Origin of the sequence: Nakamurella lactea DSM 19367, assembly GCF_000426645.1 — a bacterium.
Lineage (GTDB): Bacteria > Actinomycetota > Actinomycetes > Mycobacteriales > Nakamurellaceae > Nakamurella > Nakamurella lactea.
Genome location: NZ_AUFT01000016.1, coordinates 55,203 through 112,346, shown reverse-complemented (window position 1 = coordinate 112,346; position 57,144 = coordinate 55,203). Strand labels below are relative to the sequence as shown.

At 68.3% G+C, this 57,144-nt stretch carries 49 protein-coding genes (2 of these 49 running past the window's edge); 21 read left to right on the top strand and 28 right to left on the bottom strand.

Annotated features, from left to right (window positions below; all coding sequences use genetic code 11):
* The 8 genes from K340_RS36700 to fdxA all read right to left on the bottom strand — a co-directional run.
* Positions 1–4,751: the 5' portion of a DUF2961 domain-containing protein gene (locus K340_RS36700; protein ID WP_051266519.1), read on the bottom strand. The gene continues 202 nt to the left of window position 1, outside the view; the window shows 4,751 of its 4,953 coding nt (coding positions 1–4,751); the start codon lies at positions 4,749–4,751; its stop codon lies off the left edge, out of view.
* A 330-nt stretch (positions 4,752–5,081) separates the two neighbouring features.
* Complete coding sequence (locus K340_RS30615; protein ID WP_051266517.1) at positions 5,082–6,275, bottom strand: substrate-binding domain-containing protein; 1,194 nt, start codon at positions 6,273–6,275, stop codon at positions 5,082–5,084.
* 91 nt (positions 6,276–6,366) lie between these two features.
* Positions 6,367–7,581, bottom strand: a complete 1,215-nt coding sequence (locus K340_RS30610; protein WP_084614521.1) for an ABC transporter permease — start codon at positions 7,579–7,581, stop codon at positions 6,367–6,369.
* A complete protein-coding gene (locus K340_RS0115850; protein ID WP_029137431.1) occupies positions 7,578–9,143 on the bottom strand; it encodes a sugar ABC transporter ATP-binding protein in 1,566 nt (521 codons plus the stop codon). The genes K340_RS30610 and K340_RS0115850 overlap by 4 nt, the downstream gene beginning before the upstream one ends.
* 127 nt (positions 9,144–9,270) lie before the next feature.
* Complete coding sequence (locus K340_RS0115845) at positions 9,271–9,606, bottom strand: cupin domain-containing protein (protein ID WP_029137430.1); 336 nt, start codon at positions 9,604–9,606, stop codon at positions 9,271–9,273.
* A 106-nt stretch (positions 9,607–9,712) separates the two neighbouring features.
* Positions 9,713–10,063, bottom strand: coding sequence for a DUF488 domain-containing protein (locus K340_RS0115840; RefSeq protein WP_029137429.1), 351 nt, complete (start codon positions 10,061–10,063; stop codon positions 9,713–9,715).
* A gap of 117 nt (positions 10,064–10,180) precedes the next feature.
* The gene (locus K340_RS30605) at positions 10,181–10,879 is read right to left on the bottom strand and encodes a helix-turn-helix transcriptional regulator (RefSeq protein ID WP_037365113.1); all 699 of its coding nucleotides are present in this window, start codon (positions 10,877–10,879) and stop codon (positions 10,181–10,183) included.
* A gap of 106 nt (positions 10,880–10,985) precedes the next feature.
* Positions 10,986–11,333, bottom strand: coding sequence for a ferredoxin (fdxA, locus tag K340_RS0115830; RefSeq protein WP_029137428.1), 348 nt, complete (start codon positions 11,331–11,333; stop codon positions 10,986–10,988).
* Positions 11,334–11,400: 67 nt separating this feature from the next.
* Here fdxA and K340_RS0115825 point away from each other — a divergent pair, with 67 nt between their 5' ends.
* Positions 11,401–12,009, top strand: coding sequence for a DUF2249 domain-containing protein (locus K340_RS0115825; RefSeq protein ID WP_029137427.1), 609 nt, complete (start codon positions 11,401–11,403; stop codon positions 12,007–12,009).
* 54 nt (positions 12,010–12,063) lie between these two features.
* Here the strand turns inward: K340_RS0115825 and K340_RS0115820 are convergent, their stop codons facing one another.
* Positions 12,064–12,399 (bottom strand): cupin domain-containing protein, encoded by a 336-nt coding sequence (locus K340_RS0115820; RefSeq protein ID WP_029137426.1) that lies wholly within the window; start codon positions 12,397–12,399, stop codon positions 12,064–12,066.
* Positions 12,400–12,593: 194 nt separating this feature from the next.
* Here K340_RS0115820 and K340_RS0115815 point away from each other — a divergent pair, with 194 nt between their 5' ends.
* The gene (locus tag K340_RS0115815) at positions 12,594–13,658 is read left to right on the top strand and encodes an NAD(P)-dependent alcohol dehydrogenase (RefSeq protein ID WP_037365052.1); all 1,065 of its coding nucleotides are present in this window, start codon (positions 12,594–12,596) and stop codon (positions 13,656–13,658) included.
* Between the two features lie 70 nt (positions 13,659–13,728).
* Here the strand turns inward: K340_RS0115815 and K340_RS0115810 are convergent, their stop codons facing one another.
* Positions 13,729–15,207 (bottom strand): dihydrolipoyl dehydrogenase family protein, encoded by a 1,479-nt coding sequence (locus K340_RS0115810; protein WP_029137424.1) that lies wholly within the window; start codon positions 15,205–15,207, stop codon positions 13,729–13,731.
* A gap of 111 nt (positions 15,208–15,318) precedes the next feature.
* On the opposite strand from K340_RS0115810, the gene K340_RS30600 reads away from it, so the two are divergent.
* Positions 15,319–15,750 carry a hypothetical protein gene (locus K340_RS30600; RefSeq protein ID WP_211229473.1) on the top strand — a complete coding sequence of 144 codons (432 nt, stop codon included), beginning with the start codon at positions 15,319–15,321 and terminating at the stop codon, positions 15,748–15,750.
* Here the strand turns inward: K340_RS30600 and K340_RS0115800 are convergent.
* The gene (locus K340_RS0115800; protein ID WP_029137423.1) at positions 15,737–16,948 is read right to left on the bottom strand and encodes an NAD(P)/FAD-dependent oxidoreductase; all 1,212 of its coding nucleotides are present in this window, start codon (positions 16,946–16,948) and stop codon (positions 15,737–15,739) included. The genes K340_RS30600 and K340_RS0115800 overlap by 14 nt on opposite strands.
* 71 nt (positions 16,949–17,019) lie before the next feature.
* Entirely contained in the window at positions 17,020–17,646 is a 627-nt protein-coding gene (gene folE / locus K340_RS0115795) for a GTP cyclohydrolase I FolE (RefSeq protein WP_029137422.1), read from the bottom strand.
* Between the two features lie 125 nt (positions 17,647–17,771).
* Between folE and K340_RS30595 the strand changes: the two genes are divergently transcribed.
* The gene (locus tag K340_RS30595; RefSeq protein ID WP_407662232.1) at positions 17,772–18,545 is read left to right on the top strand and encodes a helix-turn-helix transcriptional regulator; all 774 of its coding nucleotides are present in this window, start codon (positions 17,772–17,774) and stop codon (positions 18,543–18,545) included.
* A gap of 63 nt (positions 18,546–18,608) precedes the next feature.
* On the opposite strand, the gene K340_RS0115785 is transcribed toward K340_RS30595, so the two are convergent.
* Positions 18,609–19,793 carry an amidohydrolase family protein gene (locus K340_RS0115785; RefSeq protein ID WP_029137421.1) on the bottom strand — a complete coding sequence of 395 codons (1,185 nt, stop codon included), beginning with the start codon at positions 19,791–19,793 and terminating at the stop codon, positions 18,609–18,611.
* Positions 19,794–19,874: 81 nt separating this feature from the next.
* Between K340_RS0115785 and K340_RS36430 the strand changes: the two genes are divergently transcribed.
* The 3 genes from K340_RS36430 to K340_RS0115770 are packed head-to-tail and all read left to right on the top strand — an operon-like array spanning position 19,875 to position 21,205.
* A complete protein-coding gene (locus K340_RS36430) occupies positions 19,875–20,042 on the top strand; it encodes a hypothetical protein (protein ID WP_029137420.1) in 168 nt (55 codons plus the stop codon).
* A gap of 36 nt (positions 20,043–20,078) precedes the next feature.
* Positions 20,079–20,588, top strand: coding sequence for an RNA polymerase sigma factor (locus tag K340_RS0115775; RefSeq protein WP_029137419.1), 510 nt, complete (start codon positions 20,079–20,081; stop codon positions 20,586–20,588).
* On the top strand, positions 20,585–21,205 hold the full coding sequence (locus K340_RS0115770; protein ID WP_029137418.1) for a methylated-DNA--[protein]-cysteine S-methyltransferase: 621 nt from the start codon (positions 20,585–20,587) through the stop codon (positions 21,203–21,205). Before K340_RS0115775 ends, K340_RS0115770 begins: the two co-directional genes overlap by 4 nt.
* 9 nt (positions 21,206–21,214) lie before the next feature.
* Here the strand turns inward: K340_RS0115770 and K340_RS0115765 are convergent, their stop codons facing one another.
* The 3 genes from K340_RS0115765 to K340_RS30590 form a co-directional block, all read right to left on the bottom strand.
* Positions 21,215–22,423 carry a MalY/PatB family protein gene (locus K340_RS0115765; RefSeq protein WP_029137417.1) on the bottom strand — a complete coding sequence of 403 codons (1,209 nt, stop codon included), beginning with the start codon at positions 22,421–22,423 and terminating at the stop codon, positions 21,215–21,217.
* A complete protein-coding gene (locus K340_RS0115760) occupies positions 22,420–22,980 on the bottom strand; it encodes a hypothetical protein (RefSeq protein WP_029137416.1) in 561 nt (186 codons plus the stop codon). The genes K340_RS0115765 and K340_RS0115760 overlap by 4 nt, the downstream gene beginning before the upstream one ends.
* A gap of 277 nt (positions 22,981–23,257) precedes the next feature.
* Positions 23,258–25,411 (bottom strand): outer membrane protein assembly factor BamB family protein, encoded by a 2,154-nt coding sequence (locus K340_RS30590; protein ID WP_051266513.1) that lies wholly within the window; start codon positions 25,409–25,411, stop codon positions 23,258–23,260.
* A gap of 434 nt (positions 25,412–25,845) precedes the next feature.
* Between K340_RS30590 and pqqC the strand changes: the two genes are divergently transcribed.
* From pqqC to K340_RS30575, 5 genes are all read left to right on the top strand, one after another.
* On the top strand, positions 25,846–26,562 hold the full coding sequence (gene pqqC / locus K340_RS30585) for a pyrroloquinoline-quinone synthase PqqC (RefSeq protein ID WP_084614519.1): 717 nt from the start codon (positions 25,846–25,848) through the stop codon (positions 26,560–26,562).
* Positions 26,563–26,569: 7 nt separating this feature from the next.
* Positions 26,570–27,976, top strand: coding sequence for a pyrroloquinoline quinone biosynthesis protein PqqE (gene pqqE / locus K340_RS30580; RefSeq protein WP_051266511.1), 1,407 nt, complete (start codon positions 26,570–26,572; stop codon positions 27,974–27,976).
* Entirely contained in the window at positions 27,973–28,839 is an 867-nt protein-coding gene (gene pqqB / locus K340_RS0115740) for a pyrroloquinoline quinone biosynthesis protein PqqB (RefSeq protein WP_029137414.1), read from the top strand. Before pqqE ends, pqqB begins: the two co-directional genes overlap by 4 nt.
* A 140-nt stretch (positions 28,840–28,979) precedes the next feature.
* A complete protein-coding gene (locus tag K340_RS37050) occupies positions 28,980–29,477 on the top strand; it encodes a hypothetical protein (RefSeq protein WP_245599588.1) in 498 nt (165 codons plus the stop codon).
* The gene (locus K340_RS30575; protein ID WP_245599586.1) at positions 29,365–29,997 is read left to right on the top strand and encodes a ThuA domain-containing protein; all 633 of its coding nucleotides are present in this window, start codon (positions 29,365–29,367) and stop codon (positions 29,995–29,997) included. The genes K340_RS37050 and K340_RS30575 overlap by 113 nt, the downstream gene beginning before the upstream one ends.
* Before the next feature lie 214 nt (positions 29,998–30,211).
* Here the strand turns inward: K340_RS30575 and K340_RS0115730 are convergent, their stop codons facing one another.
* From K340_RS0115730 to K340_RS0115700, 7 genes are all read right to left on the bottom strand, one after another.
* Positions 30,212–30,925: an ABC transporter ATP-binding protein gene (locus K340_RS0115730; RefSeq protein ID WP_029137413.1), complete on the bottom strand. Its 714-nt coding sequence runs from the start codon at positions 30,923–30,925 to the stop codon at positions 30,212–30,214.
* Positions 30,926–30,981: 56 nt separating this feature from the next.
* Positions 30,982–32,820 (bottom strand): branched-chain amino acid ABC transporter ATP-binding protein/permease, encoded by a 1,839-nt coding sequence (locus K340_RS30570; RefSeq protein ID WP_051266507.1) that lies wholly within the window; start codon positions 32,818–32,820, stop codon positions 30,982–30,984.
* Positions 32,817–33,680: a branched-chain amino acid ABC transporter permease gene (locus K340_RS0115720; protein WP_161632119.1), complete on the bottom strand. Its 864-nt coding sequence runs from the start codon at positions 33,678–33,680 to the stop codon at positions 32,817–32,819. Before K340_RS0115720 ends, K340_RS30570 begins: the two co-directional genes overlap by 4 nt.
* An 84-nt stretch (positions 33,681–33,764) precedes the next feature.
* Positions 33,765–34,979, bottom strand: a complete 1,215-nt coding sequence (locus K340_RS0115715; RefSeq protein ID WP_161632118.1) for an ABC transporter substrate-binding protein — start codon at positions 34,977–34,979, stop codon at positions 33,765–33,767.
* 34 nt (positions 34,980–35,013) lie between these two features.
* Entirely contained in the window at positions 35,014–36,822 is a 1,809-nt protein-coding gene (locus K340_RS0115710) for a thiamine pyrophosphate-binding protein (protein ID WP_084614517.1), read from the bottom strand.
* Positions 36,819–37,814: a zinc-dependent alcohol dehydrogenase gene (locus K340_RS0115705; RefSeq protein WP_029137409.1), complete on the bottom strand. Its 996-nt coding sequence runs from the start codon at positions 37,812–37,814 to the stop codon at positions 36,819–36,821. Before K340_RS0115705 ends, K340_RS0115710 begins: the two co-directional genes overlap by 4 nt.
* 16 nt (positions 37,815–37,830) lie before the next feature.
* The gene (locus K340_RS0115700; RefSeq protein ID WP_245599585.1) at positions 37,831–39,309 is read right to left on the bottom strand and encodes an aldehyde dehydrogenase family protein; all 1,479 of its coding nucleotides are present in this window, start codon (positions 39,307–39,309) and stop codon (positions 37,831–37,833) included.
* 69 nt (positions 39,310–39,378) lie between these two features.
* Here K340_RS0115700 and K340_RS0115695 point away from each other — a divergent pair, with 69 nt between their 5' ends.
* From K340_RS0115695 to K340_RS30565, 3 genes are read left to right on the top strand one after another with little or no spacing between them, the layout of a single operon-like run.
* Positions 39,379–40,311, top strand: coding sequence for an IclR family transcriptional regulator (locus K340_RS0115695; protein ID WP_211229470.1), 933 nt, complete (start codon positions 39,379–39,381; stop codon positions 40,309–40,311).
* 30 nt (positions 40,312–40,341) lie between these two features.
* Positions 40,342–41,571, top strand: coding sequence for a CaiB/BaiF CoA transferase family protein (locus K340_RS0115690; RefSeq protein WP_322786035.1), 1,230 nt, complete (start codon positions 40,342–40,344; stop codon positions 41,569–41,571).
* Positions 41,572–41,578: 7 nt separating this feature from the next.
* Positions 41,579–42,439, top strand: coding sequence for a citryl-CoA lyase (locus K340_RS30565; protein WP_051266502.1), 861 nt, complete (start codon positions 41,579–41,581; stop codon positions 42,437–42,439).
* A 34-nt stretch (positions 42,440–42,473) separates the two neighbouring features.
* Here the strand turns inward: K340_RS30565 and K340_RS0115680 are convergent, their stop codons facing one another.
* Complete coding sequence (locus tag K340_RS0115680; RefSeq protein ID WP_407662233.1) at positions 42,474–43,100, bottom strand: response regulator; 627 nt, start codon at positions 43,098–43,100, stop codon at positions 42,474–42,476.
* A 68-nt stretch (positions 43,101–43,168) separates the two neighbouring features.
* Positions 43,169–44,374 carry a sensor histidine kinase gene (locus K340_RS0115675; RefSeq protein WP_211229468.1) on the bottom strand — a complete coding sequence of 402 codons (1,206 nt, stop codon included), beginning with the start codon at positions 44,372–44,374 and terminating at the stop codon, positions 43,169–43,171.
* Between the two features lie 163 nt (positions 44,375–44,537).
* Between K340_RS0115675 and K340_RS0115670 the strand changes: the two genes are divergently transcribed.
* From K340_RS0115670 to K340_RS0115660, 3 genes are read left to right on the top strand one after another with little or no spacing between them, the layout of a single operon-like run.
* Positions 44,538–45,470: an ABC transporter ATP-binding protein gene (locus K340_RS0115670; protein ID WP_029137403.1), complete on the top strand. Its 933-nt coding sequence runs from the start codon at positions 44,538–44,540 to the stop codon at positions 45,468–45,470.
* Positions 45,467–47,029, top strand: coding sequence for an ABC transporter permease subunit (locus K340_RS0115665; RefSeq protein ID WP_037365047.1), 1,563 nt, complete (start codon positions 45,467–45,469; stop codon positions 47,027–47,029). Before K340_RS0115670 ends, K340_RS0115665 begins: the two co-directional genes overlap by 4 nt.
* Positions 47,026–47,838, top strand: coding sequence for an ABC transporter permease subunit (locus K340_RS0115660; RefSeq protein WP_051266501.1), 813 nt, complete (start codon positions 47,026–47,028; stop codon positions 47,836–47,838). Before K340_RS0115665 ends, K340_RS0115660 begins: the two co-directional genes overlap by 4 nt.
* A 103-nt stretch (positions 47,839–47,941) precedes the next feature.
* On the opposite strand, the gene K340_RS30560 is transcribed toward K340_RS0115660, so the two are convergent.
* Positions 47,942–50,536 carry a glycoside hydrolase family 3 C-terminal domain-containing protein gene (locus K340_RS30560; RefSeq protein WP_051266499.1) on the bottom strand — a complete coding sequence of 865 codons (2,595 nt, stop codon included), beginning with the start codon at positions 50,534–50,536 and terminating at the stop codon, positions 47,942–47,944.
* A 270-nt stretch (positions 50,537–50,806) separates the two neighbouring features.
* Here K340_RS30560 and K340_RS30555 point away from each other — a divergent pair, with 270 nt between their 5' ends.
* From K340_RS30555 to K340_RS0115640, 3 genes are all read left to right on the top strand, one after another.
* Complete coding sequence (locus K340_RS30555; RefSeq protein ID WP_161632117.1) at positions 50,807–51,994, top strand: ROK family transcriptional regulator; 1,188 nt, start codon at positions 50,807–50,809, stop codon at positions 51,992–51,994.
* An 88-nt stretch (positions 51,995–52,082) separates the two neighbouring features.
* Positions 52,083–55,037: an ATP-binding protein gene (locus K340_RS0115645; protein ID WP_161632116.1), complete on the top strand. Its 2,955-nt coding sequence runs from the start codon at positions 52,083–52,085 to the stop codon at positions 55,035–55,037.
* A 140-nt stretch (positions 55,038–55,177) separates the two neighbouring features.
* Positions 55,178–56,287 (top strand): class I SAM-dependent methyltransferase, encoded by a 1,110-nt coding sequence (locus K340_RS0115640; protein WP_037365045.1) that lies wholly within the window; start codon positions 55,178–55,180, stop codon positions 56,285–56,287.
* A 16-nt stretch (positions 56,288–56,303) separates the two neighbouring features.
* On the opposite strand, the gene K340_RS0115635 is transcribed toward K340_RS0115640, so the two are convergent.
* Complete coding sequence (locus tag K340_RS0115635) at positions 56,304–56,684, bottom strand: DUF427 domain-containing protein (protein ID WP_029137398.1); 381 nt, start codon at positions 56,682–56,684, stop codon at positions 56,304–56,306.
* 144 nt (positions 56,685–56,828) lie between these two features.
* Positions 56,829–57,144 carry the 3' portion of a GAP family protein gene (locus tag K340_RS0115630; protein ID WP_029137397.1) on the bottom strand. The gene runs 350 nt beyond the window's last position, so the window shows 316 of its 666 coding nt (coding positions 351–666); the start codon falls outside the window, past its right edge — the gene reads right to left on this strand; the stop codon is at positions 56,829–56,831.

Below are 57,144 nucleotides of genomic sequence, written 5' to 3'. Positions count from 1 at the left end.
ACGCTGGCGTTGCTGCCGGTGCTCTGGGTCCAGGCTCCGAATCCGTGGACGTCGCCGACGCTCCGGTCCGGGTCGGCATTGTCGCCGATCCGGCTGCCCGTGCCGTCGAACGTCATCGAGGCCTCCCAGACCGGGCCGGTGGTCGGCCCGGTGACGTGGGTGACGATGGTGTTGCCGAACGAGGCCCGGCCGAAGTCGAGAGTCCAGTCGGCGGTCACCGGCTCGTCACCGAGCGGGATGCCGCCCAGCGTGATTCGACTGCCGGCCACGGTCACCGATGCCGCCGGGCCGGTGGTGTCCGTATTGCCGAAGTTGCTCACCCCGAGATATGGCGCGGTCGCCCGGTAGTCGTCGTTCAGTACCGACCGCCAACCGCCGGAGCCGTCGGCCACGTCCATCGAGGTGATCGCAGTGGTCGGCGATGTCTGCACCGTTGCCCGATAGTTACTGGTCTGCACCGTCTTCCCGGCCGTCACCTCGGTGCCGTTGAAGTTGAGCGGGCGCAGGTAGACGCCGCCCATCCCCCAGCCCGCGCCGCTGACGTAGTACGTCCCGTCGGTGTCCTTGACGACCTCGGCGGCGTGCGCGTCGACATGGCCAGCTAGCTGCGAGATGTCGAAGTTCAGCGGGTCGCGGCTCTTGTACACCCTGGTGTCCGTGTAGCTCTTGTCGCAACAGATGAACAGGTAGTACCAGCCGTCCTTGGCCACCACGAACGGCGACTCGGTCGGGCCACCGAAGGTGCCGACGGCCGGGTGGGTGAAGGCGACGTTCTTCGCGCCCCAATGGATCAGGTCGGAGCTGGTGCGATAGGCGACCTGGTGGTTGCCGCCGGTCGGGGTTGAGTTGGCTGTGTAGTACATGACCCACTGGTTTCCGACCCGCAGCACCATCGGGTCACGGGCGTCGTAGCCATCGGTGAACAGCGGCTCGACGCGCTTTGTCCAGTGCGTCAGGTCGGTGGAGGTGGCCAGCCGGATCTGATAGGCGTCGTGGTTGTCGTCGAGCCCGGCCGAGTAGTACATGTAGTAGGTTCCGTTGTCCTGCAGCACATACGGCGCCCAGACATGCTTCTCGCCGAGGGTCGGGTCGGCCTGGATCACCGGGTCCTGCTTGGTGTACTGCGCTTGGGTCAGGCTGGTCGCGCTGGCGTGGCCGAAGAAGTTCTCGTTGAGCGGGTCGGCCGGCTCGGCGTGGGTGATACCGAACAGGTGCCAGGAGTTGTCCGGCCCCTGGACGAAGGTGTGGTCGTTGAAATACCACGGCCCGCTCTCCCCGACCGAAGGGTCGTAGACCCGTTGCCGGTCGCCGGCGTTCACCACGGTTGCGGTGTGCGAGTACGAGGTCACCGTGGCCCCGGACCGGCCCTGCAGGTGCAGTTCGAGAACGTCGAGGCCGATCATGTAGCTGGTCGCGGCGGCGTTCTTGCCGGTGGCCGTCAGGGTGAGGGTGTGCTCGCCCTTGGCCAGGGTCGCGCTGCCGAGGTCGTGCCCGACGGCGGCCACCCCGGCTGCCTGGTAGCCGTCGATCGGCTCGCCGAGGTTCTTGCCGTCGATGGCCAGCTGGGCGATGGCGTAGTCCGGGGCCTTGGTGAGCACGGCGGACAGGTCGAAGGTGCCGGCCTGGGCGAGTTGGAACTTCAGCGTCACGGTGTCGCCGGTCTTGGTGCCCTGGAACCACAGCTGCTGGTTGCCGGACCAGGTGACACCGCAGCAGTTGCCCTGTGCCACCACATCCGCGGTGCTACTCACCGCCGGCAGCAACGACTCTCCCTCGATCCCGAGGGTGTCGCCGGTGGTGGCGTGCACAGTCGCGGAGAGCTTGCCGGTGTTGCCCGAGCTGTCCACCGCACGCACCTGGTAGTACCAGGTCTGCCCGAGACCGAGGCCGGTGTGGGTGAACGAGGACAGCGTCGGACTACCGACCAGGGTCGTGGTCGACGGACGGAAGTGCCGGTCGGTGGACCCGTAGACCAGGTAGTGATGAACAGCCACATCGTCGGTGGCCGCCTGCCAGGACAACCGGTTGCTATTGCTGTCGGTGCCGATGGCCACCAGGCCGTCGATCGCACCCGGTTTGCTGTGGTCGGCCTTGCGATCGACCAGCGAGATCGCCTGGTACGACGCGGCGCTCCAGGCCGGCGATCCCGCGGTCGGGGTCACGGTGATGGTGAGCCGGTCACGGCCGGCGGTCAGCGCAGGATCCAGCTGGAAGGAGTCGTCCAGCCACTGGTGGGTCTGGTTGCCCAGCGGCTGCAGCCAGGTCCCGGCGGGCTCGCCGTTCACCGAGACGGCGGCCGACTGATAGTCGTTGCTCTGCAGCGACATTCGCTGCAGGGTGACGCCGGCATTGTGCGGGTCGATCCCGAGGGTGAAGCTCACCGGCTCGGTGCTCTCTTCGACACTCGCGGTGACCGGCTCGGCGTCGTGATCGCCCTCGAAGGTCTCGGTCCTGGTGGTCGGGGCGGTCCCGCCGGTGTACCGGTGCGCCTGCTCGCTGCTGGTGTCGCCGACATCGACCTGGTCGGTGATCCTGGCGGCCGGTTGGTCGGCGAATCCGTACCAGTACGCGGTCGAGGAGTACTCGGCCGGCTCGTTGTCGACCGGGCCGTGCTCGATGCCGAACGTCAGCCCGTCGTTGAACGCCACCGCATCGCCGATCATCAGCCGATACGGTGCGTCGCACTGGAATTCGCAGCCGTAGGACTTGGTCGGCATCGCCGACAGGCCGTTCATCGGGTTGCTGAACTCCCGCCGGTTGAAGTACCAGCCGGACTCGTAGAAGTCTTCGGTGCCGGTGCCGTGCAGCGCCGGCGATCGGGAACCGTCGGCGTAGCTGCGCTCGTCACCCTCAAGGTAGTCGCGGATGTTGCCGCTGGTGATGTGCCCGCGCATGGTGTGGCTGACGCCGACGAACTTGCCCTTGCCGGCGGTGTCCAGGAACAGCCAGTCCTGCCCGTCGACGGTGTCGGCGCGGTGGTGGCTGGCGTTGAAGTAGCCGATCCTGGCGTCGCTGCGGCGCAGTTCGCTACCGATCTGCGGGTCGGCGTGCGAGGTGACCGAGGATCTCCCGGTGCTGATCGTCTGATCCGAGTTGTTCACCAGTTCCACGGTTGCCTTGCCGGCGAACGGCATCGGCCACCAACTCGTGTACCAGCCGTCCGGCGCGGTGTCGACCTTGTAGAACATCGCCTTCACCGTGCTCTCGGTCAGCCCGGAGCCGAAGAACTCGCCCAGCGGGGACTCGACGGTCCTGGCGCCGTCGAAGCTGACCCTGACCATCACGTCGCGGAGCAACTCGTTGGACGCCAGGATCTTCGGGTCGTCTGTGTCGGTGGGCCGGTCGGTCTGGTTCGGCGTGCCGGTCCAGGTCTGGCCGACGATCGCGTAGTCGTGTGCCTGCTCGCTGGCGACCGCAGCGGTCGAGGTGCCGACGTCGAGTTCGTCGGTGCGCTTGTCCTGGCCGGCAACGACAGAGTCCACCCAATAGCGGAACTCGTTCCAGTCGATGCTGGCCGAGACGAACTCGTTCTTCACGGTGATGCTCGACTTGCCGGCGGTGGCGGCGGCCGGCAGTGTCACGGTCTGGTACGACCAGAAGCCGGCGCCGTCGTCGGTGGCCGGCCACTGGCCGACTTTCTTACCGTCGACGTAGATGTCGGCCACCTGGTGGTTGGAGTTCGCGTCGAACCGACGGGTGAGCTTGACCCCGGCGTTGGCCGGATCGATCGCGACGGTGAAGGTGCTGCTCCCCTTGTGCGCCCGACCGTCGTCGCTGATCAGCGGGAGCGGCTTCGGGCCGACGATCTGCGGGATCTCCAGCTTGACCTCGTCGATCGAGCCGGAGCCCTTCAGATTCGCCAGCGTTGTCCGCTGGCCCGGCTTCAGCGTGAAGCCGTCGGTGACGGTCCTGGGGTGAGCGGCCGCCGGCTTGGGATCCTTGCTGCCCCAGGTCTTTGCCGCGGCCACCACGTCGGCTGCCTTGTCGGCCGGGTCGTAGGTGCTGACGCCGACGGCGTCGGCGAAGGTGCGGTAGGTGACGTGGTAGAACAGCGGATTCTTGGTGGTGGTGACCCGCATCGAGCTGCGGTAGGACATCGGCACCTTGATGTACACGCCACCGCTGCTCTGGTCGGCGTTGGCCACCAGCGGATAGACGAACGGGGCGCCGAGCTTGCCGTCGACGATGTCCTGGATCTTGGCGTCCAGCACGGTCTTCCCGTCCAGGTCGATCCTGATGTTGCCGGTGTTGGTGATGTCGCCGTTGTCCCTGGTGAACCAGATCGAGTCGATCTCGCCGGGCCCGGACCGTTCGGCGAGCACGCAGCCCTCGGCGATGGTGCGCAGGCAGCTGTAGGTGCCGCCGAAGCCATCGTCATTGCCGCCGGTGCGGTCGAAGCTGGAGAACTGGTGGGTCTGCACCCCGGTGGTGATCTCGTCCACCCTGTCCAGCTGCCGGTAGGTGTCCCATCCGGTCGGGCCCTTGGCATCCGGCCGGGCGTCGGCGCCGGCGGGATGCTGCGCCGCGTACTCGGCGGCCGCCTGCTGCAGGGATGCTTGTCGGGCCGATCCTTGGTGGGCCGACGCCTGCTGGGCAGCGGGCGCCGCGCCGGTGCCGGCACTCGCGGTGGCGGGCACGGCCAGCGCCACCGCGGTGACCACCGCCGTCACCAGCACCAGCGGACTCTTGCGACGGGACGGGTAGCGGCGGGCCGTCTTGAGCCGGGACGTGTTCAGGTAGGAGTGCGCCATTGCTGTCCTCCGGGACCGAATCGCTGTGAGCAATCGATTTCTCGTCTACCGAAGCACGCCGGACTGCCGATCACAAGACCTGTCCCCCAGATGCGTCACGGCGACCACTGGGCGTGGCGCCCGGTCGCTCCCGATCCCGCCGTTTACGACGTCTCGGTGACCTCCGGACGGGCAGAGCGACCACATCCCACACCTTTGCGACGTCTCGGTGACCTCCGGACGGGCAGAGCCACCACATCCCACCCCCGTGCGAGCGGCACGCGTCATCCCCGCCGCGCGGCGATCGGGCTGCCGGCGACGGGGATGACGGAACCCCGGACTACCGAGGAATCACTTGTTCGAGAAGTCGTACTTCTTGTAGAGCTCGTCGGCGTTCTCCGGGGTCACCGCGGTGACCGGCAACACCTGCTTGGCCGAGAACTCTTCGCCACCAACCATCTTCATGATGGTGTCTACGGCCTCCGCGGCACCTGTCGGGTAGATGAAGGTGCCGGCCAACTGTCCCTGCTGCACGGCCCGGATACCGCCGTCCGGAATGGCCAGACCGTCGGTGCCGATGAACTTGATCTCCTTCTGCTTACCGGCGCCGGCCGCGGCCAGGTAGGCGCCGAGCGCCATCGGGTCGTTCTGCGCGTAGACCAGGTCGATCTTGGTGCCGCCCTGCAGCCACTGCTGCATGATCTTGGTGGCGTCCTCCTTGAGCCACTTGGCTTCCTGATGCTCAACGATCTTGATCTTCGGGTTCGACGAGATGCCGTCGGCGAAGCCCTGGTTGCGGTCGATCTGCGGCTGGTTGGACAGGATGCCCTGCAGCTCGGCCACATTGCCGCCGTCCGGCAGCAGCTTGGCCGCGAGCTCGCCGGCCGCCTTGCCGGCCGCCACGTTGTCGCCGCCGATGAAGGCGGTGATGCAGTCGGTGTTGACGGTGCGATCGAGGATGATCACCTTGATGCCGGCCTTGCAGGCCTGCTCGACCGGCGGGGTCAGCGGGTCGGCCTCGTTCGGCGAGACGATCAGGATGTCGACCTTCTGCGAAATGAACTGCTGCACCTGACTCACCTGCTTGGAGCTGTCCTGCGCCGCATCGGAGATCGGCAGCAGCTCCAGCTCCGGGTGCTGGGCAACGTAGTACTGCAGCTGCTTGTTGAGCTGGGCGCGGTAGGGCTCGGCGTTGTTCGACTGCGAATAGCCGATGACGTACTTGTCCTTCTTCGGCAGATCGACCGACGTCATCGGGCCGCCGGCCGCGCCGCTGGCGGACGCGTCGGCACTGCCGGCGGTGTCGGCGGCGCTCGATTCGCTGCCGGCGGTGTCCGCGGCACTCGACTCGGCACCGGCGGTGTCGGCCGCGCTGGTGGCGGCCTCGCTGGTGGCGGCCTCGCTGGTGGCGGCGGCGGTGTCGGCCGCGCTGGTGGCGGCCGGCGGCGTGCTGCTGCCGCTGTCGGCGTTGGTGCTACAGGCCGACAGCACCAGCGCGGTGGCGGCGGCGACTGCTCCGAGGATGGCGAGTTTCTTTCTCTGCATCACGACTCCCTTGTTGTGACGATGCTGTGGTGACGATGCTGTGGTGACCGGTGAATGACGGACGTGCTGTTTGGACAGGCGGTGCGTGGGCTCACCTGGCCCGATCGCGGTCTGGCACCTCCTCGGACGGGCTCTTGACATCCCCGGCCAACGGGTCGGTGGCGGATGCGGTCGCCTCGGCCCCGCCGTCTTCGCGGCGGAACGTGCGTTTGAGCCAGGCGGCCAGGTCGGAGAACAGTTCCGGACGCTGAATCACCACCGCCAGAATGACGATGATGCCCTTGATAATCATCTGCCAGTTCGCACTGAACTGGTTGAGCCCCAACACGTTGTCCAACAGTGTCAGGATGAGGGCGCCGATGAAGGTGCCGACGACGCTGCCCCGCCCACCCATCAGGCTGGCGCCGCCGATCACCACCGCGGCAATCGCGTCCAGTTCGTAACCCATGCCGGCCACCGGGTCGGCGGAGGCGTTGTAGGCGGCGTTGATCGGTCCGGCGAGCCCGGCCAGCATTCCGGAGATGGTGAACACCGCGATGGTGACGGCGGTGACGTTGACCCCGGAGAGCCGGGCCGCGGTCGGGTTCCCGCCGACCGCGTAGATGTGCCGGCCGAACTTGGTCTTGGACAGGATCAGTTGGAAGACGATGACCACCACGACCAGGGCGAGCACCGGGAAATACCCCAGGATCGGCACGTCGAACAGCGATGTCCCTGGGGTACCGAGTTTCTGGAACTGCTGCGAGCCGGGCAGTACGTTGCCGGCGGCATCGATCTGCACCGTACCGATCGAGGTGTTGTTGCTGAACTCGCGGACGATGCCCCTGGCAATCGTCATCATCGCCAACGTCATGACGAACGACTGGATCTTCAGCAGCGCGGTCCCGGCGCCGTTGACCAGCCCGAAGACGGCGCAGACCAGCATGCAGACCGGAACGATCGCCACCACCGGCCAGTTCTGCTCGGTGAGCAGCCACGCAGCGGTGGTGCCGCCGACGGCGAGCAGGGCGCCGACCGACAGATCGATCCCGGCGGCGATGATCACCAGGGTCATCCCTACCGCGAGGATGCCGCGCGGGGCGAAGTAGCCGATCGCGTTGGTGAAGTTCTCGACGGACAGGAAATGGTCGCCCTGCGACCAGATCCCGATGATCAGGATCAGCACCAGTCCGATGTATCCCTGCAGCGATCCCAACAGCGGCAGCGCCCGGCGCAGCGCGCCGGGTGCCGGTGGCACGACCGCTCCCCCGTTCTCCGGAGTCGATCCCGGCGGAGCCTTCGGCCTGCTGGGCGGGGTCCCGGTCATGCGGCTCCTCCGTCTCCCGCGAGCACGCTGGTGCGTGCCATCGCGGCCTCGAGAATCTGCTCCTGGTCGGCGGTCTCGGCGTCCATCTCGGCGGTGACCCGGCCCTCGCAGAGCACCAGGATCCGATCGCTCATCCGCAACAGTTCGGGGAGCTCCGAGGAGGCGACCAGGAAGGCCACCCCCTGGGCGGCGAGTTCGTTGACCAGCTCGTAAATCTCGGACTTGGCGCCGATATCTATACCTCTGGTCGGCTCGTCGAGCAGGATGACCGTCGGCTGGGTGAGCAGACCCTTGGCCAGCACCACCTTCTGCTGATTGCCGCCGGACAAGTTGCTGATCCTGGTGTTGATGCTCGGTGTCTTCACGCCCAGCCGCCGGACCTCGGTGACGACCGCTGCGCGTTCGGCCCGGTTGCGCACCCAGCCCCAGCGCAGGTACCGGCCGAGCGCGGCCAGGCTGGTGTTGAACCGGACGGTCGCCCCGAGTACCAGGCTCTGTTGCTTGCGATCCTCGGCCACCAGCACGATCCCGTTGTCGATGGCGTGCTTCGGCGACTGCGGCTGATAGTGCTTGCCGTCCAACAGGATCTCGCCGGTCACCGCCCGCGCGGGGAAGGCGCCGAAGATCGACTCAAGGGTCTCGGTCCGCCCCGCGCCCATCAGCCCGGCCAATCCGACGATCTCGCCGGGGTGTACGTCAAGGTCGATGTGGTGAAGAGCGACCCGGCCGCTGACGGAATCTCCCTGCAGGCTCAGGTTCCGCACCCGCAGCCGCGGCCCCGCCTCGGCCGGACGACCCTCCGGCATCCGTCGCGGCAGGTCGGCCACCGATCTGCCGACCATCATCCGGATCAGCTCGTCGCGGGAAGCGCCGGCCATCGGACGGGCCCCGATCCACCGTCCGTCGCGCAGCACGTTGACCGAGTCGGCCAGCTCTTCCAGTTCCTCGATCCGATGCGAGATGTAGATGATCGCCACCCCGTCGGCGGTCAGGCTCCGGATCACCTGGAACAGCCGGCGCACTTCGGCGTCGGCGAGGGCGGAGGTCGGCTCGTCCATGATCAGCACCCTGGTGTTGAGCGAGAGCGCCTTGGCCACCTCGATCAGCTGCTGTTCGGCGACCCGGAACTGCCGGACCGGCCGCCGCGGGTTGATCGTCAGCCCAACCCGCTCGAGCAATGCCTTCGCCGAGGCGTTGGTGCTGCGCCGGTTCACCAGGCCGATGCCGTCCCGCTGTTCGCGGCCGAGCCAGATGTTGTCGGCGACCGACATGTCCGGGACGAGATTCAATTCCTGGTGGATGGTGCTGATGCCGAGGCGCTGGGCGTCCGTCGGGGTGTGGATGCGTGCGGGCGTGCCGTCGATCAGGATGGTGCCGTCGTACCCGGGGAAGACGCCGGACAGCACGTTGATCAGGGTCGATTTGCCGGCCCCGTTCTCGCCGAGCAGTGCGACCACCTCACCCTGCCGAACTGTCAGTGAGACATCCTGCAGCGCAACAACTCCAGGGAACGATTTGCCGATGCCGCGCATCTCCAGCAGCGGGGGCTCAGCGGTGCTCATGACTCCCTCCGGTCGTCACCTGCGCTCGCGCAGCGACCGGTCGATCGGCCTCTGCGCTGAAATCGATTACTGACCGCGCCGACACTAGGTCGCACCGCACCCGGTGTCAAGCACTCGGCGCGGTCGGCTACCGCTGCGGGACCGACACGGACAGCAGCACGACCGAGTCGTCGAGCGCCTCGAGGTTGTGCCGCAGCGCGGGAATCGTCAGCAGGTCACCGGCGGTGCCCTCCCAGTTGTCGTCCTCGGTCGCGAGCCGGACCCGGCCCCTGAGCACCTGCAGGGTGGCCTCGCCCGGCGCCTCGTGGTCGTCCAACCCCTTGCCGGCGACGAAGGCCAGGACGATCTGCCGCAGGGTCCGACCGCGCCCACCGAGGACGGTGACGGCGCTGCGCCCGGTCGCCACCCGTTGGGCCGCGGCCAGTTGCTCGACGGCCAACTCCGTCAACGATATCGATTCCATCGCAACGCTCCTCATCGTCCTGAGCCTCCCGACGCCCGGGTACCCACGCATGTGGGCAGGCATCGTGCCAGGGTGGCCGACCGACCGGTCGGTGCGTCGCCGCCGGTCATCCGTGGTTGAGCAGGTCGACCAGGACGGCCGCCTGGCTGATCTCCGCCTGTTTGGTCGCCGTCAGCAGGGTCAGCGGGCCGGCAGCGGCGAGGGTCCGCAGCTGCTCGACCGCAGCCGCCCGATCCGGCTCCGCGAGTTCGTGCCGATAGCGCTCGCGGAACTCGTCGAAGGCCTCCGGCCGGTGCCCGTACCACTGCCGTAACTCGTCCGACGGGGCGACGCCCTTGAGCCACTCATCGAAGTGCGCCGCGTCCTTGCGCAGACCACGGGGCCAGAGCCGGTCGACCAGCACCCTGGTTCCGTCACCGGGCTCCGGGTCCACATAGGCCCGCTTCAGTCGCACCATGGCGATCCACCACCTCTCGTCCGCCCCGGACACCGGCCGGTGCCGGAGAATCTCTCAGCCGGTCAGGACGAGGATGCCGCCGATCAACAGCGCGAGCACCTTTGGCGGCTCCGGCACTCATGGTGATCGCGGGACGGTCAACCGGGCGACGCAGGCATCGGGTTCGGCGAACGGCAGCAGCTCCGGCACCGACAGGCCCGATCCGATGGTCGCCGCGGCGCCCCGCATCAATCCGAGGTGCACGGCGCAGATCACCGGACGCTCCTTCGCCAGTTCCAGGAACGGGCAGTGCCGAAGGCCGACCCGCACCGCACCCCGCCCACGGTCGGCGCCGGCGGTGCCGGCCAATCGCCGCCCGCCGGTCGCGGCACCCCTGGTCGGCGGCGGCCGGCGCAGCTGCGGCGCGAAGCCGAGGTCGTCAAGTACGCGCAGCAGCAGCTCCACCTGCTCGTCGACGGATGCGTTGTCGGGTAACGGCTCTCCCGCGACTTCGGTAGCCAGCTTGCGGCCCCAATCGGCGCCGGCGGCCGTCGCGACGGCGACCGGATCGTCCAGCCCGGCCAGGGCACCGGCCAGCATCGCGGCGAGCAGCCGATAGTGCCGGGGACCGGTCGGATCCAATCCGGCCGGGGCCCGGAACGCCAGCGGCGGCCGGCCGGGACCGTCGACCGGCAGGCTGACCCGCTCCAGCAGGCCGTCGGCGACCAGCGCGTCGAGGTGGAACCGGGCGGTGTTCGGGTGCAGCCCGAGAGTGTCGGCAAGTGCCGCGATCCGGACCGGCTCGGCGGATCGGCGCACCGCCTGCAGCACCTGCAACCGGCGTCCGGTCGGCGCCGCCGGCGCTGCGGCGTCGACCCGCCAGCCGTCGCCGGTCGTGAGTTGTTCGTCAGCCCCGGGTTTCCCGGCGGCGCCGGTTCGCACGTCAGCCCTGTCCCTGCGGCGGCAACCCCGCCACCAACTCGGTATCCACGCCGGTCGGACCGAGCCGGGCGGCCCCGCCGGGCGACCCAAGGGCGGCGTCCCGCCCGGGTAGCGGTTCGGCGAAGAACCTGTCGTTGTCGGCCAGGTACGGACGCAGCGGCTCCGGCAGGTCGTCCTCGTAGTAGATCGCGTCCACCGGACAGACCGGCTCGCAGGCGCCGCAGTCGACGCACTCATCCGGGTGGATGTACAGGGTGCGGGCACCCTCGTAGATGCAGTCCACCGGACATTCCTCCACGCATGCCCGGTCCATCACGTCGACGCAGGGCAACCCGATCACATAGGTCATGAACTTGAGTTTACACAAAGATGACTTGTATAAATAGAGAGCACGCACGACCCGAAGAGGAGCCTTCATGACCGAGACACGATCCAGCCGGGAACTTGACGTACGGGCGTTGCGGAAGCCGGACAAGCATCCGGCCATTTTCGGGATGTTCGACACCCTCGCGGTCGGTGAGTCGTTCGTCCTAGTCAACAACCACGACCCGAGGCACCTGCACGACGAGTTCGAACGGGACCGGTCCGGGGGGTACGGCTGGGAATACCTCGATCGCGGCCCGACCCTGTGGCGGATCCAGATCAGCCGGCTGACGGCGGCGGCGCCGCCAAGGGTGCTGTGCAACACCGACCAGGTGGCGGGCGCCGCCGATGCCGCCGGTGCGGTGTTCAAGCTCGAGATGGCCGAACGCGATCTGGACGCCAACATCGTGTCGTTGCCGGCCGGCGACGGCATCGACACCCACCGCGGACCCGACCTCGACGTGCTGCTGCACGTGCTCGCCGGCGCCGGGACCCTGACCACCGAGACCGGCGAGATCCCGCTGACCCCAGGGGATCTGGTCTGGCTGCCGGGCAGGTCCCAGCGACAGTTCAGCGCCGGCGACGACGGCCTGCGGTACCTGACGGTGCACCAGCGGCGCCGCCCGCTGAGCCTTGACCCGACCGTTCCGCCGGCCCGCTGAGGCCCGGCGCCGCCGGTCTCCGTGCATCGGGCGCAACCGGGTCGGTGCAGCGGCTCACTGCAGCCGGACGTAGACGGTGAGCAGCATGACGCAGTCGTCGATCGCGGTGAGATCGTGCCGGGCCGGCGGCAGCATCAGCAGGTCGCCGGCGTTGCCCTGCCAGCTGTCGCCGACACTGGCCACCGCCACGCTCCCGCTGATCACCTGCAGGGTGGCCTCGAACGGACTCTCGTGCTCGGCACAACCGCGGCCGCCGGCGAGCGCCACCACGGTCTGCCGCAGGGATCGCTGGTGCCCGCCGTAGAAGGTCTTGGCGCTGCGGCCACTGCTGGCCTGACGGGCGATGGTCAGATGCTCCTCGGCAAGTTCCGGCAATGAGATCGACTGCATGATCGCGCCTTTCCGCCGGCCGCTGCAGCGCGGCGCAGCACTGATGGCTTGAGTGTGACACAGAACGCGCCGGCCGACCGCGGTAGCGGCCGGCCGGCGGAGCTCCTGTTCCGGGCTCCTCCACCGGCAGCAGGCTGACCGCGCCCACTGCCGTTGCCACACCTACTCCCGATCCACTCTCCGAACGGAACGCCATGCCTATCGCCGTTGCCGCCCTGGTCACCGAGACGCCGGGCGAAAAGTTCGTCCGCAGCACGATCGAACGCCGGGATCCCCGGCCGAACGACGTGGTGATCGACATCGCCTACGCCGGCATCTGCCATTCCGACATCCACCAGATCCGCCAGGAGTGGGGCAAGGCGACCTTCCCGATGGTCCCCGGCCACGAGATCGCCGGCGTGGTGAGCGCGGTCGGCAGTCAGGTCACCAGGCATCGGGTCGGCGACCGGGTCGGTATCGGCTGCCTGGTCGATTCCTGCCGGGAGTGCGGGAACTGCCTGGCCGGCTTCGAGCAGCACTGCCTCAAGGGCGCGGTGGGCACCTACAACAGCCGTGACTACGACGGCGCGGTGACCTACGGCGGGTACAGCGGACAGATCGTCTGTGACGAGAATTTCGTGCTCTCGATCCCCCAGGGGGTGGCCCTGGATGTGGCGGCGCCACTGCTGTGCGCCGGCATCACCACCTACTCCCCGCTGCGCCGCTGGGGCGCCGGGCCGGGCAAGCGGGTCGCGGTGATCGGGCTGGGCGGCCTCGGGCACATGGGGGTGAAGATCGCTGCCGCCCTCGGGGCCGAGGTGACCGTGCTCAGCCAGACGCTGGCCAAGGTCGACGACGGCCGGCTGTTCGGTGCCGCGCACTACTACGCCACCGCTGACCCGCAGACCTTCACGGACCTGGCCGGCACCTTCGACCTGATCCTGAACACGGTGTCGGCGAACCTGGACGTGGACGCCTACCTGTCGCTGTTGCGGCTGAACGGCGCGCTGGTGCACGTCGGCGCGCCGAGCGATCCCGATTCGTACCGGGCATCGTCGCTGGAGAAGTTCAACCGCTCGATGGCCGGCTCCAACATCGGCGGCATCGCCGAGACCCAGGAGATGCTGGACTTCTGCGCCGAGCACGGGCTGGGCGCCGAGATCGAGGTGATCGGCGCCGATGAGGTGGACGTCGCCTACGACCGGGTGGTCGCCAGCGACGTCCGCTACCGATTTGTGATCGACATCGCCACCCTGCAGTCCGCCTCCCCCACCAAGTAGCGCAAACCTTCGGGACACGCCTGGCGCCGCTCGGCGTGTCCCGGCAACTTCCCGCTACCTCGGGGGGTGGTCAGGTCGGGCGGCCGTAGGTCTCCAACAGCCGGAGCCAGATCTCACTGATCGTCGGGTACGACGGAACCGCGTGCCACAGACGGGATATCGGCACCTCGCCGACCACTGCCACGGTGGCCGCGTGGATCAACTCGCCGACATCCGGGCCGACCAGGGTGACGCCGACGATCACCTCGCGGTCGGTGTCGACCACCATCCTGGCCTGTCCGGTGTAACCCTTGGCGTGCAGTGCGGCGCCGGCCACGTCACCGATCTGGTAGTCGATGACCCGCACCGGAAGTCCGGCCCGCTGTGCCTCGGCTGCGGTCAGCCCGACGCTGCCGATCTCCGGATCGGTGAACACCACCTGGGGCACCGCTGCGTGGTCGGCGGTGGCGACGTGCGATCCCCACGGATCGTCGTGCACCACACCGCCTTTCGCCCGGGCGGCGATCACATCGCCGGCCGCTCTGGCCTGGTACTTGCCCTGATGGGTGAGCAGCACCCGGTGGTTGATGTCGCCCACCGCGTACAGCCAGCCGTCCCCCAGCACCGAGCCGTCGGTATCCAGCACCCGCATGGTGTCGTCGACCGTGAGCCATGACCCGTCGGACAGGCCCACCGACTGCAGGCCCATCCCCCGGCTGCTGGCACTGCGTCCGGTGGCCGCCAGAACCTCGTCCACGTCAAGGGTTTCGCCGTTATCCAGGGTCAGCCGGACCGTACCGTGCGGGCTGCCGTCTCCGGCCGGCGGTGCCACCCGCTCGGCCCGGGCGACCCCGACGCCGCGCCGGATCGTCACCCCGGCGCTTTCCAATGAGGCGGCGACCAGGTCGCCGGCGAACGGTTCCAGCCGGTCCAGCAGACCGCCACGCAGCAGCAGGGTGACGGCGCTGCCAAGGCCGGCAAAGACGGTGGCCATCTCGGCGGCGACCACGCCGCCGCCGATCACGGCGAGCCGGTCGGGCACGTACTGGGCGCTGGTCGCCTCCCTGCTGGTCCAGACGCCGATCTCGGCCAGGCCCGGAATGTCGGGCACCGTCGCCGTGGTACCGGTGCAGATCGCCACCGCGTGCCGAGCCGTCAGGGTGACGGTCCCGGCCGGGTCGTCGCCGGCCAGCACCTCGACGGTGCGGACACCGGTGAGCCGGCCGTGCCCGCGGTGCAGGTCGATCCCGGCCCCGTCGAGCCAGCCGACCTGGCCGTCGTCGTGCCAGTCGGCGACCAGCTCGTTCCGCCGCGCGAATACCGCCTGCGCATCGACCCCACCGGTCACCGCTTCCCGGGCGCCGGGTACGGACAGCGCGGCGCGCCGGACCGAACCGGGACGCAGCAACGCCTTCGACGGCGTGCAGGCCCAGTAGGAGCATTCACCGCCGACCAACTGATGTTCCACGATCACCGCCGACAAGCCGCCCTGCACGGCGCGATCGGCGACGTTCTCGCCGACCGGCCCGGCGCCGATGACGATCACGTCGTACTCGGTCTGCTCACTCATCGATCGACCTCGTTTCTGCGGCGGATTCCCCCGGGACGGCAGCCTCGAACCTACTCGTCCGGGCGTCCGGTGCCCCTTGTCGGGCCGGTCGCGGCGGCGCACAATCGAATGGTGGAGGTCTGGACGATCGAGGTCGCCGATGGCCCGCGGTGGAACGCCGCGAGCTGGCGCCGCGCGTACGGCGAGGGGCTGGTCGAGGCGGCGGTGACGCACGGCGCCCGGGAGTGGTCGTGGGTGGTCAGGGACTGGGGCACCCTGGTGGAATTCGTGTTCGCCGATGACGAGAGCTGGCTGCGGTTCCGGCGGGCGCCCGGGGTCCAGGCGGCGTTGGACGCCGCCCCCGACCCGGAAAACGGACTGTGGGTCTACAACGGACCCGGCGGCAGCAGCCCGGTCCGGGTTCCGCGCGGCCCGGCTCCGCTGCGGCAGTCCGGAGCCGCCCCGACCCCGGAGCCGGAGCCCGGCCCCGAGCTCTGGCAGCAGCCGGTGGGCATGCGCGCCGGTCTGTTCCAAGAGCAGGAGCCGACCGTCAGAGCTCGGTGAGCGGAATGCCGGTGTCGGCCAACCGATCCGCGGCAATCTGTCGTCCGGTCAGCGCCCGCAGGTCGTCGTTGACGTCCCAGATGTTGACGTTCATCGCGGCCCGCACGGTGCCGTCGTTCACCCAGAAGGCGATGAACTCACCGGTGCTCTTGTCGCCGCGGATCACCACCTGGTCGGCGGCGTCCGCGTAGCCGACGTACTCCATCCCGAGGTCGAACTGGTCGGTGTAGAAGTAGGGCTGCCAATCGAAGGAACCGGAGCCGCCGGCGATCACCGACCCGGCGAGCTTGCCCTGCCTGATCGCGTTGTCCCAGTGCTCGACCCGGATCCGCCGGCCCAGCGCGGTATTCGTCGCGCTCGCGACATCGCCGACCGCCCAGATCCGAGGGTCCGAGGTCCGCAGCCGCTCGTCGACCAACACGCCGTTGTCGACCTCGAGACCGGCCGCCTTCGCCAGCTCGGTGTTCGGTTTCGCCCCGACCCCGACCACCACCAGGTCCGCGTCGAACAACTCGTCGCCGGCCCGCACGCCGGTGACCGTCCCGCCGCTGCCGACGATCTCGGTGACGCCGATGCCCAGCCGCAGGTCGACCTGATGGGCGCGGTGCAGCTCGGCGAAGTAGCCGGCCAGCTCGTCGCCCAATACCCGTTGCAGCGGCAGCGGCGCGAACTCGAGCACGGTCACGGCGCAGCCGGCCAGCCTGGCCGCGGCCGCCAGTTCCAGCCCGATCCAGCCGGCGCCGATCAGCACCACCCGCGCGCCGTCGGTGAAGCCCGCCCTGAGCTGCTCGCTGTCGCCGATCCGGCGCAGGGTGTGCACCCCGGCCAGCTCCGCACCCGGGACGTCCAGCCGGCGCGGGCTGGATCCGGTGGCCAGCACCAGCTGTCGGTACTCAAGGGTGTCGCCGGTCGCCAGGGTGACGGTCTGCGCGGCCCGGTCGATCGAGGCGACGGTGTCGCCGAACCGGGCGGTGATGTCGTGGTCTGTGTACCAACTCTGCCCGTGCACGAAGACCGAGTCGCGGTCGGCCTTGCCCTGCAAGAAGTCCTTGGACAGCGGCGGCCGCTCGTACGGCCGGTCGAGTTCGTCGCCGATCAGGGTGATCGAGCCGTCGAATCCGTTGTCCCGCAGGCTCTCCACCACGTTCGCGGCCGCCAGGCCGGCGCCTACCACAATGCAACCCGGATTCGTCGCCATCTCGTTCTCCCTGATTCTGTGCGCTGATGCTGGGGACTATCCCCGAGTGTGCCTACTTCGCGATCGTTGGGCTACCGCGCGACGCCTTCTGAGCCGATCGCGGCCAGGAACTCGGCCCGGGACGACGGCACCGCGCGCAGTACCCCGAACAGCGCCGACGTCCTGGTGACGGCCCCGGTGGCCCGCACGCCGCGCTGTGTCATGCAGCTGTGCTCGGCGTCGATGACCACGCCGACTCCGCTGGGGGCCAGCCGGTCGTCGAGCCACTGGGCGATCTGCTGGGTGAGCCGCTCCTGCACCTGCGGGCGGCGGGCGAACATCTCTACCACCCTGGCGAATTTCGACAGCCCGAGGATCCGCTCTCCCGGCAGGTACCCGACGTGGGCGACACCGGTGAACGGGAGCAGGTGGTGCTCGCACACCGACTGCACCGGGATCGAGCGCACCACGACGAGCTCGTCGTACCCCTCGTCGTTGGGGAAGGTGGTGAGTTCGAACGGCCGCGGGGTGAGCAGCTCGGCGTAGGCCTCGGCCATCCGCTGCGGGCTCTTCAGGGTTCCGGGAGCGTCGCAGTCGACGCCGAGCGCCTGCAGGAAGTCGCGGGCGGCGCGGGCGGCCGCCGCCAGGTCGACCGCCGGCCGCGGCCGACCGTGCTGGAAGTCTGGGTAGCTGACCTGCTGAACAACATCGACGGGCATGAAGCGCCTCCTGGTGAGGGGTAATACCGTCTAACGGGTAGTACAGTCGACGTTAGACCCGGTGGGAATGTAACGTCAAGCGAATTGTCCGTAAGAGACCCGTTGCGGCACCGCCGGTGAGAGGGATGACGAGGATGGGCACGTTCGAGCAGGACGTCTCGGGGATCGGCGCGCTGGCCGACCAGGTGCGCCGCCAGTTGTACCTTTTCGTCTGCGCACAACCCGGGCCGGTGAGCCGGGACCAGGCCGCCGACGCGGTCGGCATCGCCCAGCACCGGGCGAAGTTCCACCTCGATCGGCTCGAGGCAGACGGTCTGCTGGAGTCCGGCTACGCCAGGACGACCGGGCGCACCGGGCCGGGCGCCGGCCGGACCGCCAAGCTCTACCACCGGACGCAGCGGGACATCTCGGTCTCGCTGCCGGACCGGGAGTACGAACTGGCCGGCCGGATGATGGCGGAGGCGATCTCCGAGTCCACCCGCACCGGCGAACCGGTTGCCGACACCCTGCACCGCGCGGCCACCGCCGCAGGCCAGGCGATGGTCGACGGTGCCGACGGGTCGGCCGACTCGCCGGACCGCGCGTTGGCGGTCGCGACGAAGGTACTGCAGGACAACGGCTACGAGCCGCGCCGGGAGGACGACCGGATCGTGCTGGCGAACTGTCCGTTCCATTCGCTGGCCGGCGAGCACCCCGCCCTGGTGTGCGGGATGAACCTGTCGCTGCTCACCGCGATGAGCGGCTCGCTCGCCGGACGTCGACTGCAGGCCAGGCTGGCGCCGGCCGCCGGTCGTTGCTGCGTGGTGCTCACGGCGCCTACGGTCGACGAGGCGGCCGGATCACCCGAGGGAGCCGACGCCGCCGCGTCGGGCGTATCGGACGGCGAACAACCGGTCTGACGGCGGCCGGCCACGCCCACCGGGCAGCGGCGAGGTTCCGGTCTGCGCCGGGCCCGTCGCCCGTCATCGCACCGGACGTCCGCCGATGAATACCTGCCGGACCCGTTGCAGCGCAGTGGGATCGGCAAGCGGGTCGCCGTCGACGGCGAGCAGGTCGGCGTCGTGACCCACGGCCAGAGTTCCCTTCCGCCGGTCAAGACCCAACACCCCGGCGGCCACCGAGGTGATCGTCCGCAGCGCCTCCGCCGGGCTGAACCCGATGCCGCGCAACATGTCCGGCGCAGTTCGCAGCACATCGTGCGGCTTCGTCGGCCCGATCCCGCCGTCGGTCCCGACGACCGTTCTGGCGCCCGCGGCGTACAACCGGCGATGGATGTCGATGATCTGCGGCAGCCTGCGCATCACTTCCGCGGGCGGCGCCACGCCGGGTATCGACACCTGCCCGAGGGTCGCACCGACAAAGATGCCGGCGGCGACGATCGCGGCGATCTGCTCGTCGGACGCCGCGTTGCCGCCGGCGGTCCAGAAGCTGCAGTGTTCGATCCCGTCGACTCCGGCCGCGACCGCGTTGTCGATGGCCGGCACCGCGTGGGCGTGCGCGACCAGCGGAAGGCCGCGGCGGTGGGCCTCGTCGACCGCGGCCCGCAGCAGCGCCGCGTCGAACTGGGCCAGCTCCTGTCGGGTGCCCGGGGTCAGCGTTCCGCCACTGGCCATCACCTTGACCACGTCGACGCCGCGGTCCGCATGCTCGGCGACGGCGCGGCGGATGGCGGGTTCGGTGGGCTCGACCACGCCACCGAGGTAATAGCAGTGCCCGCCAGGGGTGGTCAGCGGCGGGCCGGCGGCCAGGATCGTCGGCAGGTCCGGCCGGCCACGCAACTGCAGGGCGAGGTAGCCGCGATCGCCCAGGTCGCGGACGGTGGTGACGCCGCCGCGCAGCGCATTCCGGCCGGCCAGCACCATGGCCGCCAGCGCAGCGTCGTCGTCCCTGTCGGCCAGCGCAGCGACCGGATCCGGGCCGGCGTCGAAGGCAAGATGGACGTGTAGGTCGATCAGGCCGGGCAGCAGGGTCGCGCCCGGCAGGTCGATCACCGGGACGCCGGCCGGTGCCGGCCCGGCGAACCCGATGCCGGTGATCACACCGCCGGCGACGACCACCACCGGGTCGGCGATCAACGGCGATCCGGTGCCGTCGAACAACCATGATCCGCGGACCGCGACCGGCCCGGACGCGGGGTTCGCCGCCATCGCACGAGAATACTGCGGCGGCCTCAGCCGAGTCCGGTCCGGCGCATTCGGAATCGGCCGTGCTGGGGCCATACTGGGGAGATGATCCTCATCATTCTGGTTCTCCTGGTCCTCTGGCTCGGCATGGGAGTCATCGGCTTCGTGGTCAAGGGCCTGCTGTGGCTGGCGGTGATCGGGATCGTGCTGTTCCTGGTGACGGCCGCCTGGGGTTGGCTCACGCAGAAGAAGAAGAGCGGGACCCCCAGCTGATCTCACGTTCTGCCCGGCGGTGACGTCTGCAGAGTGATGGACACCAAACCGCCGTTCGAAACGGTCGTCGACCAGCACGGCAGCACCGTGTTACGCGTCTGCCGGGCCGTTCTCGGCCCGGGACCTGACGCCGATGACGCCTGGTCGGAAGTCTTCCTGGCCGCCCTGCGCAGCTACCCGGAACTGCCGGCGGCGACCAACATGCAGGCCTGGCTGGTGACGGTGGCGCACCGGAAGGCGATCGACATCATCCGAAGCCGGCAACGCCGGGCCACCCCGATCGAGGCGGTACCGGACACCGAGTCGACGATCGGGCTGCCGGACCGGGTCGACGAGCAGGAGATCTGGCAGGCCGTTGCCGCGCTGCCGGACCGGCAGCGGATGGCCGTTGCCTACCACTACCTGGGCGGCCTGCCGTACGCCGGCGTGGCCGAAGAGCTGGGCGGCAGCACCGATGCGGCCCGGCGGGCGGCCGCCGACGGGATCAAGAAGCTACGCACCACCGTCACCCGCGGCGGTGCAGCATCGAAGGGAGCACCACGATGAACCAGACCACCGGCGAACCGATCGCCGGTCGGCTCGCCTCCCTGACCGAGCCGACCGCCACCGAACTCGCCGCCCTGCGCCGACAGCTGGCCGATATCGCCGACACCACGGGGATTCTGGACGTCGCCTATACCGTCGTCGACTCGCCGGTCGGACCATTGCTGCTGGCCGGCACCGAGCGCGGCCTGGTGCGCATCGCGTACCGACGCGAAGGGTTCGACGCGGTGTTGCAGGCGCTGGCCGATCGACTCAGCCCGCGGATCCTGCGGTCTCCCGGCCGACTCGATGCGGCCGCCCGTCAGCTCGAGGAGTACTTCGCCGGCCGGCGGACCGGATTCGATCTGGCACTGGACTTCTCGCTGTCCAGCGGATTCCGCCGGTTGGTGCAGCAGCACCTGCCGGACATCGGCTACGGCCACACCGAGACCTACCGGGACGTGGCCGCCGTGGTCGGCAACCCACGAGCCGTGCGCGCAGTCGGCAGCGCCTGCGCCACCAATCCGTTGCCGGTGGTGGTCCCCTGTCACCGGGTGGTGCGCTCCGACGGAACGCCGGGCGGCTATGCCGGTGGACCGGCGGCCAAGGTCGCACTGCTCGCCCTGGAGTCCGCAGCCTGAGGTCCGGCGTCAGTCGAGCTCCCGCGCTGCCCGGCCCATCCGGCGAATACCCTCGGTCAGCAATTCGGTGGAAGTCGCGTAGTTGAGCCGAATGTGCCCGGCACCGCCACTGCCGAACGCGGCGCCGGCACTCACCGCAACCTTGGCCCGCTGCAGGAACATCGCTGCTGCGCCGACGCTCAGGGTCACCAAACCCGGTTCCGCCGCCGGTCCTTCGTCAACCCCGAGCGCGGTGCAGTCCAGCCAGGCCAGGAAGGTGGCCTCCGGCGGGCGATATCCGACCGTCGGCAGGTGCTCGGCGAGCAGTTCCGCGAGCCGCGACCGGTTCCGGTCCAGACCGGCCAGCAGCGCGTCGAGCCAGTCGCCGCCGTCCCGCAGGGCCGCCGTGTGGGCGATCATCCCGAGGTGGCTGACGCCGTGGCTCACCTCCTCCGGCACCCTGGCCAGGTCGGCGGCGGACCGCGGCCCGGCCACCGCGACGGCGGCCTTCAGCCCGGCCAGGTTCCAGCCCTTGGACGCGGACATCAGGGACAGTCCGTCGTCGCCGCCGGGCACACTCAGGTACGGCACGAAGTCGGCGCCCGGCAACACCAACGGGGCGTGGATCTCGTCGGCCACCACCCGCACGCCGTGCTCGGCGGCCAGCGCCGCGACCGCGGCGAGTTCGGTGGCAGTGTGCACCGTCCCGGTCGGATTGTGCGGATTGCACAACAGATAGGCAGCCCGACCGCCGCTCCTGCCGGCCCGTTCGAAGGCCGCGGCCAGCGCGTCGAGGTCGACCCGGTGAGCGCCGTTCAGCGGTGCCTCGACGACCCGCCGTCCCGAGCTCCTGACGAACGCGTAGAACGGCGGATACACCGGACTGTTCACCACCACGCAGTCACCGGGATCGGTGACCAGCCGCAGCATCTCGACAACGCCGAGCATCACGTCCGGGACGACGGTGGTCAGCTCAACGGCCAACCCTTCCCATCCCCAACGCCGGGACGCGAAGTCCCGCAACGCTTCCGCGTATCCGGTGCCGTGGGCGTAGCCGGTGTCGCCGGCCCGGATGGCTCCGATCAACGCCCGCTGGACCGGCTCGGCCGGCAGCACGTCCATCTCGGCCACCCACATCGGCAGCACGTCGGCGGGGAACTCCCGCCACTTGGCGCTGGTCCGCTGCCGCAACTGCGCAGCCGTCAGCTGCTGCAACGGGTTCGGCAACGCGGTGGTCATGCCGGTCCGTCGGGGGTCGGCACTCCGTCGGTCACGTCCCAGACGTGGTGCGCCAGATCGTGCAGCGCGTACACCCCGAGCGTGTAGGCGGTGAACCGTGATCCGTTGCTGCGCACCCCCTGTCGTTCCCAGGCGTCCGCCGGGACCGAGCCGAACGCCGTCACCAGTGCGGCGCCGCCGCTGACGATGCCGGCCGCCACGTCCCGCGGGTTCTGCAGACCGTATTGACCTTCGACCGCGGCGACGTCCTGATCCCAGTTCGCGAACCTGGCGTCGTCCTCGGTCAGGATCTGCTCGAGCCGCCGGCGCATCAGCTGCGTCACCTCCCGCACATGCGCGCCGTACTCGAGTCTCGACCAGGTCGACGGTTGCGGCCGCACCGCGCAGGAATCCGCCGCCAACAGGGCGGGCCAGGGCTCCAGGGCCGCGGCGATCCGGCCCGCCAGGTTCCCGCGGCTGACGGAACCAGGGTCGAACCCGCATTCCGGGCAACTGCGGTCCAGTACCCAGGTCCAGTCCTTCGTGTCCGGCTGGATGCTATCCGGTTCGATAACCATGCCTCCGACCGTAGCGGTCGCATCCACCCTGCGGGAGATCGAGGCCGTCAGCGACCGGCACGAGCGGCCACCAGCCCACTGTCGGGCGGCAAGCCATGGAAGACCGCGTTCGGGCAGTACGGGCCCCGCTCAGCTTCCACCCACGCCACCGGCCCGAATGGGGAATGCTCCCATTCGGGCCGGGGCTGCTGGTGCCGGGTGCCGACCGGCCCACCCTCGGGCGGAGTTGCCGGCATCGGTCACAGAGCCGGTTGAAGACTCGCGAGAGCCGACCTGCTCAGTACACCTCGACCTTCCCGGTCGGGCGTGGATCGAAGCAGTCGTTGAAGAAGTACTCACCTCTCTTGTTGAACCGATAGGTGAAGGATTGCCCCGGTTGCAACTTGATGTCGAACAAGCCCTCGAAGAATTGGGTCGCGCCGTGCTCGTGCACGTTGTCCGATGGATTCACGAAGGTCACCGTTGTACCCTTCGGTACCCGCAGATGGGTGGGAGCCATTCCGTTGACGGACGTTGACTCCTCATTTCCGACCTCTCCGGTATTCGAGTTGTAAGTACGTGCGAGTACCACCGTGTTGTTGACGGCGCTCCCTTCCACCGGGTCCCCGGAAACAGGCCGGCGGATCACCGGCGGTGGCGGCGTCGGCGCCGGCCCGAGCTTCCCGCCGATCTTGAACGCCCACAGGAAGTCTCCACGCGGAGCAGAGTCGCCATAGGGCGTGCCGGTCCCGCCGGCGTACATCGCCAGGTACTGCTCGCCATCGACCTCGTACATGATGGGGCTGGCGCTGATCGCTGCTCCGCACTGCCAGCGCCAGATCTCATGGCCATTGCGGGCGTCAAGGCAGAGCAGGTTCCCGTCCGGCTGCCCGATGAACAGCACATCGCTCGCAGTGTTCAAGATCCCGTTCCCGTGGGCCAGCGAATAAGGCATCCGCTTCTTCCACTTGACCGTGTTCTTGCGCGGATCAACCGCGACGATTCCACCGGTTTGATATTCACCCGGCGGCCGCAAACCGTTGCTCCGTTCGACCAGATCGTGAGCGGCAGCGACGTACCCGAATCCGGTGTACACCAGACCCGTGCTGTGGCTGTACGAATGGTGATTCCAGCACGCGCCCCCACCGTGGCCCGGAGTCGACAGGATCGGGATGTCCCAATGCGGGTCGTAGAGCGCCCCCTGCACGTAGTTGGGGACTGCCCGATTCGGGTCGCCGGGTATCGAGGTACCGAGTGGCTGATCGACGATCCGATGTTCGGTCCAGGTCCCCTGGCGTGGGAACGGCTGGGTCGGCCAGGTCTTCTGCCGCGCGTCCTGCGGAACCGGAACCTCGTCGATTCCCAGCGGAGCGGAGCCGTCGGTACGATCCAGGATGTAGTACATGCCGGACTTGCTCCCGTAGACGACAATCTTTCGTTTCCGTCCGTGGATCTTCACGTCCGCCAGCACCGGCGGCATCTCGTTGTCCATGTCCCAGATGTTGTGATGCACCGATTGGAAGTGCCATCTGTACTTGCCGGTCTTCAGATCCATCGCAACGATCGAACTCGAGAACAAGTTCATCCCACCGCGTTCCGAGCCGTCCTGTGATGAACGCGAGCCGCGTGCATTTCCGAACGTCCAGTACACCAGGCCAAGTTCGGGGTCGATCGCGCAGTGTTGCCACGGTGTCGCGCCGCCCCGGAGGTACGAGTCGCCTTCCCAGGTGTCGTTGCCGATCTCACCGGGACCCGGGGTTCCCCAGAAGTGCCAGATCAGCTCGCCGTTGCCGGCGTCGACCGCCAGCGCAGCACCGCGGTCGCCATCTGCCGTGCCGCAGTACAGGATGCCATCGTGGTACGTGATCGCAACCTTCTCCATGTTTCCGTAGCCGTTGATCTGCTTCTCCCAGACCACCGCGCCCGTCTCCTGGTCCAGTGCGATGATCCAGTTGCCGTTGCCGTGGGTGAAGACCTTGCCGTCGCCCACGCCCACCCCCCGCCGGGTCAGGCTGCCACGGGTTTGGCGGTACTCCCATTTGGTGACGCCGGTGACGCCGTCGACGGCGAAGACGTTGCCGAAGGCCGACTCGATGAACAGCACGCCGTCGACCGCCACCGGCGTGCTCTGATTGGTACCCGTGTTGATGCCGCCCTCGATCCGGTTGACCCACGCACCCTTGAGTCGACGAATGTTGCCGCGGTGAATTCCGGCCAGACCGGAGTAGTTCTGGTTCCCGAGATTGCCACTGACCTTGGGAAAGTCGGCCCCTCCGGGTGTCGAGAAGCTCGGGGTGCGCCCGCGGTGATCCCGGTGGTGATGTGGACCGGCACCGGTGGGCGCCGGTGCTGCCGCGTCGGCCACCCCGGCCCCGACTGAGGGCACCAGGACGGCGCCGACGACCGTGACCGCAGCACCTTTCAGTAGATCCCTGCGCTGGATGTTCGACATGCTGGCTCCATTTCTCCAAGCGATTGGTGACTGATCGGACCGGCTTGCATGCGGTGTTTGCAACGGCCCAGGCTGACGAATCGCGGCGCGATCCATCAGGCGGTACCGCATTGCCATTGGATGGTCCGAACGTAGTCCGGAATTGGCTGCGACTCAATACCCTTTGGCCAATTGGAGCAACCACATTCGCCGAACCCTTGCCTGCCTGGGACAGTCGGGGGTATCTTGTCAAAATCCTCTAGACGGCCCGCACAGTCCACGTAGCGGTCCGCGCGACTGAAGGAGATCATTGTGGCATCCACCCTGAACCCGCCGGCACCGCACGATCCGCCGAGGACGTCAGCCGAGTCGGCCCGACGCACCTGGTCACCCCCCAAGGTCGAATCGATCCCGACCCGCCCCGAAGTCACTGCCTACGCGGGGGACTCCGGTCCGTGGACGCGCCGCTGAACCGGGACCGGTTCGCCGCGGCGCTGTCTGAGCTGCGCTCACGGTACTGGGACAGCCATCCCTTTCACCTGCGGTTGCATGCCGGCCAGGCGAGCGCCGATGACATCCGTCGCTGGGTGGCGAACCGCTGGTACTACCAGAGTCGGCTGGCCCGAAAGAATGCAGCGATCATCTCCAACTGCCCGGACGAGCAAATACGTAGGGACTGGCTCGCCCGCGTCACCTTCCACGACGGAAATGGCGCGGGCGAGGGCGGTCTGCACGACTGGCTGGCCCTCGCCGAGGCCGTCGGGCTCAGCGCAGAAGAGGTTCGCGACGAGCGACATGTGGTGCGGGGCACCCGCTTCGCCGTCGATGGCTACTTGCACTTCTGTCAGACACGGCCATGGATCGAGGCGGTTGCCGCCGCGCTCACCGAAATGTTTTCCCCGCAGCTGATGACCGATCGGGTGAGCGCATGGGAGCTGCACTACGAGTGGATCAAGCCAGCAGGCCTCGGGTATTTCGCGAAGCGCATTCCGCTGGCTCGGCAGGACAGTCACTACACCCTTGGCCTGGTCCTGGACCACTGCGTGACCAGGCCCGCCCAGGATGCCGCGCTGTCGGCGCTCGCCTTCAAATGCGACGTGCTCGGCGGAATGCTGGACGCCATCGACTACGCGGGCACCACCTCGGCACGACCGAGCGCACCGGAAGCGTGAGGGCACAATGATCAGCGCTGACGCGGGGAGCAGGGTCGGTGTGCCGGGACTACGGCGCGGAGTCCGGTTGGTCCACGACTCGGTGCGCAGCACGTTCGCCTTGCTGTACCCAGAGGGAGTGCTGCTGCTCAACGAGTCTGCCGGCGCCATCCTCGCCCGCTGCGACGGGATCCGGACCGCCACAGACATCGTCGGCCTGCTCGGGCAGACCTACGAGGGCGTGACCGACTCAGACATCCAACACCTGCTCGACGATCTCACCGAGCGGCGGCTGATCACCTTCGACGGCACGGGAACGCCGGTCAATACGGCGCCCGAGATCCACCGACCCGGCGCGTCCGCCCGCTCGCCGGCGCCGTTGGGCCTGCTTGCGGAATTGACCTATCGGTGCCCGTTGCACTGTACCTATTGTGCGAACCCGCTGAACCTGGCCAGTTACCACGCCGAGTTGGATACCGACGCCTGGTGCCGGGTTCTCGATCAGGCCCGGGACATAGGGGTCCTGCAGGTGCACTTCTCCGGCGGCGAACCGCTGTTGCGCCGCGATCTGGAGACACTCGTCGGCCATGCCCACCAACTCGGCATGTACATCAACCTGATCACCAGCGGCATCCCGCTGGCAGTTGATCGACTCGGCGCGTTGATCGACGCCGGGCTGGATCATTTCCAACTCTCCGTACAGGACGACCGGCAGGCCGAGGCCGACCAGGTCGCCGGGCTCCGCGCACACGAGCGCAAGCTCGCTGTCGCCGCCAAGGTGAAGGAGTCCGGTCTGCCGCTGTCCGTCAACGCCGTGCTGCACCGTGGAAACGTCGGCAGGCTGCTCGAGATCGTCGAAATGGCAGCATCTCTCGGCGCCGATCGAGTCGAACTGGCACACACCCAGTTCTATGGCTGGGCCCTGCGGAACCGAGCCGCGCTCATGCCGACGGCCGAACAGGTCCAGGCCGCGACGCTGGATGCGATCACCGCTCGACAGCGATTCGGCGACCGGATGGAAATCGTGCACATCGCCGCCGACTATCACACCAACACCCCGAAGCCCTGCATGGACGGCTGGGGCAGCCGGCAACTGGTGGTCGCACCCAACGGCGATGCCCTACCCTGCCTAGCGGCGGCACAACTACCTGACATACAGATACCCAGCACCCTGGAAGCCCCGTTGTCCGAGATCTGGTACGAATCACCGGCATTCAACCGTTTCCGGGGGACCGCCTGGATGCCGGAACCTTGCCAGAGTTGCGCCCTGCGAGAGGTGGACTTCGGCGGCTGCCGCTGTCAGGCGTACCAGCTCGTCGGCGATCCGGCGGCCACCGACCCGGTATGCACCCTGTCTCCGCACCATGAGCGGGTGGCCGCGACGCTCGTCCCACAGCTGCAGCCTGCCCAAGCAGTACCCCGGCGAATGCGGTGAGAGTTCGGTTCCTCGGCACGGCGGCCGGTGGCGGCCTGCCGCAATGGAACTGCGCCTGCGAAGGATGCACCCGAGCACGGCGCGAGGGCACCGCACGTACTCAAGACTGCCTGGCGGTCAGCGGTGACGGCTCCGCCTGGTACCTGCTCAACACCTCGCCCGACCTGCGGACCCAATTGCTCAATGCACCGGAGCTGACGCCCAGCCAAGGGCTTCGCGTCAGCCCGATCCGCGGCGTCCTGTTCACCAGCGCGGAGCTCGATCACACGCTCGGCCTTTTCACTCTCCGCGAGGCCGATCAGCTTGCCGTGTACGGGACACGGCCGGTACTCGCAGCTATCCCGGCCGCCCAGGTAATCGGCAACTACAGCACCGTCGACTGGCGCACGATCAGCTGCGGCGTCCCCTTCGAGCTCGACGGCGGGCTGACCGCCACAGCATTCTTGTGCAGCGCCAAGCGGCCCCGGTACGCGCAGGAAGGTGAATCGCAGGATTGGGTGATCGGTTATCGCGTCGTCGGAGCTGCTGACGACCGGGTGCTGGTGTACGCACCGTGTCTGGCGCTGTGGCCGCCCCGATTTGCCGCCATCATCGCCGACGCGGACCTGGTGGTCCTGGACGGTACCTTCTTCCATTCCGACGAGATGGCCCGGCGCACCGGCCTCGATCGGCCGGCTTCGAGCATGGGTCACTTACCTATCGAGGCAACGCTGCCACTGATCCGGGACATATCCGGTCCGCGTTACACCTATACACATCTGAACAACACCAATCCATTGGCACACCCGGACGCGCCAGAACATGAACTGTTGACAGCCGTCGGCGCCGATGTTGCGCCGGAGGCCGGCCTCATTCAGCTTTGAGGACTTCGCGGATACAGGAATTCGCGCCCTCGAAAGCATTGTGCTGCGACTCACCCGTGGTTATGATTCGAATACCTTCAGGTGGATCAGAAAGTCCACCTAGCGGACCATCAGAAGGGCCCCGACGAAAGGATCTCCGCATGAAGAAGCGTTCGAGAACGATCATGCCGGTGCTGTTCAGCGCCGGCGCCACGGCGATCGTGGCAGCCGGACTGATGCTGGTCAGTGGGCTGCCGGGTGCAGCGGTGCGATCGGAACCTACCGCCCTGCCCGCGGCCCAGCCCGCCGTCCAGCACAGGGACAAGGGCGCCCAGAATCTCGGAGACCCCGACTACGGCGTCTGCCGTGGCACGGATCCCAAGTGCTATCACGACTGGCACAACTTCGATACGTCCGAGGGCTACCGGGTCCTGCTCTACACCCGCACGGCCGGTCCGCGCCATGCCAATCTGGGCCCGGCCCTAGCGCCCGGACTCAATCCCCCGTTTGACCGACAAGAACGTGGTACAAAACGCCATCATCAAGATGGGCCAGGAGCATGGCTTCAGCGTCGACTACACGGAAGATGTCACTCGGTTGTCGTCTCCGGGCCGACTTTTCCCATACAACGCGGTGATCTTCTACAGTACCTCCCGTGACACCCTCGACGATGCGGCGCAGACGTCGTTGCGCCAATACATTCGCGGCGGTGGCGGGTTCGTCGGCGTGCACAACGCGTTCGGCACCGAGTACAACTGGCCATGGTACGAAGGTCTGCTCGGCGGCACGAACTACTACGACCACGGGCACAACCAAGAGGCCACCGTGCAGACCCTGGACCGACGGGACGTGTCCACCGCAGGTCTGCCGAGCCGCTGGACATTCAGTGACGAGTGGTACAACCTGGTCCCGTTCCCTTCAAAGGTTCGTTTTCTCACCGCGGTTGACGAAAAGACCATGGCCCCAGGCAGCAACGACGGGCCCGGTCACCCCGGACACGGTGACTTCCATCCGACCACCTGGTGCCAGTACTACGACGGCGGTCGGGCGTGGCTGACCACCATGGGTCACGACGCCAAGATCTTCACCGATAGTTCCTACCCGGGCGCCCTCGAATTCCAGAAGCTGTTGCTCGGAGGCATCGAGTCGGCCATGGGAAAGACCCCATTCTGCCGTTGACAATGCATGCCACCAAGGTGCGGCCCCGGCATCAGCTGCCGGGGCCGCTCCGTTGTCGAGTTAAGGGATACTGGGGTCTGCCCGTTGCCGGAACGGGCGCAGTGCGCGGATCCGTTCGGCCGGCTTGGGGGGAAGGCACCGAAGCGTGATATCTCTTGCCGGACCGGCGCCGTGCGGACACCGCCGGGCACACCGGCCTACCCGCGGATCCGGGTCAAAGGCCGAGGTAGACCTTCCGGACCCGGGGATCGCGGCGCAATTCCTGTGAAGCGCCCTGCATCGCGACCTCGCCGTTCTCCATGACCAGGCATTCGGTGGTCGCCTCGAAGGTCAGCTTGGCGTTCTGCTCGACCAGCAGAATGCTCATTCCCTCGCGGCTCAATCGTTGCAGAACTGCCAGGATGTCCTCGATCAGCTTGGGCGACAGACCCATCGACGGCTCGTCCAGGAGCAGCAGCCGGGGACGCGCCATCAATGCCCGGCCGATCGCCAGCATCTGCTGCTGGCCACCGGACAGTGCCCCGGCAAGTCGCCGACGCATTTCGGCCAACACCGGGAAGATTTCATACACCTCGGCCAGCGTGTCCCGGACCTGTTCGTTCCACCGCTGCGCATAAGCGCCGAGCATCAGATTCTTCTCGACCGGAAGTCCGGGGAAGACATGTCGTCCTTCGGGCACATATCCGATACCGTGCCGGACCATGTCGTTGGCCCGGACCCGCATCAGGTCGACGTCGCCGAATCGGACTGCTGTCGCGGCGCGGGGCACCAGCGCCATGAGCGCCCGCAACGTCGAGGACTTGCCGGCACCGTTGGCGCCGATCAGGCCGACGGATTGGCCGGCAGCCACGCGCAGGCTCACTGATCGGACCGCGGTGACGCCGCCGTAGTGGACGCTCAGTCCTTCGATGATCAGTTCACCGCTCACGTTTGATGGTTGGTTCGCACGCTCGCTCAGGGTTGATGGTTCGTTCGCACGCTCGCTCACGGGGTCGCGTCCAATACTGTCGCGGGGGGCAGCTCGTCCTCGGCGGAGAAATTGTCATTGACTTCCGCGTCTCCGAGGTAGGCCTCGATCACCTCTGGCGTTCTGGACACTTCGGCGGGAGTTCCCTCGGCGATCACGGATCCACTGGCCAGCACGGTGATCCGTTCGCACATCGACATCACCAGGCCCATGTTGTGCTCGATGATGATGACGGTGACTCCGCTCGCCCGGATGGACCGCACGATCTCACCTAGCTGCCTGACTTCCTCGCCGTTGAGTCCGGCCGCCGGCTCGTCCAGCAACAACAGCCGGGGCCGGCCGGCCATCGCCCGCGCGATCTCCACCCGGCGCTGGGTGCCGTACGGCAGCGAGCGGGGTGCGGCCGGCGCGAAATCGACCAGTCCGAACCGGGCCAGCAATTCATCGCCGGCCCGGTGCATCTCGCGGTCGTCACGGAAGACGCCGATCGGCCACAACAGGTAGCGCCAGATACTCCGGATCCGGCTACGGTCCAGGCCGACCAGGACGTTCTCGCGCACCGACATGAGGTGGAACAGTCGCAGGTTCTGGAACGTCCGGGCCATGCCGGCGTGCGCCAGTTGATGTGGCGGCCGGCCCGTCGCGGGTTTTCCGGCGAAGATCACCTGCCCGCTGCTCGGCTTGTACAGCCCGCTGATGACGTTGAACAGTGTGGTCTTGCCGGACCCATTGGGTCCGACGATGCCGCGGATCTCGCCGGCCCGAACCTGAAATGACACGTCCTGCAAGGCGATCAGCCCACGGAAGCGTTTGCCGACCCCCCGCACATCCAGGATCCAGTCGTCCCGGTCCGGTCCCCCCACGACGTCCGGAGATGCCGGTTCGTACGGCTGGAAGTCGCCGAGGACGGCCGCCTTGTCGGGCCGGCGACGACCCCACGCCGATCGGACCCGGCCGGGCAAGCCGGCCAGTCCGTTCGGCGCGAACACGACAGTGAGCGCCACCACGGCGCCGTACGCCAACTGCGCATAGGTCGACACATCCACCAATGCCTCCCGCAGCAGCGACAGCCCCAGTGCCCCGACGACACAGCCGACCAGGCTGTGCCGACCACCGATGATGACCATCGCCAACAGCAGGAACATGTTGGCAATGCTGAAGGTTTCCGGCGCCACGTACCTGATCAGACCGGCATAGAGCACCCCAGCGAGGCCGCCGTACACACTTGCCAGGGCGAACGCTGCCATCCGCAGGCTCCGGACCTCGGCGCCTACCGCCCCGGCGGCGAGGGCGTCGTCCCGCATGGCCCGCATGCGACGGCCCAGCGGCATTCGCACGATGAACATCCCGAACGCCAGGGCGCAGGCGAAGACGATCAACTCGAAGTAATAGAACAGGTATTCGCTCGACAGGTCCAGCCCGAACAACGTCGGCGCGGGTATCCCGGATATTCCGGAGGCGCCGCCGGCCAGCGGGGAGTTGGTGGCCCAGCTGACGAATGCGACAGCCAGACCCAGCGTGACGATTCCAAGGTAGTGCGATTGCATTCGCAGCGCGGGTGTTCCCACCAACAGCCCGACCACTGCGGTCCCGATCACCGACAGTACGGCCGCGGTCCAGAAGCCCATCCCGACGTGGGTGGTCAGGACCGCGGTCATATAGGCCCCGACGCCGAAGAACGCTACCTGGGCGAGGTTGATCTGTCCGGCGATACCCATCACCAGGCCCATGCCGATCGCGAGGATGGCAAAGACAATGGCGACATCCACCACGTGAATGGCGTACAGGCTGAGGCCGTACGGCAACACCCAGGCCGCGACGGCCGCCAGCGCAAGGACGACCAGACGATATCTCATGCGCGATTCACCGTTCTTTCACCGAAGATGCCGGTCGGTCTGATCATGATCAGGGCGGTGAAAACCAAAAAGACCACGACCTCGGAGTACCCCTGGAATTGGCCGGCGGCGAACCCGTCGAGCAATCCGATGGCCAACCCGCCGACGATCGCACCCGGGATACTGCCGAATCCGCCGAGGATGGCAGCGGCGAACCCTTTGATGCCAAGGGTTCCGCCCATTGCCGGGCTGACGTACAGCAACGGTCCGACCAATCCACCGGCGAGGGCCGCCAGCCCAGCGCCGATCGCGAACGCGATGGCGTTGCTGCGGCCGACGTGGATACCGACCGCCGTCGCCGCCTCGTAGTCCATGGCGACCGCTTGCATCGCCGAACCACGCTTGGTCCGCTGCAGAAAGAGCATCAGCAGGATCATCGCGACGGCTGCGATCCCGAGTACCACCAGGTTGTACGTACGCACCCGGATTCCGAGCAGGTTCAGCGGTTCGGCCGGTACCGGCGAGGGAACCGCCCGCCCGGTTGCGCCCCAGATGATCGTCGCCAACGCCTCCAGGACAATGCCGAAACCGATGGTACCGATGAGCATCAGGTCGAAGTCACGATTCTCCAGCGGCCGCAGCACCCATTCGATAACGACGCCGATCAGGCCCGTCACCACGATCGCGATCACCATCGACACCGCGAACGGCAGCTGCGTCGTCATGTAGAACGTCGACGCGACATAAGCGCCGATCATGACGACATTGCCGTGCGCGAAGTTCACCAGCCCCATGGTGCGATACACCAACGAGAACCCCATCGCGACCAGGGCGTAAATCGCGCCGATACTCAGGCCACCGACAATGGTCTGAAAGAACACCTGCATAATTCTCCGTCCCTGGGGCCGGCCATCCGCAGATGACCGGCCCGCTCGGCCGCAACGGTCGGATTACTCACCTCACGATCAGCTGGCCGCCACCAGCTTGCCGTCCTTGATCACACCGATCGAGGTGGCGAAGATGCCGACACCCGATTCGTCGAAGGCGAAGTCGCCGAGCAGACCGTTGTATTTCGTCGCCCGCACGGCATCGGCGAGCGCCTTGCCCGTCGCTCCGTTACTCGTCTTCATGGCCGTCAAGAAGATGTTCGTTCCGTCATAGGCCTTTGCACCGTGCAGTTCGGCGGTCTCGTTGTAGGCGGCCTTGTACGCCTCGGCGAACTTCTTCGAGGCGTCGCTCGTCTCGTTGCTCAGGTACGGCGAGCTCACGATCGTCCCTTCGACATTCTTCGCACCCGCGGTGTCGATGTACACCGGAGTCCCTTGGGGCGCTGCACCCGCGAACGGTACCGTGATGCCGAGATCACGTGCCTGCTTGACGATCAACCCCGCCTCGACCTCCTCGGAGCCGATGAAAATCAGGTCGGGATTCGCTTCCCGGATCTTCGTCAGCGCCGCGCTGAAGTCCTTCTGTTCCATGGTGACCACCTGGTCCGCCACTGGCGTGACGCCACGGGCGGACAGCGCCGCAAGGAAGGCATCGTGCTCGCCCTTGCCGTAGCCACCGTTGTTGCTGATCATCGCGATCTTCTTGATGCCCTTTTCGTCCACGATGTGCTTGGCCAGTGATTCGTCATAGGTAACGCTGGTCGGTCCGTTGAGGAACAGGAAGGACGTCTTGAGCTCAGCCAGGGCCGGCGACTGCCCAGAGGTGATGTTCGGGATCTTCTCCTCTGCCAGGACCGGCGCCATCGCCAGCGTCACGGCGCTCTCCGAGGTCCCGATCATGGCGATATAGCCCTCGCTGGCGATCTTCTTGGCAATGTTGGTGCCGACCGTCGGGTCGCCCTGGTCGTCGAAGACATCGAGCTGAATCTGTCGGCCGTTGACGCCGCCGGCCTTGTTCCACTCGTCGACGGCCAGCTTGGCTCCCTTGGACTCCCAGGCACCCAGCGAACTGAGCTGCCCGCTCTGGGCGTCCACCACGGCGATCTTGATCGGATCGGTGCTACCCGGCGACGCCGAGCCCGCCTGGTCCGAACCGGATACCGCCGCCGCATCGGCCGGCGTGTCGGCCGCCTTTTCGGAGGCTCCGGGAGCACTGCAGGCACCGAACAACAAGGTCAATACGGCAGCGACACCGACCGCCGCGCTACGACGGGGATTGCGAAGACTGTGCATGGGTTTCCTCACCTCGGGGTCGTGGGTCATGGACTTATGATTGATCGAAAACACCTTGATAGATGTCCGTGATGTTCCAGTGCCCAGGAGTTGGCACCTTTTCATTGACCATCGGGACGTCCAGCACTGCCGGTCGGGCCGAGTGCAGTGCGGTACTGAGGGCGCTGCGGAGGTCATCAGGACTGGCGATCAGATAGCCGTCCGCTCCGCACGAACGGCCCAGCGCCGCAAAGTCCGGGCTGTACGGCCGCCCTTCGGGATCTCGGAACTCACAGCCGTAGCTCCGTCCGAAGAATGTCTGCTGCAGGTCGGCGATGGTGCCGTGGGCGCGGTTGTTCATCACCACGAAGATCACCGGCACGCCAAGTTCCACCGCCATCGGGATGGCCGGCAGAGCGGCACTCATGCCGCCGTCACCGACCAGCGCGACGACGGTCCGACCGGGGCTGGCGATCTGTACGCCGATCGCCGCGGCCGGGCCGAATCCCATGGTGGACGCGCCACCCGGAGTGATGAAACGGCCGGCTGCTGGCAGCGAATAGCACTGCGCCACACCGTTCTTGTTCCAGCCCACGTCCGTCACCAGGATCGAGTCCGCCGGCAGCACGTCCCGCAGGTCGCGCAGGATCCGTTCCGGCCGCAGCGGGAACTGGTCACTGCTGCCACGCTCGCGACTGGCCGCGAAAAGCTCGCTGCGGGCCACCCGGATCGTCTCGCGCAGTTCTAGTCGATCGATCGGCTCCGGCGCGACTGCCTCGACCGCCCCGGCCAGTGACTGCAGGGCTTGGCCCACATCCGCGACGGCGCCGATCTCGACAGGATAGTTGCGGCCGATCTCTGCAGGGTCGATATCGATCTGGATCAGCCGGGACGGCGGAAAACTCCAGGTGAATTTCGGATTCCAGGAGCTGGCGTCCGTTTCGGCGAACCGGGTCGCCAGGGCCAGCACCACATCCGCGTTCCGGGCATAGTCGTTGGTCACCTCCAGTCCCCAGAATCCTGGCATTCCCAGCAGCAGTGGGTGTTCGTCGGGAAGTGCACCCTTGGCCATCAGGGAATGGGCGACCGGGATGTCCAGGTGCTCGACGATCCGTAGCAGTGCTGTGCGCGCCGCTGCGTCCCGCACGCCGCCACCCAGGTAGACCAACGGCCGCTGGGCGCCGGCCAGCGCTGCGGCGATCCTGGTCGCAACCGAGTCCGGCAGACCGGGGGCACTGTCGTGTTGTACCAAGGGCAACGGTGCGGCCTGATCATCCGGGAGTGCCCGGGAGAACAGGTCCATCGGCACGTTGAGCAGGACGGCACCTGGGCGCCCGGTGGTCGCTGTCCAGAAGGCTCGCTCGGCGAACCGCAGCAGGTCCTCTGCCCGCTGCACCCGCCAGACCCGCTTCACGAATGGCGCGTAGATCGCGGCCTGGTCCGCATCGGCGTGGAGGTTGACCTCCTGGTGGGGGTGCCGACCATGGAAATAGGAAGGGATGTCGCCGGCGATGGCGACCAGCGGTACCGAGTCCATGGCGGCCGTGGCGACCCCGGTGACGGCGTTCATCATGCCAGGCCCGACGTGCATCAACAGCACCCCGGTCTTGCCGCTGGCCCGGGCATATCCGTCCGCGGCATGCGCTGCTGCCTGCTCGTGCCTGGCGATGACGAACTCGATCGAGCTGCGGTCCAAGGCGGCGAGTAGAGCGATGTTGGTGTGTCCACAGGTGCCGAAGATGTACTCGACCCCGTAGGACTCGAGTTGGCGCACCAGCGCCTCCGCTGCGGTCGCGCCGGCAGTCGTTTCGTCAGTTGTGGTGCCGATTGCGGTGGTGGCGCTCGCGGTGGTGGTCGTCGTCATGTGTTCTGCCCTTCGGTCAACGTGATGCAGGACTTACCGGGTGCGGCGGCCGCGGCCCGGAACGCCTGGGCTGCCTGATTCATCGAGAAGTGGGCCCGTACCACCCGGCCGGGTTCGAGGTTCTCGGACTTCACCGCGGCGATGGTGGCGGCGAAGCCCTCGGGATGGTCGTAGATCAGGCAGCCTTGCAACGTCAGTCGCCGCCGGACCAGTTCGAAGGTCGACAACGGAACCGGGGTCATGCACTGGCCGATCAGCGCGAGGTGCGCATCGGGCAGCGCCTTGGCCATCGCCAGCTCGAGAGCAGCTGGTACGCCGGCAGTTTCGAAGATCAGGCGGAAGCCCTCCGGCGCGTCGAGTGCATCGCCGTCGTGCCCGCCGAGCTCACCGGCGAGAGCCATCCTGCCGGGTTGCGGGTCCACCACGTAGGGCTCGACACCCACCCTCAGCAATGCCAGGACGACCAGCAGCCCCTGCGCGCCGGCACCGATGACCAGCGCCTGCTGGCCGGACGTGGCACCCGACCGGGCGACCGCCGACATCGCCACCGCCAGCGGCTCGATGCAGATCACGTCGTCGTCGCACCAATCCGCGGGTACCGGCCAGGAGAACCGCGCCGGGACTGCGATACGTTCGGCCAGCAGCCCCGGCTCGGACATTCCCGGGATCCGGCGCCGAGAACAGGTCGCAGTCGCACCCACTCGGCATCGCGGGCAGTTCAGACAGGCGTAGTTCGGCTCGATCACCACTCGCTGGCCGACATGCCGGTCCGCGACGGAACCGCCGACGGCGATCACCTCGCCCATGGCCTCGTGTCCCAGGACCCACGGCATCCGGGGTACCCGACGGTGCCCGCGGACAACCGAGAGATCGGACCCGCACACGCCGACACCGCGGACGGCGACGACGACATCCTCGGGGCCGCCGGTCGGCTCCGGCCAGTCCTCGAGCACCGTCACCTGACCAGGGCTGCGCAGAGCCACGGCTCTCATCCGCGTCGGCCCTTCATCAGCCCTGGCCCCACACCGACATGCCGCGCAACACCAGAGTCTTGATCACGGTGTAGTCATCGATCATCCAGCGCGGCGATTCCCGCCCGAAGCCGGAGGACTTCACACCGCCGAACGGCAGATGATCCAACCGGAAATTGGACGAGCCGTTGACGATCAGCGAGCCGACCTCCAGATCCCGCCAGGCACCGACAATCCGACCGATGTCGCGGGTGAACAGACCCGCCTGCAGGCCGTACCTGCTGTTGTTGCAGGCAGTGACAACCTCGTCGAAATCGTCGAAGGGGAGCACGCTGACCAGCGCGCCGAACACCTCTTCGGTAACCGCGGTCGCGGTGGCCGGTGGATTCGCCAGGACAGTGGGAGTCGCGGTCGCCCCGTCGCGGGTGCCGCCCAGCAGTACCTGCGCACCGTCGGAGACGGCCTGCGCAGTCCAGTCGACCACCCGTTGCGCGGCCGCCTCATCCACCATCGATCCGACGTCGGTGTCCGGGTCCATCGGATCGCCGACCCGTAGCGCCCCGACCTCGGCAGTGAAGGCTTGCAGGAATTCGTCGAATCGCGACCGCTGCACGTACACCCGCTGCACCGAGATGCAGCTCTGACCCGAGTTGGTGTAGCCGGTACGGGCGCAGGTCGCCGCGGCGGCCCCGATGTCGGCGTCCTCGCACACTATGGTGGCGGCGTTGCCACCGAGTTCCAGTACCAGGCGCTTGGCTCCGGCGGCGCGGGCGACGGCCTCACCGGTGGCAGCGCTGCCGGTAAAGCTGATGACGCCGACCTCGGGCGCCGCGCACAGCAGTGCACCGACGTCACCGCCGCCGTGCAACAGCTGAACCGCACTCATCGGCGCGCCCGCCTCGAGCAACAGCGCGACAACGGCAGCGGTGGTGGCCGGCGCCTGCGGTGGCGATTTGACGATGGTGGTGTTGCCTGCCGCAAACGATGCTCCGAGCTTGTGCGCCAACAGATTTGCCGGAGCGTTGAACGGCGTGATGGCCAAGGCGACGCCCACCGGGGCGTGGTAGGTCAACGCCGTGTTGCCGGCCCCTCGGGCCCATCCGGCGACCGGCAGGTTCTCGCCGCCGATCCGCCGGGCTTCCGCGGCGCAGATGGAGAAGGTTTCGGCGACCCTGGTGATCTCGCCACGACCGTCCTTCACCGGTTTTCCGAGTTCCCTGGCGATCAGCCGGCCCAATGCGTCGCGGTGCTCCTGGGCCAACCGCGCGGCCCGGTCCAGGACCTCTGCCCGGGTAGCCGGGGAGAGACCGGCCACCGCGGCTGCGGCAGTCCTGGCGAACCGGGCCGCCACTTCGACGTCGCCGGCATTGGCGACCCGCGTCCGGCTGACCACTCGACGCAGGTACGGTCCCGTCCGATCCGCCGTCGGCCCGTCCAGCAGCCACGACCCTGCCAATAGTGCCGGGACGCTGGTCACGGCGTCCCCCGCCCCGGACGACAGGATCTCTTCGAGCATCTTCACTCTCCCAATGAAACCGTTGCGTGGTCCAACTGGACCGCCGTACGGACTGGATGTAACCTACGATTGCGGGCGTCCTCCTGGCAAGGGGTCCGCGAAAATTACCGATATGGAACCGCTCGGCAACAGTATTCGGACAGCATTGACCCGGGTACTGCAGCATCACTGGAATCAACAGGAAACATGGGAGGCGTCGTGAAAGCAGCTCCGCAGAATGGACGAGCGGATCAAGCCGTCCTGGCAGAGAAGGCCACCGGGGTACGAAGTGTTCAACGCGCCCTGGACATCCTTGCACTCCTCACCGAGGATCGGCCGTTCATCACCATCAGGGACATCGTCGAGGTCACCGGCCTGGCCAAGACGACGGCCATTCGGCTGGCCCAGGAGTTGGACCACAGCGGATTGCTGTGGTCCACATCGAGTGGTTATATGGCGGGGCCCGGCTTGTGGCGATGGGCTTACTTGGCCCAACGGAGCTGGGAGCTTCCACTGGAGACCCAGCGGGCGATGCGTGAACTGGCGTCCCGGGCGCGCGAAACCGTCAACGTCTATATGGTTCGCGACATCTACCGGGTCTGCATCGCGCAGCAGGAGAGCCCGCAGCCACTCCGTCACGTCGTTCACATCGGCGACGAGCTACCGCTCTGGGGAGGCGCGTCGGCAAAGGTGCTGCTCCGTGATGCCGGACCCCATTTGCTCGCCCGGATCGCCCGGAGCTCGCCGTACGGCGACGCACATGTGAAACGACTCCGCGAATGGATCGACGATGCCGCGGCACAAGGCAGCGCGATCAGTCACGGCGAACGTGAGGATGGCCTGTCCGCAGTCGCAGTACCGATTATCGGACGCTCGGGGTCGGTCGTCGCAGCCATCGCGCTCAGCGGGCCGACGGTGCGATTCACCGATGAGCGAATCGTCGAGTTCACCGCCGAACTGATCGAGGTGTCTTCACGACTGTCCGAACGTGGATTCGAGCATCCTCTCGGCTCGTCCATCTGAGCTTCACCCAGGCGCGCGACGCATCTGCTGATGCGGAACCGCAGAAGGAGCAGGCGAATGCACGATCGACCCCTCACCGGCACCCGGGTGCTCGACCTGACCAACGTCCTCGCCGGACCCCACTGCAGCTATCAATTGATGTTGCTGGGCGCCGAGGTCGTCAAGGTCGAATTGCCCCGCCACGGTGACCTCGCCAGGCAGCTGGGCCCCGAAGAGGAGCTCAACCGGGCCGGGATCGGTGCATCGTTCCTCGCCCAGAATGCCGGAAAGAAGTCGATCGAACTCGACCTCAAGGATCCCGCCGGCCGGGCGACATTCGAGGAGATGATCCGTAACGCCGACGTGCTGCTGGAGAACTTCCGGGCCGGCGTACTCGCCCGACTCGGGTTCGACTGGCCGCGTCTGCAGAGACTGAACCCGGGACTTGTCTACTGTGCCATCACCGGCTTCGGGCAGCAGGGACCGATGAGCCAGGCCCCGGCTTACGACCAGGTGATCCAGGGCCTGTCCGGAATGATGAGCGTCACCGGCAGCATCGAGACCGCGCCATTGCGGATCGGCTTTCCGATCTGCGACACCTTGGGCGGTTTGGCTGCGGCGCTTGCCATCACCGCGGCGCTCAACGGCCGGCAGAGGGACGGGTTGGGCGCCTTTCTCGATGTCTCCATGTTGGAAGCGTCGATGTCCGCGATGGGCTGGGCGGTCTCCAATTACCTCATCAGCGGGTTGCCTCCCGAGCCGATGGGTAATCAGAACGCCACCGCGGCACCGTCGGGTACCTTCGACGCGGCCGACGGCCCGTTGAACATCGCTGCCAATCAACAGGGTCAGTTCGAGACGCTCTGCCGCCATATCGGCAGGGTGGACCTACTCACCGATGTCCGTTTCGCCGGCAGGGAAGCGCGTAAACACAACCGGGACGCGCTGAACACCGAACTGAATGCGGCATTACGCAGTCGAACTGCGCTGGAGTGGGAACGCGTTCTGAATGCCGATGGTGTGCCCGCTGCCAGGATCTTCACCGTCCCACAGGCCGTCGATTCCGAACAGCTGAAACATCGGCAGTTCATCAGTGAGCTCCCGTTCCCTGACGCATCCGGACGGGCACTGCGAGTATTCGGCAGCGGCGTGCTGTACAACGGCGAGCCGCTGCATCCCACCTCGCCACCACCATTACTGGGTGAGCACAATGCCTGCTTACCGGGGCTGCTGAATCGATGGAAAAATGCCCGGCCCGAGGCAGGACACCGAAAGAATTGAGTACGCGATGGCTGACGAACGATCCACGACAACCCGCGACGAGGTGGCCGATTGGTGGGCCACCTCGATCTCCCGCATCGAACCCGGCGTCATAGAGCTGCGGGGCCATCCGGTGCAGGAACTCATCGGGTCGGCCGGCTTCGGTTCGGTGATCTGGCTGATGTTGCGCGGCGATCTGCCCAGTCCCGAGCAGACAGCGCTGATGGAGGCCGCCCTGGTGGCCTCCGTCGACCACGGCCCCCACGCACCGTCCATCGCGGTCGCCCGGATGACGGCCACCTGCGGGGTCGGCCTCAACAGCGCCGTGGCAAACGGCATCAATCTGCTCGGCGATGTGCATGGTGGCGCAGGTCAGCAATGTGTGGAACTGCTGACCGAAATCTGCGCCGAGGTCCCCGCCGGTGACGCCACCGACGAGCAGGTGTTGGGTGTCGCCGCGGAGGTCGTCGCGCGGTGGCAGCAACGTTCGCGGTACCTGCCCGGCTTCGGGCACCGATTCCATCCGGTCGACCCGCGGCGCGACCCTTTGCTCGGTCTGGTCGATGTCGCTGTCGACAACGAAGTGGTCGGCGGGCAGTACCTGCGCGCGGCCCGAGCGGTGGAGATCGTGCTCAATCGGGGCCGAAGTACGCCCATTCCGATGAACGTCGACGCTGCCACCGCGGTGATCTACGCCGAACTGGGGTTCCCGGCGCCGCTGGCTCGAGGACTGTTCGTCCTGGCGCGAGCCGTCGGGGTGCTGACGCACGCCTGGGAAGAGACGCAGCAGGGCCGGCGGATCAAGGGCCCGATCCCACCGTCCATCCGACCGACCTTTCTCGACCCCGGCGACGAGGCCGCTGGGGCTCACGCCCCTACCGAGAGCTGAGGCGCTGACTCCGTGCCGCGTTGTCCGATTCGTATCACCGCTGGTCGCGGCGACCGGCGATCACCAACCCGGACTCGTACGCGCGGATGACGGCCTGGGTGCGGTCGCGCAGTCCCAGCTTGCCCAGCATCCGGCTGACGTGGGTCTTGACGGTTTCCTCGGTCACCACCAGTCGGCCGGCGATCTCCGGGTTGGACAGACCTTCGGCGACCAGCAGCAGCACCTCGGTCTCCCGCGGTGTCAGCGCGGCCACCCCCTGGTCGGGTGAGATCCGCCGGTCCGGGCCGGGCAACGGCCGGGACCGCGCGAATTCGGCGATCAGCCGCCGGGTGACGTCCGGGGCAAGCAGTGCTCCACCGGCCGCGATCACCCTGACCGCCTCGAAAAGCCGTTCGGCGGTCACATCTTTCAGCAGAAAGCCACTCGCGCCCGCCTGCAGGGCGTCGTACACGTACTCGTCCAGGTCGAAGGTGGTCAGGATCAGCACCCGCGGTCCGCCGTCCGCCGCGGTGAGCTGACGCGTCGCCTGGATGCCATCGACCCCCGGCATCCGGACGTCCATCAGCACCACGTCGGGATGGACGATCGCCGACCTTCGCACCGCGTCCGCCCCGTCGGCGGCGGCGCCGACGACGGTGAAATCCGGTTGGGTGTCGAGCATTCCGGCAAACCCGTCCCGAACCACCTGGTGATCGTCGGCCACCAGGATCCGCACCGGGGCAACGGCGGTCACAGCCGCTCCGCCCTGGCCGGCAACCTGGCCTCGATCAGGAAGCCACCACCGGTTGCCGGACCGGTGCGCAACCGGCCACCAACCGCAGCCGCCCGTTCGCGCATACCGGCCAGACCGAGTCCGACCTGCTGCGGTGCGCCGCCCACGGCCGCGCCCGGGCCCGGCCCGTTGTCCCGGATCCGCAGCCGCAGTTCGTCATCCCGGTAGTGCAGTTCGACGTCGACGGCAGCACCGGGGGCGTGCCGCCGGGCGTTGGTCAGTGCCTCCTGGACGATCCGGAATGCGGCCAGCTCGACCACCGGGTCCAGCGGGTCCGGCCGGCCGTCGACGATCAGCCTGGCGCCCGAGCCGGAGGCCGCCCTGGTTTCGTCGAGCAACTCGTTGAGCTGCCGCAGGCCCGGCTGCGGCTGCCGCAGCGGAGCATCGGTCCCGACATCCTCGCGCAGCACGCCGAGCAGCCGGCGCATCTCGGTGAGCGCGGACCGCGCGGTATCCCCGATGGCGGAGAGCCGCTGCGCGCCGGCAGCCGGTAACTGCGGCACCGTCAGCCTGGCGGTCTCGGCCTGCACGGCGATCATCGAGATGTGGTGGGCCACAACGTCGTGCAGCTCGCGCGCGATCCTGGCCCGCTCGCCGCGCACGCCGTGTTCCAGCAGGGTGTCGAGCACCGCATCCCGATCTGCCGAGTACTGCCGGGTCTGCCGGCCCGACCGGTGGAGCGTGCCGACCCAACAGGCCGACGGCGCCAGCGCCGCCACCAGGACGGCGATCACGTCGGTCTCCCGGTTCGCCAGACCGACCCCGATCGCCAGCACCGCCGGTACCAGCAGCAGCACGATCAGTGCCCCGGCCGGCAGCCGGGATCCGCGGCGCCCCAATCGATACATCGCGCACAGCAGCGCGACGACGCTGGCCACCGTGAGGGTGCCGAACGGCACCATCGAGACCACTGCCGACCCGACGATCAGCACCGCCGACCCGGTCGCCGCCAGCATGGCCAACGGCAGGGTGCTGCACAGCGCGAGCAGCGCGACCAGCAGCACGAACAACGGTCGCACCCCGGGGCCGACGGTGCGCGCGGTCGCCTCGATCACCGCGGCCATTGCCAGCAACACCGCACCGATCGGAACGGCGTGCGGGATCGTGGGCGCACGGTGCGACAGCGATTCCCACCGCAGTGAGCCTCCGGGCGCAGCGTCCATGATGGTCATTCTGTCGGTTCCGGCGCCGATCCGCGTCCCTCGCGTCAGGGACAACCCCGCCCGCGCCCGAGCCGCCCGGGCACCCTGGTCGCTCGCGGCAGTGACCGAAAGATGGCTCCCAGGGGTGACGACCGGGCCGGCCCGGCTGCCTAGCGTTGTCGGAATGGAACCCAGTATCGAAGTCATCGGGCTGCGCAAACGATTCGGCTCGACCCAGGCACTGGACGGGCTGACGTTCGCTGTCCGGCCCGGCCAGATCACCGGCTTCGTCGGGCCGAACGGTGCCGGCAAATCGACCACCATGCGGGTGATCCTCGGGCTGGACGCGGTCGACGAGGGCACCGCGTTGGTGACCGGGCGACCGTACCGGAGCCTGCACCGACCGCTGACCCACCTCGGCTCGTTGCTGGACGCAGCCGCGCTGCAGCCGAGTCGCACCGGTCGCAACCATCTGCTGTGGCTGGCGCATTCGCAGGGCCTTGGCGTCCGGCGGGTCGACGAGGTGATCGAGCAGGCGGGCCTGCAGACCGCGGCCAGGCGCCGGGCCGGCGGCTACTCGCTGGGCATGCGACAGCGACTCGGCCTGGCCGCGGCCATGCTCGGCGATCCGCCGGTGCTGATGCTGGACGAACCGTTCAACGGGCTCGACCCGGAGGGCATCGTCTGGATGCGCGGACTGCTGCGGTCGCTGGCCGGACAGGGTCGCGGGGTACTCGTGTCCAGCCATCTGATGAGCGAATTACAGGACACCGCAACGCATCTGGTGGTGATCGGCCGGGGGCGGCTGGTCGCGGACACCAGTGTCGCTGAGCTGATCGGCGAGGCCTCCGGCGGCCGGGTCACCGTGCGCACCGCTGCCAGGTCGGAGGCGACAGCCGTGCTCGCCGGGGCCGGCGCGACGGTCAGCAGCTCCGACGCCGGGACGTTGACCGTCTCCGGGCTGGCCGCCGAGGCCATCGTGGCCGTGCTGACCCGCAACTCCGTGCCGTTCGCCGAGGTGAGCGCGCACCGCGCCAGTCTGGAAGAGGCGTACATGGAACTCACCAGGGATTCCGTCGAATTCGTCGCGGCCGCGACCCAGGAATCGGCGTCATGACCCGGCCATCGGACGAGGCCATGCTGGACGCGCCATTCCGCTCGGCAGCTCCGGCCGGCCGGGCCGGCTTCGGCGCGCTGCTGAAGTCGGAGTGGACCAAGTTCCGGACCGTCCGCGGCTGGTTGGTCGCCCTGCTGGTCGCCGGTCTGGTTACCTTCGCAGTGGGCGCGCTCTCCGCGACCGGCAGCAAGCGGGAGTGCGCCGGACCGGACGGACAGCCCTGCGCTGTTCACATCCCACCCGTCGGCCCGAACGGCCAGTCGGTGACCGATCGGTTCACTTTCGTCCACCAGGATCTCCCCGGCGACGGCACCGTCACCGCGCGGGTCTCGTCGTTGACCGGTGACGGTGCGGCTCCGGAGCCGTGGGCAAAGGCCGGACTGATCGTCAAGGCCGATCTCACCGAGGGTTCGCGGTACGCCGCGGTCATGCTGACCGGCGGGCACGGGGTGCGCTGGCAGTACGACTTCACCGCCGACGCGGCCGGCACCACGGGCGACGCGGCGGCGCCCTCGACGGCACCGCGCTGGCTGCGGTTGACCCGCAGCGGCGACACCATCGCCGGTTACGACTCGGCGGACGGCGTCAGCTGGAACGCGGTCGGGACGGCGACCATCCCGTTCCCTGGCACCGTGCAGATCGGCATGTTCGTCACCTCGCCCGATCACACAGTCACGGTGCAGCGGTTCGGCGGAACGGAGACCAACTCCGAGGCCAGCCAGGCGATCGCTGCCTTCGACAACGTGGCCGTCAACGGTGGGGCCGGTGACTGGGCGGACACCCAAGTGGGTGGTGACGACGGTGGCCCGGGCCCGACCCCGAACGCCGGCTTCACCGAGGCGAACGGGACGTTCACGATCACCGGCTCCGGCGACATCGCCCCCGCTGTCGCCGGCCCGGAGGGCAACACCGTCGAGCGCAGCCTTGCCGGGGTGTTCGCCGGGCTGATCGTGGTGATGGTGCTCGGTTCGGTGTTCATCACCTCCGAGTACCGCAGGGGTCTGATCCGCACCACCCTCGCCGCCCGACCACAACGCGGACAGCTGTTGGCCGCCAAGGCCCTGGTGATCGGCGTCGTCACCTTCGTCGTCGGGGTGATCACTTCGGCGCTGACCTTCTGGATCGTCGGAGCGATCCGCCGCGCCAACGGCGTGAACGTGATGCCGGTCTCCTGGCAGACGGACCTACGGGTGATCGCCGGAACCGCTGCGCTGCTGGCGGTCTCCTCCGTGTTCGCACTGGCCGTCGGCACCCTGCTGCGGCGGGCCGTCGGTGCGGTCACCATCACGGTCGTGCTGGTCGTACTGCCGTACGTCCTGGCGGTTGCCTCGGTGCTGCCCAGCGGCGCGGCGCAGTGGCTGCTGCGGGTGACGCCGGCGGCCGGGTTCGCCATCCAGCAGTCCACCCCGGTCTACCAGCAGGTGGACGCCACCTACCTGCCGTCCAGCGGCTACTTCCCGCTGTCCCCCTTGGGCGGTTTCGCGGTGCTCTGCGGGTGGACGGCGCTGGCGCTGGCGCTCGCCGCCGTCTCGCTGCGACGACGCGACGCCGCGGCATGACGGCCGCGACCGGCAGCCGGCCGGGCCCGGAACTACTTCGGGCGCTGCACTCCGAATGGACGAAGCTGCGCACGGTCCCCGGGCCGGCGACGTTGCTGATCCTGACCGTGCTGCTGACCGTCGGGCTGAGCGCGGGCATCGCCGGCGCCGTCAGCTGCGGGTCGGCCGGTTGCCAGCAGGATCCGGCCCGGTCCGGTCTCGCCGGCTTCGCCCTCGGGCAGGCGACGATCGCGATCTTCGCGGTGCTGATGGTCGGCGGCGAGTACGGCTCCGGGATGATTCGCAGCACCCTGACCGCCACCACGGGCCGGACCACCGTGCTGGCAGCCAAGGCCGCGCTACTGACGGCTGTGGTGCTCGCCGCCGGGATACCGGCGGCGCTCGGATCCTGGCTGACCGGCCGCCTCCTGTTGCCCGGCAACGGCTTCACCGCCGAGCACGGCACCCAGCTGCTAGGTCTCGGAGATGGCCCGACCCTGCGGGCAGTACTCGGCTCGGTGCTCTACCTCGCCCTGGTGGCGCTGCTCAGCCTGGGCGTCGCGACCGCGGTCCGGGATGCGGCAACCGCTATCGGCATCGTGCTCGGTCTGCTCTACCTGTTCCCGATCATGGTCGGTCTGGTCACCAATCCCGACTGGCACCGGCACCTTCAGCAGATTGCGCCGATGAATGCGGGCCTGGCGATCCAGGACACCGTCGGGCTCGACCAGATGCCGATCGGCCCATGGTCCGGCCTCGGCGTGCTGGCCGCCTGGGCGGCGGCGGCACTGCTGATCGGCTGGTCGGTGTTCACCGTCCGGGACGCCTGAAGTCTCGGCCAGTGCTTCCGTCCGCCGATCTCGCCGGCATGGGATGACGGGCCCGGGGATACGGGGCACCGGAAGGGTCGTCCGGCGCCCCGCATCTGTCCGGCTACCTGACCCGGATCTGGCTCCGGAGCGGCAGATTCGTCGACGAGTTCCCGACCTCGACGCCGTAGACCCCGGGCAGCACCACCCAGCCGTTGCCGGAGTTCTGCCAAACGGCCAGCGATTCCCGGGGAACGTCAAGGTGCACCGTGGTGCTCTTCCCGGCATGCAACGTGACCTTCGAGAACGCCTTCAGCTGGTGCGAGGGTTCGCCGGCCGCCTCGGGCATGGTGACATACAGCTGAACCACCTCGGATCCCGTTCGGCGACCGGTGTTGCGGACCTCGACCGATGCCCGCAGACCGGACTTCGTCGTCGACAGGCGCAGCCTGGTCGTCAGGAACGTGGTGTACGAGAGCCCGAACCCGAAGGGGAACAGCGGTTTCTCACCGGAGCTGGTGTGCCAGCGGTAACCGATCGCCAGATCCTCGTCGTAATAGACCTGCACCCCATCGCCGGGGAACTCGACGGTGGTCTTCGCCGGCCCTTGGTCGTCGGACGCCGGGAAGGTCTCCGGCAGCCGACCGCCGGGTTCCTTGTCACCGAACAACATCTCGGCGATCGCATTCCCCTGTTCCTGCCCGGCATACCAGTTGGCGATCACGCCGTCGACGTCCGTCAGCCACGGCATCAGCACCGCGCCGGAGGTGTTCAGCACCACCACCGTCCGCGGATTCGCCGCTGCGACGGCGCTGATCAGTGCGTCCTGATCGGCCGGCAGACTCAACGTCGAACGGTCCATCCCCTCACTGGTGATGTCCGCGACGACCACCACAGCCACGTCTGCCGCGGCAGCGGCCGCGGCCGCTGCCGCGTGCAGTTCGTCATAGCCGACCTGATATCCCAGGTGCAACGAGGTGCGCGGCACCCGACCGCCGGGGACCGGCGTCGCCGAGACGTAGCTGATGGCGAAGTCGTGTGCCCCGGCGGTGAGGGTCACCAGCGCATTCTGCACCGACTCGGCGCCGGTGCGGAAGGTGAGCAACAGCTGCCCGTCGATGGTGAGGGTGGTGACGCCGCCGGCCTGCAGCGAGAAGCGGTACCCGCCGGCGGTTTCGGCGGTGAACGTACCCACGTAACTCGCCGACCACCCATCCGTCTCCGCGGCCACCGGAGCCGGGGTGCTCCGGATGTCCAGGTTCGGCACGGTCTCGGTTGCCAGCGGAGTTCCACTGAGATCCGTTGAGGCGTAGTACGTCGCGGTCAGGCCGCTGCCGAACGCCGAGGCCGGGACGATCGGCAGCGCCTGGATACCGAGGGTGCCCTGGCTGTAGCTGACCGGAATCCGGCCGGCCCTGGCGGTGATGCCCGCCAAGGGGGTGACGACGGTGCCGTTGGCGTTGACACTGCCGGATCCGCCGCCGTGCGTCTGTGCTCCGGCATCTGCCGCGTCACCGATGACCGCGATCGATCTCGGCCGACGGAACGGCAGCGCGCCGCCCCGGTTCCTGAGCAGGACGCTGCCTTCGACCGACAGCTTGCGGGCGAGTTCGAGATGCTCCGGTGAACTGACCACCTTGTCCACCACGGTTGTCGGGTCGGGAAGCGGATGGTCGAACAGGCCGACCCTGAACATGGCGGTGAGCACATGTACCACCATCGAGTCGACGGTGTCCTCGCTGACGGAACCGTCCAGCACGGCCGCCTTCAGCGCGTCACCGAGATAGCTGTCGCGCGGCATCTCGATGTCGGAACCCGCCTTCGCGGTCTGCACCGTACTGTGCGTTCCGCCCCAGTCCGACATGGTGATGCCGTCGAAACCCCACGTCTCCCGCAAGGTTTCCTGCACGTTGCCGCGGTTCTCGCTGGCCCAGGTCCCGTTGACCTTGTTGTAGGACGTCATCACCGCGCCGACGCCGCCGTGCTGCACGGCGGCCCGGAAGCCGGGGAAGTACAACTCCTGCAGCGCCCGCTGCGAAACGACGACGTCGATCGAGTTGCGCAGGGTCTCCTGATTGTTGGCCGCGAAGTGCTTGACGGTCGCGATCACGTAGTTGGACTGGATGCCGCTGATCGTGTTGGCCGCCAGCTCACCATTGAGATATGGGTCCTCGGTGTAGGTCTCGAATGACCGGCCCCAATACGGCAACCGCAGAATGTTGATGCACGGGGCCAGCGCGAAGTTGTGCCCTTTCCCGGCCTGCTCGGCGCCGTACGCCCGGCCATAGGCGGTGGCGGCGGCGACATCCCAGGTCGCGGCCAGCGATTTCGAGTCGGGCCACTGGGTGACCCCTACCGATCCGTTGCCGACACCGCTGGGTCCGTCGGCCATCCGCAGTGCAGGGATGTTGAGCCGGGTATTGGCCGGGATGCTGCCGGTGAAACCCTGGGTCGCCGGCGCCCCGTGGCAGAACACGATCTTCTCGTCCAACGTCATCTGGGCCACCAGCCGGCGGGCCTTCGCGATCGCCACAGCAGATCCGGGTTGGACCACCGGCGGCGAGGTGACGTCACCCCCAAGGCCGGCCGGCGCGCTCGGCGTCGCCGGCCTGCTGCCGGTCACGGCGGCGGTGGCCGCTGCCGGGCTGACGGTGGCCACGCCGGCCGCGACGGCGCCGGCGCCGGTGAGTTTCAACAGTGCTCTGCGATTGACCTGCATCTGTCCCTCCCAGGACTCATTCTGCTAATACACGGCATAATTGCCGCGCAACGATCGGGACTCACCGTGCGTGAGCCCAGATACCGCCAAATGGGAATGACCATCGCGTCGAACCGGATGGGTCGGTCCGACGGTGAGATGCGCTGTGCGATAAACGCTACGCCCGAAATCTCGAACCGGTCAATGCTTCAAGCAACTTGTTTTCTTTGGCACAGTCGGGCGTCAATTTTGCGTCTTGACAACAAAAGCCTCTCACTTAGAGTTCGGGGTATGGACCTCGAGGAAGGCGGCCGGGAAAGCTCATCTGCCCGCTCCCACCGGCTCGCTCAAGCCGGTGTGCTGGCCGTGCTGCGCAGCGGTCCGGCGGTGTCCCGGGCCGAGCTCGAACGGGCACTCGGGCTCAGCCGGTCAGCGGTGGTGAAGGCGGTCGACCACCTGTTGGCCATGGGGGTGATCGGCGAGGAGCCAGGGCAGTCCGACGGCGGCCGCGGCCGGCCGGGCCGACGACTGGTTGCCCGGTATCCCGGCGGCACCGTCGTCGGGATCGACTTCGGCCACGACCACATCGCCGTGGCCATCGCCGACCTGGACCTGACGGTGCGGGCCGAGGATCGGACACCGTTTCCGGTGGACGACGATGCCAATGCCGCGATGGGCGCGGCGGCCGAGCTCGTCGCCGACCTGATCGACGGGGCCGGGCTCGCCGCCGCCGAACAGCCGACGATCTGCGGTGTCGGGGTTCCCGGCCCGTTGGACGCGGCTCGCCGGATGGTGTCCTCGCCGACGATCCTGCGGAACTGGTCCGGGGTGGACCTGGTGGAGGAACTCGGCCTGCGCACCGGGCTGAGCGTGGTCATCGACAACGACGCGAACCTCGGCGCGATCGCCGAACTGCATGCCGGCGCGGCCGTGTCGTACCAGAACTTCATCTACGTGAAGGCCTCCGGTGGCGTCGGCGCCTGCGTGGTGATCAACGGGCAGGTGCTGCGGGGCCATGCCGGCGCCGCCGGGGAGATCGGCCACACCCAATTGCGGGCGGACGGCGCCTGGTGTCGATGTGGGAATCGTGGATGCCTGGAGACGGTGGTGTCGGTCGGTCAGGTACTCGAGCAGATCGGCAACCTGTATCCCGGCGTTCCCGATCTTCGGGAGAACCTGCCGGAGCTCGCCGCGCACCCGGTCGCCCGGAAGGTACTCGCCGAGTCCGGGCGCACCCTCGGCATGGTGTTGGCCAACCTGTGCGCGCTGCTCGACCCGGCCGCCTTGGTGATCGGCGGCGAGCTGGTACTTGCCGGGCCGGAATTCATCGCCGGATTGGATGAGTCGGTTCAACGGCTGGCGCAGCCAGGACGGGACAACCAGGTCCACGTCCATCCGGCAGCTCTGGGTATTCGGGCCGAGCTGATGGGCAGCCTGTTGATCGCCAGGGATGCCCAGCTGGCAACAACCACAGGCTGACGTCCGCACCGGCCGGTCGGGGGCCGGGCGGGACACCGCCCGCGCCCAGGGCGTATCCAACAGTCCGGATCGGCGCGACAATGACGGGGTGACGCCGTTCGTCGGTCGCGATCCGGAGCTCGCCGAGCTGTTGGCGGCGGCCGACGAGGCCGCGCGCGGGCACGGTTCCGTCGCGCTGATCGGCGGCGAGGCCGGCATCGGCAAGACCCGACTGACGGTGGAGCTCGCGGACCGCTTGACCCGCAACGGTTTCGCGATTGCCAGGGGTGGCTGCCGGCCAGCCGACGGGCCTGCGTTCGGCCCGTGGGCGACGATTCTGTCCACCCTGACCGGTGGTGCCAAGGATCTGCCGCTGATCGCCGAGCAGCCGGCGGCGGCGCGCGCAGCCGGGACGGTTCCCGCCGCCGCCGACCGATCGGGCCTGTTCGCCGCAGCGTCCCGGCGGTTGCGGCAGGCGGGCACCCGTCCCTGGCTGGTGGTGCTGGACGACCTGCACTGGGCGGATCGCGACACCATCGCCCTGCTCGGTTATCTGGCCGTCGACGTCGTCGCCCTACCGGTGCTGCTCATCGGCACCTACCGGGACGACGAACTCGATGATGCGGAACTGACCTTCTCGGTACATCCCGACCGGCGGCTGGTGCTGCGCGGCCTGGACCGTCCGGCCCTGGACCGGGCGATCCTCGGGTTGACCGGCGTGCAACTGCCACCACAACAGCTCGCCACCCTGCACCAGCGGACCTCCGGCAACCCGTTTTTCGCGGGCGAGATCGTCCGGCTGCTCCGGGCCGAGGGATCACTGCGCGCTGCTGGATTGCCGATGGCGCTGCCGACATCGGTACGCCTGGTACTCGATCGCCGGTTGGCCCGGTTGTCGTCGTCCGTGGTCGAGATCCTCAGTGCGGTAGCGATTCTCGGGAACGAGGCGGACGAAGCGGTGGCCGCCGCGGTGGCAGGAAAGGATGCGGCATCGTGGGACGAAGCAGTACGGCAGGCGATCGATGCCGGCCTGATCCGCCGACGCGCGCCGCACACCGTCGCGTTCGTGCACGCGCTGATCGCCGAGGCACTGCGCGCGGCACCGGGCGACCGTTCCCGCCGCGACCGGCACGAGCGGGCGGCGCTGGCACTTGCGGCACACAACGGTGCCCGGGACCGGGAGGCCGCGGCGATCGCCGGGCACCTGACCGCCGCGGCCGAACTCGGCGGGCCTGCCGCACCGGCGGTCGAAGCGGCCATCGCCGCAGCCGAGGCGGCTACCGCGACGGTGGCCAACGACGCGGCCGTCCGGCATCTGACCGACGCCCTCGCGCTGCTGCCCCGCGCACCGGAGGTCGTCGACCGCGACGCCCTGCTGATCCGGCTCGGGGACGCATGCGCGGCTGCGGGCGATCCGGTCGGCGCCAGGACCGCTTTCCGCGATGCGGCCCGATCGGCCCGAGACTCCGGCGACGCCAACAGCTTCGCCCACGCGGCGCTCGGCTATGCCGGCGGGCCGGTCGGTTTCGAAGTGGGCTGGCTGGACGCCGAGCAGATCGATCTGCTGCGCTCAGCGCTGAACATGTTGGACGAGCTGGACTCCTCGATCCGGGTCGCGCTGCTGGCCCGGCTGTCCGTGGCCCTCACCCACGCCGAGTCGATCCCGCGCCGCCGGGAGCTCGCCGAGCAGGCGGTGGCGATGGCTCGCCGGATCGGCGATTCGCCTTCGTTGGCGGGCGCTTTGGCCGCCTTGTGCGATGCGATCGCCGGTCCGGACGACGTGGCGGCCCGGCTCGCCGCGGCCACCGAAGTGGCCGATGTCGGGCGGTCCGTCGGCGATCGTCAGACCGAGTTGTTGGGCCGCCGCCTGCGGCTGGTCGCGCTCGCCGAATCCGGTGACTGGCCGGCCGTCGACCGGGAGATCAACGCCTATGCCGTGGCGGGTGAACCGTTGCGCCAGGACCGTTTCGGCTTCTACCCACCGCTGTGGCGGGCCATGCGGGCACTGATGCAGGGTCGCTATGAACTGTCGGCGGAGCTGACCTGCCGGGCTGCGGCCATGGCGGACCGGGCCGGCAGCGTCAACGGACTGCTGCTGACGGCGAGCCAGCACTACGACCGGCTGCTGCAACTGGGCCTGCGGGACGAGGCCTGGCAGGTGTTCACCACGGCCCTGAACGACGCAAGACTGCCGACGTTCTCGGCCGTCGACCATGCGGTGCTGCGGATCCCGTGCGCGCCGGACGACGAGGCGCGGGACCTGCTGGACGGGCTGATCGGCGACGGCCGGATGGCACGACCGATGGACTCGGAATGGCTGGGGGCCATGTGGGTGGCCGGCGAGGCTGCGGTGCGGACCGGGCACCGCGCGGCCGCCGCCGCGGTTCACCGTCAGTTGCAGCCGTACCGCAGGCTGTTCGTCATCGACGGGATCGGTGCGGCCTGCTGGGGTCGGGTCGGTGACCTGCTCGATCGGCTCGGGCTGCTGATCGAGCCGATCGTCCCGCGGCGGCTGCCGGATGCGGGGTCACCGGTGCCGGCATCCGTGTTCCGCTGCGAGGGCGACGCCTGGCTGATCGACTACGCCGGACGGCGGGTCCAGGTCAAGGACGCCAAGGGCCTGCACGATCTCGCGGCGCTGTTGCGCGCACCGGGACGCGAGATCCACGTGGCCGAGCTGGTCGGTGCAGCCCCGGACCGCTCCGATGCCGGCCCGCTGGCCGATCGCCGGGCCATCGCCGACTACCGACGCCGGCTGGCCGATCTGCAGGAGCAGCTCCAGCAGGCCGATGCCGACGCCGATCCCGTTCGCAGCGAGCGATATCGGGTCGAGCGCGCGGCTCTGATCGACGAGCTGGGGGCGGTGACCGGACTGGGCGGCCGACCGAGGGTCGCCTCGTCGGCCACGGAGCGCATGCGCAAGACCGTCAGATTCCGGATCCACACGGCGATCCGGCACCTCTCGGCGCTGCACCCAGAAGTCGGACGTCATCTGCAGACGGCGGTCCGGACCGGAACGTTCTGCAGCTATCGGCCGGAACGCCCAGTTCCATGGGAATTCTGACCATGGGAGTTCCGCCCGTCGGGAGCCCGACCGACAAGCGCCGACCAGGAAAGCGCCGGCCGAATTTCCGGCCGGCTCGCATCGCGAGGCCCGGACTCGCGCCTACCGGATGACTGTCCCACCCGAAACCAGGAGGCATCATGACCACGGTCGACACATCCATCCCGGTCGGCGGCCCGCCGGCCGACCCGGAACAGGCGGCAGAAGAGCTGGCCGGCCGGATCTTCGAGGCGGGACTGGCCGCCGTCGAGCTGGCCACCGTGCACCTCGGAGACCGGCTCGGGCTCTACCGCGCGCTGGCCGACAACGGACCGCTGACCGCGGCGGACCTTGCCAGGGTGGCGGGCATCGCGCCGCGGTACGCCACCGAATGGCTGGAACAGCAGGCCTGCGCCGGGATCCTCGCCGTTGACGATCCGGCAAACGAGTCCGACCGCCGGCGGTACACACTGCCGGCCGGCTGCGAGGCAGTTCTGCTGGATCCGGAATCGCCCGCCTACGTCCTGCCGCTGGCCGACCTGTCGCAGATCATCCCGCCCGTGATGTCCTCGCTGGTCGGGGCGTACCGCACCGGGGCCGGTGTGCCGTACGCCGACTACGGCTTCCACGACATCCAGGCGGCGCTCAACCGTCCGGTGTTCAGGACACTGCTGGCCGACGAATGGATCCCGGCGATCCCCGACGTCCACGCGCGACTGCGGGACGGCGGTCGCGCGATCGAGTTCGGCTGCGGCGAAGGTTGGGCGGCGATCGCCATCGCGGCCGGATACCCCACCGCCACGGTTGCCGGCTTCGATCTCGACGACGCGTCCATCGCGGCGGCGCGCCGGCACGCCGCCGAGGCGGGCGCCGCCGACCGTGTGCAGTTCGAGGTGGCCGACGTCGCCGGCCTGCCCGCTGACGACCGCTACGACGTCGCGTTCTGCTTCGAGATGCTGCACGACCTGGCCCGGCCGGTCGAGGCCCTCCAGGTCGCGCGACGGCTGACGGCGGGCGGACCGGTGATCGTGATGGACGAGCGGGTCGGCGACCGGTTCACCGCGCCGGGCGATCCGCTCGAGCGGTTCTTCTACGGCGCCAGCGTCTTGCACTGCCTGCCGGTGGGGATGGCCGAGCAACCGTCGGCGGCAACCGGTACCGTGATGCGACCGGACACACTGCGCCGCTATGCCCGGGAGGCCGGCTTCACCGACATCAGCGAACTCGACATCGAGCATCCGATGTTCAGGTTCTACCGGCTGCAGGGATAACCCGGCAGCGAGGCGGTCAGCCGGCCTGCTGCTCGATCCCGTCGACCCGGTCCGGGTAGAACGCCACGTGTTCGGCAATCTGCGCGACAGCCGGGTACGGATCGGTGTACTCCCACACCGCATCCACCGCACGGTCGCCGCCGGCCGGGATCGAGTAGTACCCGGCCTCGCCCTTGTAGGGGCAATAACTGGTGGTCTCGGACCGCTGCAGCCGGGTCCGGTCGACATCGGCGAGCGGAATGTACTGCACCGCCGGGTATGACGATTCCTGCAGGGTCACCGCTCGGCGGGTGTCGGCCACCACCTCACCGGCCACCCGCACGACGACCCTGTTCGGGTTCGCCAGCAGAGTGATCGGATGGTCGGGACCCGGTTCGAGGACAGGTTTTTCGGTCATTCCGTGCTCCTTCGATCGGTGACGGGCCGAGTGCCCGACGCGAAGCGCCGACACCCTCAACGGTGCCAACGCTGACAGTCGTCAGACATTCCCGGGTCCGTCGATCGCCGGGCCGGGCGCCGAATCTCGATCAGCTCCGGCCGATCACAGTTCTGCCAGCCCGTTGCCGGCGACCATCAGGCCGATCAGGAACAGCACCACCGCCATGATGACGTCGGTGTTCCTGGTCAACCACTGGTCGGCGGCCGCGAGTGCGGACTCCGCCCGTTCGCCGAGCGACATCTGGGCGATCACCGGGCCGGCGACCCCGAGGCTGGCGATCAGCACGAACACCACAACGGCGACCGCCTGCTCGGCGACCCTCGGGGTGGCATCGGCGATGATGGCGGCACCGGCAGCCAGGAAAACGATGTTCTTCGGGTTGACCGCTGCCAGCAGGAACCCGAGCCGCAGTCCCCCC

What these genes read in the sequence shown, in the direction of transcription:
- K340_RS30615 (WP_051266517.1), bottom strand. Translation starts at nt 6,275, where the DNA reads ATGCAGAGAAAGAAACTCGCCATCCTCGGAGCAGTCGCCGCCGCCACC.
- K340_RS30610 (WP_084614521.1), bottom strand. Translation starts at nt 7,581, where the DNA reads ATGACCGGGACCCCGCCCAGCAGGCCGAAGGCTCCGCCGGGATCGACT.
- K340_RS0115850 (WP_029137431.1), bottom strand. Translation starts at nt 9,143, where the DNA reads ATGAGCACCGCTGAGCCCCCGCTGCTGGAGATGCGCGGCATCGGCAAA.
- K340_RS0115845 (WP_029137430.1), bottom strand. Translation starts at nt 9,606, where the DNA reads ATGGAATCGATATCGTTGACGGAGTTGGCCGTCGAGCAACTGGCCGCG.
- K340_RS0115840 (WP_029137429.1), bottom strand. Translation starts at nt 10,063, where the DNA reads ATGGTGCGACTGAAGCGGGCCTATGTGGACCCGGAGCCCGGTGACGGA.
- fdxA (WP_029137428.1), bottom strand. Translation starts at nt 11,333, where the DNA reads ATGACCTATGTGATCGGGTTGCCCTGCGTCGACGTGATGGACCGGGCA.
- K340_RS0115825 (WP_029137427.1), top strand. Translation starts at nt 11,401, where the DNA reads ATGACCGAGACACGATCCAGCCGGGAACTTGACGTACGGGCGTTGCGG.
- K340_RS0115820 (WP_029137426.1), bottom strand. Translation starts at nt 12,399, where the DNA reads ATGCAGTCGATCTCATTGCCGGAACTTGCCGAGGAGCATCTGACCATC.
- K340_RS0115815 (WP_037365052.1), top strand. Translation starts at nt 12,594, where the DNA reads ATGCCTATCGCCGTTGCCGCCCTGGTCACCGAGACGCCGGGCGAAAAG.
- K340_RS0115810 (WP_029137424.1), bottom strand. Translation starts at nt 15,207, where the DNA reads ATGAGTGAGCAGACCGAGTACGACGTGATCGTCATCGGCGCCGGGCCG.
- K340_RS0115800 (WP_029137423.1), bottom strand. Translation starts at nt 16,948, where the DNA reads ATGGCGACGAATCCGGGTTGCATTGTGGTAGGCGCCGGCCTGGCGGCC.
- folE (WP_029137422.1), bottom strand. Translation starts at nt 17,646, where the DNA reads ATGCCCGTCGATGTTGTTCAGCAGGTCAGCTACCCAGACTTCCAGCAC.
- K340_RS30595 (WP_407662232.1), top strand. Translation starts at nt 17,772, where the DNA reads ATGACGAGGATGGGCACGTTCGAGCAGGACGTCTCGGGGATCGGCGCG.
- K340_RS0115785 (WP_029137421.1), bottom strand. Translation starts at nt 19,793, where the DNA reads ATGGCGGCGAACCCCGCGTCCGGGCCGGTCGCGGTCCGCGGATCATGG.
- K340_RS36430 (WP_029137420.1), top strand. Translation starts at nt 19,875, where the DNA reads ATGATCCTCATCATTCTGGTTCTCCTGGTCCTCTGGCTCGGCATGGGA.
- K340_RS0115775 (WP_029137419.1), top strand. Translation starts at nt 20,079, where the DNA reads ATGGACACCAAACCGCCGTTCGAAACGGTCGTCGACCAGCACGGCAGC.
- K340_RS0115770 (WP_029137418.1), top strand. Translation starts at nt 20,585, where the DNA reads ATGAACCAGACCACCGGCGAACCGATCGCCGGTCGGCTCGCCTCCCTG.
- K340_RS0115765 (WP_029137417.1), bottom strand. Translation starts at nt 22,423, where the DNA reads ATGACCACCGCGTTGCCGAACCCGTTGCAGCAGCTGACGGCTGCGCAG.
- K340_RS0115760 (WP_029137416.1), bottom strand. Translation starts at nt 22,980, where the DNA reads ATGGTTATCGAACCGGATAGCATCCAGCCGGACACGAAGGACTGGACC.
- K340_RS30590 (WP_051266513.1), bottom strand. Translation starts at nt 25,411, where the DNA reads ATGTCGAACATCCAGCGCAGGGATCTACTGAAAGGTGCTGCGGTCACG.
- pqqE (WP_051266511.1), top strand. Translation starts at nt 26,570, where the DNA reads ATGATCAGCGCTGACGCGGGGAGCAGGGTCGGTGTGCCGGGACTACGG.
- K340_RS37050 (WP_245599588.1), top strand. Translation starts at nt 28,980, where the DNA reads ATGAAGAAGCGTTCGAGAACGATCATGCCGGTGCTGTTCAGCGCCGGC.
- K340_RS30575 (WP_245599586.1), top strand. Translation starts at nt 29,365, where the DNA reads ATGGGCCAGGAGCATGGCTTCAGCGTCGACTACACGGAAGATGTCACT.
- K340_RS30570 (WP_051266507.1), bottom strand. Translation starts at nt 32,820, where the DNA reads ATGAGATATCGTCTGGTCGTCCTTGCGCTGGCGGCCGTCGCGGCCTGG.
- K340_RS0115715 (WP_161632118.1), bottom strand. Translation starts at nt 34,979, where the DNA reads ATGCACAGTCTTCGCAATCCCCGTCGTAGCGCGGCGGTCGGTGTCGCT.
- K340_RS0115710 (WP_084614517.1), bottom strand. Translation starts at nt 36,822, where the DNA reads ATGACGACGACCACCACCGCGAGCGCCACCACCGCAATCGGCACCACA.
- K340_RS0115705 (WP_029137409.1), bottom strand. Translation starts at nt 37,814, where the DNA reads ATGAGAGCCGTGGCTCTGCGCAGCCCTGGTCAGGTGACGGTGCTCGAG.
- K340_RS0115700 (WP_245599585.1), bottom strand. Translation starts at nt 39,309, where the DNA reads ATGCTCGAAGAGATCCTGTCGTCCGGGGCGGGGGACGCCGTGACCAGC.
- K340_RS0115690 (WP_322786035.1), top strand. Translation starts at nt 40,342, where the DNA reads ATGCGGAACCGCAGAAGGAGCAGGCGAATGCACGATCGACCCCTCACC.
- K340_RS30565 (WP_051266502.1), top strand. Translation starts at nt 41,579, where the DNA reads ATGGCTGACGAACGATCCACGACAACCCGCGACGAGGTGGCCGATTGG.
- K340_RS0115680 (WP_407662233.1), bottom strand. Translation starts at nt 43,100, where the DNA reads ATGCTCGACACCCAACCGGATTTCACCGTCGTCGGCGCCGCCGCCGAC.
- K340_RS0115675 (WP_211229468.1), bottom strand. Translation starts at nt 44,374, where the DNA reads ATGGACGCTGCGCCCGGAGGCTCACTGCGGTGGGAATCGCTGTCGCAC.
- K340_RS0115670 (WP_029137403.1), top strand. Translation starts at nt 44,538, where the DNA reads ATGGAACCCAGTATCGAAGTCATCGGGCTGCGCAAACGATTCGGCTCG.
- K340_RS0115665 (WP_037365047.1), top strand. Translation starts at nt 45,467, where the DNA reads ATGACCCGGCCATCGGACGAGGCCATGCTGGACGCGCCATTCCGCTCG.
- K340_RS0115660 (WP_051266501.1), top strand. Translation starts at nt 47,026, where the DNA reads ATGACGGCCGCGACCGGCAGCCGGCCGGGCCCGGAACTACTTCGGGCG.
- K340_RS30560 (WP_051266499.1), bottom strand. Translation starts at nt 50,536, where the DNA reads ATGCAGGTCAATCGCAGAGCACTGTTGAAACTCACCGGCGCCGGCGCC.
- K340_RS30555 (WP_161632117.1), top strand. Translation starts at nt 50,807, where the DNA reads ATGGACCTCGAGGAAGGCGGCCGGGAAAGCTCATCTGCCCGCTCCCAC.
- K340_RS0115640 (WP_037365045.1), top strand. Translation starts at nt 55,178, where the DNA reads ATGACCACGGTCGACACATCCATCCCGGTCGGCGGCCCGCCGGCCGAC.
- K340_RS0115635 (WP_029137398.1), bottom strand. Translation starts at nt 56,684, where the DNA reads ATGACCGAAAAACCTGTCCTCGAACCGGGTCCCGACCATCCGATCACT.